General features: G+C 65.0%; 56 protein-coding genes (2 of these 56 cut by a window edge). 45 read left to right on the top strand and 11 right to left on the bottom strand.

The window, feature by feature from the left end:
* From flgI to I6F21_RS02185, 26 genes are all read left to right on the top strand, one after another.
* Positions 1 to 712, top strand: partial view of a flagellar basal body P-ring protein FlgI gene (gene flgI, locus I6F21_RS02310; RefSeq protein WP_036007006.1) — the 3' portion only. The gene continues 419 nt to the left of window position 1, outside the view; only the last 712 of its 1,131 coding nucleotides appear in the window; the start codon falls outside the window, past its left edge; its stop codon occupies positions 710 to 712.
* 67 nt (positions 713 to 779) lie between these two features.
* Positions 780 to 1,526, top strand: coding sequence for a MotE family protein (locus I6F21_RS02305; RefSeq protein ID WP_225182764.1), 747 nt, complete (start codon positions 780 to 782; stop codon positions 1,524 to 1,526).
* On the top strand, positions 1,527 to 2,234 hold the full coding sequence (gene flgH, locus I6F21_RS02300; RefSeq protein WP_057030122.1) for a flagellar basal body L-ring protein FlgH: 708 nt from the start codon (positions 1,527 to 1,529) through the stop codon (positions 2,232 to 2,234).
* 42 nt (positions 2,235 to 2,276) lie between these two features.
* Positions 2,277 to 2,720: a flagellar basal body-associated FliL family protein gene (locus I6F21_RS02295; RefSeq protein WP_057030123.1), complete on the top strand. Its 444-nt coding sequence runs from the start codon at positions 2,277 to 2,279 to the stop codon at positions 2,718 to 2,720.
* Positions 2,717 to 3,457, top strand: coding sequence for a flagellar type III secretion system pore protein FliP (gene fliP, locus I6F21_RS02290; protein ID WP_036007014.1), 741 nt, complete (start codon positions 2,717 to 2,719; stop codon positions 3,455 to 3,457). The genes I6F21_RS02295 and fliP overlap by 4 nt, the downstream gene beginning before the upstream one ends.
* Before the next feature lie 264 nt (positions 3,458 to 3,721).
* Positions 3,722 to 4,630, top strand: a complete 909-nt coding sequence (locus tag I6F21_RS02285) for a flagellin (RefSeq protein ID WP_225134442.1) — start codon at positions 3,722 to 3,724, stop codon at positions 4,628 to 4,630.
* A gap of 270 nt (positions 4,631 to 4,900) precedes the next feature.
* Positions 4,901 to 5,815: a flagellin gene (locus tag I6F21_RS02280; protein WP_057030126.1), complete on the top strand. Its 915-nt coding sequence runs from the start codon at positions 4,901 to 4,903 to the stop codon at positions 5,813 to 5,815.
* A 296-nt stretch (positions 5,816 to 6,111) separates the two neighbouring features.
* The gene (gene fliF / locus I6F21_RS02275; protein WP_225182763.1) at positions 6,112 to 7,737 is read left to right on the top strand and encodes a flagellar basal-body MS-ring/collar protein FliF; all 1,626 of its coding nucleotides are present in this window, start codon (positions 6,112 to 6,114) and stop codon (positions 7,735 to 7,737) included.
* Positions 7,734 to 8,429, top strand: a complete 696-nt coding sequence (locus I6F21_RS02270) for a hypothetical protein (RefSeq protein ID WP_036027422.1) — start codon at positions 7,734 to 7,736, stop codon at positions 8,427 to 8,429. The genes fliF and I6F21_RS02270 overlap by 4 nt, the downstream gene beginning before the upstream one ends.
* A gap of 6 nt (positions 8,430 to 8,435) precedes the next feature.
* Positions 8,436 to 9,749: a MotB family protein gene (locus I6F21_RS02265; RefSeq protein ID WP_225182762.1), complete on the top strand. Its 1,314-nt coding sequence runs from the start codon at positions 8,436 to 8,438 to the stop codon at positions 9,747 to 9,749.
* Positions 9,746 to 10,921, top strand: a complete 1,176-nt coding sequence (locus I6F21_RS02260) for a chemotaxis protein (RefSeq protein ID WP_036027420.1) — start codon at positions 9,746 to 9,748, stop codon at positions 10,919 to 10,921. The genes I6F21_RS02265 and I6F21_RS02260 overlap by 4 nt, the downstream gene beginning before the upstream one ends.
* Entirely contained in the window at positions 10,918 to 12,261 is a 1,344-nt protein-coding gene (locus I6F21_RS02255) for a flagellar hook-length control protein FliK (RefSeq protein ID WP_225182761.1), read from the top strand. Before I6F21_RS02260 ends, I6F21_RS02255 begins: the two co-directional genes overlap by 4 nt.
* Positions 12,212 to 12,793 (top strand): transglycosylase SLT domain-containing protein, encoded by a 582-nt coding sequence (locus I6F21_RS02250; RefSeq protein ID WP_036007033.1) that lies wholly within the window; start codon positions 12,212 to 12,214, stop codon positions 12,791 to 12,793. The genes I6F21_RS02255 and I6F21_RS02250 overlap by 50 nt, the downstream gene beginning before the upstream one ends.
* A gap of 106 nt (positions 12,794 to 12,899) precedes the next feature.
* Positions 12,900 to 14,132, top strand: a complete 1,233-nt coding sequence (locus I6F21_RS02245) for a flagellar hook protein FlgE (protein ID WP_109144812.1) — start codon at positions 12,900 to 12,902, stop codon at positions 14,130 to 14,132.
* A 34-nt stretch (positions 14,133 to 14,166) separates the two neighbouring features.
* Positions 14,167 to 15,642 carry a flagellar hook-associated protein FlgK gene (flgK, locus tag I6F21_RS02240; protein WP_057030131.1) on the top strand — a complete coding sequence of 492 codons (1,476 nt, stop codon included), beginning with the start codon at positions 14,167 to 14,169 and terminating at the stop codon, positions 15,640 to 15,642.
* 3 nt (positions 15,643 to 15,645) lie between these two features.
* Positions 15,646 to 16,692, top strand: coding sequence for a flagellar hook-associated family protein (locus I6F21_RS02235; RefSeq protein ID WP_057030132.1), 1,047 nt, complete (start codon positions 15,646 to 15,648; stop codon positions 16,690 to 16,692).
* Positions 16,693 to 16,760: 68 nt separating this feature from the next.
* A complete protein-coding gene (gene flaF / locus I6F21_RS02230; RefSeq protein ID WP_036007043.1) occupies positions 16,761 to 17,105 on the top strand; it encodes a flagellar biosynthesis regulator FlaF in 345 nt (114 codons plus the stop codon).
* On the top strand, positions 17,105 to 17,515 hold the full coding sequence (gene flbT, locus I6F21_RS02225; protein ID WP_225139194.1) for a flagellar biosynthesis repressor FlbT: 411 nt from the start codon (positions 17,105 to 17,107) through the stop codon (positions 17,513 to 17,515). The genes flaF and flbT overlap by 1 nt, the downstream gene beginning before the upstream one ends.
* Positions 17,516 to 17,530: 15 nt before the next feature.
* On the top strand, positions 17,531 to 17,950 hold the full coding sequence (flgD, locus tag I6F21_RS02220) for a flagellar hook assembly protein FlgD (protein ID WP_157281883.1): 420 nt from the start codon (positions 17,531 to 17,533) through the stop codon (positions 17,948 to 17,950).
* A complete protein-coding gene (gene fliQ, locus I6F21_RS02215) occupies positions 17,947 to 18,213 on the top strand; it encodes a flagellar biosynthesis protein FliQ (RefSeq protein WP_025034323.1) in 267 nt (88 codons plus the stop codon). Before flgD ends, fliQ begins: the two co-directional genes overlap by 4 nt.
* 75 nt (positions 18,214 to 18,288) lie before the next feature.
* Positions 18,289 to 20,370, top strand: coding sequence for a flagellar biosynthesis protein FlhA (gene flhA / locus I6F21_RS02210; RefSeq protein ID WP_036027411.1), 2,082 nt, complete (start codon positions 18,289 to 18,291; stop codon positions 20,368 to 20,370).
* The gene (gene fliR, locus I6F21_RS02205) at positions 20,367 to 21,119 is read left to right on the top strand and encodes a flagellar biosynthesis protein FliR (RefSeq protein WP_036007054.1); all 753 of its coding nucleotides are present in this window, start codon (positions 20,367 to 20,369) and stop codon (positions 21,117 to 21,119) included. The genes flhA and fliR overlap by 4 nt, the downstream gene beginning before the upstream one ends.
* 7 nt (positions 21,120 to 21,126) lie before the next feature.
* On the top strand, positions 21,127 to 21,546 hold the full coding sequence (locus I6F21_RS02200; RefSeq protein WP_036007058.1) for a hypothetical protein: 420 nt from the start codon (positions 21,127 to 21,129) through the stop codon (positions 21,544 to 21,546).
* The gene (locus I6F21_RS02195) at positions 21,543 to 22,025 is read left to right on the top strand and encodes a rod-binding protein (protein ID WP_225182760.1); all 483 of its coding nucleotides are present in this window, start codon (positions 21,543 to 21,545) and stop codon (positions 22,023 to 22,025) included. The genes I6F21_RS02200 and I6F21_RS02195 overlap by 4 nt, the downstream gene beginning before the upstream one ends.
* 39 nt (positions 22,026 to 22,064) lie before the next feature.
* Positions 22,065 to 22,577, top strand: a complete 513-nt coding sequence (locus I6F21_RS02190; RefSeq protein ID WP_225182759.1) for a flagellar biosynthesis protein FlgN — start codon at positions 22,065 to 22,067, stop codon at positions 22,575 to 22,577.
* Positions 22,574 to 23,032 (top strand): hypothetical protein, encoded by a 459-nt coding sequence (locus I6F21_RS02185; protein ID WP_036007081.1) that lies wholly within the window; start codon positions 22,574 to 22,576, stop codon positions 23,030 to 23,032. Before I6F21_RS02190 ends, I6F21_RS02185 begins: the two co-directional genes overlap by 4 nt.
* Before the next feature lie 233 nt (positions 23,033 to 23,265).
* Here the strand turns inward: I6F21_RS02185 and I6F21_RS02180 are convergent, their stop codons facing one another.
* Complete coding sequence (locus tag I6F21_RS02180) at positions 23,266 to 24,036, bottom strand: response regulator transcription factor (RefSeq protein ID WP_192893304.1); 771 nt, start codon at positions 24,034 to 24,036, stop codon at positions 23,266 to 23,268.
* 819 nt (positions 24,037 to 24,855) lie between these two features.
* Here I6F21_RS02180 and I6F21_RS02175 point away from each other — a divergent pair.
* Complete coding sequence (locus tag I6F21_RS02175) at positions 24,856 to 25,812, top strand: hypothetical protein (RefSeq protein ID WP_225182758.1); 957 nt, start codon at positions 24,856 to 24,858, stop codon at positions 25,810 to 25,812.
* Positions 25,813 to 25,824: 12 nt separating this feature from the next.
* Here the strand turns inward: I6F21_RS02175 and I6F21_RS02170 are convergent, their stop codons facing one another.
* Positions 25,825 to 26,403: a MarR family transcriptional regulator gene (locus I6F21_RS02170; protein WP_225134454.1), complete on the bottom strand. Its 579-nt coding sequence runs from the start codon at positions 26,401 to 26,403 to the stop codon at positions 25,825 to 25,827.
* A 616-nt stretch (positions 26,404 to 27,019) separates the two neighbouring features.
* Here I6F21_RS02170 and I6F21_RS02165 point away from each other — a divergent pair.
* Positions 27,020 to 27,907, top strand: coding sequence for a dienelactone hydrolase family protein (locus tag I6F21_RS02165; RefSeq protein ID WP_225182757.1), 888 nt, complete (start codon positions 27,020 to 27,022; stop codon positions 27,905 to 27,907).
* A gap of 55 nt (positions 27,908 to 27,962) precedes the next feature.
* On the opposite strand, the gene I6F21_RS02160 is transcribed toward I6F21_RS02165, so the two are convergent.
* Together I6F21_RS02160 and I6F21_RS02155 are read right to left on the bottom strand one after the other, a co-directional pair.
* Positions 27,963 to 29,231: a serine hydrolase domain-containing protein gene (locus I6F21_RS02160; protein ID WP_225182756.1), complete on the bottom strand. Its 1,269-nt coding sequence runs from the start codon at positions 29,229 to 29,231 to the stop codon at positions 27,963 to 27,965.
* A 118-nt stretch (positions 29,232 to 29,349) separates the two neighbouring features.
* Complete coding sequence (locus tag I6F21_RS02155; RefSeq protein ID WP_225182755.1) at positions 29,350 to 30,198, bottom strand: SDR family oxidoreductase; 849 nt, start codon at positions 30,196 to 30,198, stop codon at positions 29,350 to 29,352.
* 145 nt (positions 30,199 to 30,343) lie between these two features.
* Here I6F21_RS02155 and I6F21_RS02150 point away from each other — a divergent pair, with 145 nt between their 5' ends.
* Entirely contained in the window at positions 30,344 to 31,099 is a 756-nt protein-coding gene (locus tag I6F21_RS02150; protein ID WP_225182754.1) for an HAD family hydrolase, read from the top strand.
* A 24-nt stretch (positions 31,100 to 31,123) separates the two neighbouring features.
* On the opposite strand, the gene I6F21_RS02145 is transcribed toward I6F21_RS02150, so the two are convergent.
* Both I6F21_RS02145 and I6F21_RS02140 read right to left on the bottom strand, forming a co-directional pair.
* Positions 31,124 to 31,531, bottom strand: coding sequence for a nuclear transport factor 2 family protein (locus tag I6F21_RS02145; RefSeq protein ID WP_036007097.1), 408 nt, complete (start codon positions 31,529 to 31,531; stop codon positions 31,124 to 31,126).
* 95 nt (positions 31,532 to 31,626) lie between these two features.
* Positions 31,627 to 33,111: a mannitol dehydrogenase family protein gene (locus I6F21_RS02140; protein ID WP_225182753.1), complete on the bottom strand. Its 1,485-nt coding sequence runs from the start codon at positions 33,109 to 33,111 to the stop codon at positions 31,627 to 31,629.
* Positions 33,112 to 33,254: 143 nt separating this feature from the next.
* On the opposite strand from I6F21_RS02140, the gene I6F21_RS02135 reads away from it, so the two are divergent.
* From I6F21_RS02135 to uxuA, 6 genes are all read left to right on the top strand, one after another.
* On the top strand, positions 33,255 to 34,067 hold the full coding sequence (locus I6F21_RS02135; protein WP_225182752.1) for a FadR/GntR family transcriptional regulator: 813 nt from the start codon (positions 33,255 to 33,257) through the stop codon (positions 34,065 to 34,067).
* An 82-nt stretch (positions 34,068 to 34,149) separates the two neighbouring features.
* Positions 34,150 to 35,115 carry a sialic acid TRAP transporter substrate-binding protein SiaP gene (locus tag I6F21_RS02130; protein WP_225182801.1) on the top strand — a complete coding sequence of 322 codons (966 nt, stop codon included), beginning with the start codon at positions 34,150 to 34,152 and terminating at the stop codon, positions 35,113 to 35,115.
* A gap of 216 nt (positions 35,116 to 35,331) precedes the next feature.
* The gene (locus I6F21_RS02125) at positions 35,332 to 35,910 is read left to right on the top strand and encodes a TRAP transporter small permease (protein WP_036007120.1); all 579 of its coding nucleotides are present in this window, start codon (positions 35,332 to 35,334) and stop codon (positions 35,908 to 35,910) included.
* 4 nt (positions 35,911 to 35,914) lie between these two features.
* Complete coding sequence (locus I6F21_RS02120; RefSeq protein WP_225182751.1) at positions 35,915 to 37,321, top strand: TRAP transporter large permease; 1,407 nt, start codon at positions 35,915 to 35,917, stop codon at positions 37,319 to 37,321.
* Positions 37,318 to 38,367 carry an L-idonate 5-dehydrogenase gene (locus tag I6F21_RS02115; protein ID WP_225142140.1) on the top strand — a complete coding sequence of 350 codons (1,050 nt, stop codon included), beginning with the start codon at positions 37,318 to 37,320 and terminating at the stop codon, positions 38,365 to 38,367. The genes I6F21_RS02120 and I6F21_RS02115 overlap by 4 nt, the downstream gene beginning before the upstream one ends.
* Before the next feature lie 72 nt (positions 38,368 to 38,439).
* Positions 38,440 to 39,630 carry a mannonate dehydratase gene (gene uxuA / locus I6F21_RS02110; RefSeq protein WP_225182750.1) on the top strand — a complete coding sequence of 397 codons (1,191 nt, stop codon included), beginning with the start codon at positions 38,440 to 38,442 and terminating at the stop codon, positions 39,628 to 39,630.
* A gap of 247 nt (positions 39,631 to 39,877) precedes the next feature.
* Here the strand turns inward: uxuA and I6F21_RS02105 are convergent, their stop codons facing one another.
* The gene (locus I6F21_RS02105) at positions 39,878 to 40,816 is read right to left on the bottom strand and encodes a LysR family transcriptional regulator (protein ID WP_036027386.1); all 939 of its coding nucleotides are present in this window, start codon (positions 40,814 to 40,816) and stop codon (positions 39,878 to 39,880) included.
* 211 nt (positions 40,817 to 41,027) lie between these two features.
* Between I6F21_RS02105 and I6F21_RS02100 the strand changes: the two genes are divergently transcribed.
* The 6 genes from I6F21_RS02100 to I6F21_RS02075 all read left to right on the top strand — a co-directional run bounded on the left by I6F21_RS02100 (position 41,028) and on the right by I6F21_RS02075 (position 46,910).
* Entirely contained in the window at positions 41,028 to 42,107 is a 1,080-nt protein-coding gene (locus tag I6F21_RS02100) for an ABC transporter ATP-binding protein (RefSeq protein WP_225182749.1), read from the top strand.
* 33 nt (positions 42,108 to 42,140) lie between these two features.
* A complete protein-coding gene (locus I6F21_RS02095; protein WP_036007133.1) occupies positions 42,141 to 42,857 on the top strand; it encodes an HAD family hydrolase in 717 nt (238 codons plus the stop codon).
* A gap of 14 nt (positions 42,858 to 42,871) precedes the next feature.
* On the top strand, positions 42,872 to 44,179 hold the full coding sequence (locus I6F21_RS02090) for an FAD-binding oxidoreductase (protein WP_225182748.1): 1,308 nt from the start codon (positions 42,872 to 42,874) through the stop codon (positions 44,177 to 44,179).
* A 21-nt stretch (positions 44,180 to 44,200) separates the two neighbouring features.
* Positions 44,201 to 45,247 (top strand): ABC transporter substrate-binding protein, encoded by a 1,047-nt coding sequence (locus I6F21_RS02085; protein ID WP_192893301.1) that lies wholly within the window; start codon positions 44,201 to 44,203, stop codon positions 45,245 to 45,247.
* 68 nt (positions 45,248 to 45,315) lie between these two features.
* On the top strand, positions 45,316 to 46,128 hold the full coding sequence (locus I6F21_RS02080) for an ABC transporter permease (RefSeq protein WP_225182747.1): 813 nt from the start codon (positions 45,316 to 45,318) through the stop codon (positions 46,126 to 46,128).
* Positions 46,125 to 46,910 (top strand): ABC transporter permease, encoded by a 786-nt coding sequence (locus tag I6F21_RS02075; RefSeq protein ID WP_225182746.1) that lies wholly within the window; start codon positions 46,125 to 46,127, stop codon positions 46,908 to 46,910. Before I6F21_RS02080 ends, I6F21_RS02075 begins: the two co-directional genes overlap by 4 nt.
* A gap of 31 nt (positions 46,911 to 46,941) precedes the next feature.
* Here I6F21_RS02075 and I6F21_RS02070 read toward each other — a convergent pair whose 3' ends face one another.
* Entirely contained in the window at positions 46,942 to 47,631 is a 690-nt protein-coding gene (locus I6F21_RS02070; protein WP_036007184.1) for an aspartate/glutamate racemase family protein, read from the bottom strand.
* Between the two features lie 213 nt (positions 47,632 to 47,844).
* Here I6F21_RS02070 and I6F21_RS02065 point away from each other — a divergent pair, with 213 nt between their 5' ends.
* The 4 genes from I6F21_RS02065 (at position 47,845) to I6F21_RS02050 (ending at position 52,448) form a co-directional block, all read left to right on the top strand.
* Positions 47,845 to 49,506 carry a thiamine pyrophosphate-binding protein gene (locus I6F21_RS02065; protein ID WP_225182745.1) on the top strand — a complete coding sequence of 554 codons (1,662 nt, stop codon included), beginning with the start codon at positions 47,845 to 47,847 and terminating at the stop codon, positions 49,504 to 49,506.
* A gap of 4 nt (positions 49,507 to 49,510) precedes the next feature.
* Entirely contained in the window at positions 49,511 to 50,776 is a 1,266-nt protein-coding gene (locus I6F21_RS02060; protein ID WP_225182744.1) for an FAD-binding oxidoreductase, read from the top strand.
* A 9-nt stretch (positions 50,777 to 50,785) separates the two neighbouring features.
* A complete protein-coding gene (locus I6F21_RS02055; RefSeq protein WP_036007157.1) occupies positions 50,786 to 51,529 on the top strand; it encodes an aspartate/glutamate racemase family protein in 744 nt (247 codons plus the stop codon).
* Between the two features lie 139 nt (positions 51,530 to 51,668).
* Complete coding sequence (locus I6F21_RS02050) at positions 51,669 to 52,448, top strand: SDR family oxidoreductase (RefSeq protein ID WP_225182743.1); 780 nt, start codon at positions 51,669 to 51,671, stop codon at positions 52,446 to 52,448.
* A gap of 153 nt (positions 52,449 to 52,601) precedes the next feature.
* On the opposite strand, the gene I6F21_RS02045 is transcribed toward I6F21_RS02050, so the two are convergent.
* The 3 genes from I6F21_RS02045 to I6F21_RS02035 all read right to left on the bottom strand — a co-directional run.
* Positions 52,602 to 53,396, bottom strand: a complete 795-nt coding sequence (locus I6F21_RS02045; RefSeq protein WP_225182742.1) for an IclR family transcriptional regulator — start codon at positions 53,394 to 53,396, stop codon at positions 52,602 to 52,604.
* A 77-nt stretch (positions 53,397 to 53,473) separates the two neighbouring features.
* Positions 53,474 to 55,207 carry an FAD-dependent oxidoreductase gene (locus I6F21_RS02040; RefSeq protein WP_225182741.1) on the bottom strand — a complete coding sequence of 578 codons (1,734 nt, stop codon included), beginning with the start codon at positions 55,205 to 55,207 and terminating at the stop codon, positions 53,474 to 53,476.
* Between the two features lie 8 nt (positions 55,208 to 55,215).
* Positions 55,216 to 56,075 carry the 3' portion of an ABC transporter substrate-binding protein gene (locus tag I6F21_RS02035; protein WP_225182740.1) on the bottom strand. It continues 355 nt past the right edge of the window, so 860 of the gene's 1,215 nt are visible here — the last part of the coding sequence; the start codon falls outside the window, past its right edge; its stop codon occupies positions 55,216 to 55,218.

The following is a 56,075-nucleotide window of genomic DNA, read 5'->3' as shown; positions in this document are numbered from 1 at the left end:
GGACGGCGCCGTCTATGCGGTGGCACAGGGCGCGATCACGGTTGCCGGCTACAGCGTCGGAGGCCAGGCGCAGAACGTCAGCCAGGGCACGCCGACGGCCGGGCGCATCCCGAACGGTGCGCTGGTCGAACGCGAGGTGCAGGGAAGTCTCCACGAGATGGAGTTCCTGGTGCTACAGCTGAAGAACCCGGACTTCGTCACCGCAACGCGCATCCTGGACGCTGTCAACCGCTACGCCGGCGGTCGCTACCGCGCGCAGATCGCCTTCGAGCGCGACTACCGCACCATCGTGCTGTCGAAGCCGCGTCATGTCGGCCCTGTCCGCTTCCTCGCCGAGATCGGCGAATTGGTGGTCGAGCCGGATACGCCGGCGCGCGTCGTGATCAACGAGCGCACCGGCACGGTCGTGATCGGGCGCGACGTGCGGATATCCACCGTCGCCGTGACCCACGGCAATCTGACGGTTCGCGTCACGGAGATGCCGGTTGTGTCGCAGCCGGCGCCGTTCTCGCGGGGACAGACGGTGGTCGTCCCGCAGACCGTGGTCGAAGCCAACGAGGCCGGATCGCAGGTGGCGATCCTGAGCGGGGTCGATCTCCAGCGCCTGGTGCGCGGGCTGAACCAGATTGGCCTCAAGCCATCGGGGATCATCGCGATCCTGCAGGCGATCAAGACGGCAGGCGCGCTCCAGGCCGACGTCATCGTGCAATGATGCGCAAGCGTCGTGCAAGCTTGGTCGCTCAATGCTCAGGTCTGAAGCGAGAATCGCACGCGGCCCGATGCTGAAGCTGGATCACAAAGGCAAACTCCTCCTGCTGGCCGCGGCAGCAATGCTCGCGAGCGCCTCGCCCGCGCTCGCCTTGGACGAGGCCAAGCCGTCGAAACCGCTCAACCTGCTCTCCTTCGCCCGCGCCCGCGCTGGCGGACCGCAGAAGCCGCAGCCGTCGGCCACCGCGACACCTGTCGACAATGCGTCGGTCCGGGCCACGGCATGGGCGGCCGAAGATTCGGGCCCCGCGGTCACCGGTGCGGTGCCGGAGACACTGGCGCCTGCCCGTCCGGCCAAGCCTGGCAGCGTCACGGCGCCGCCGAAGCCTGCACCGCCGCAGGCTGCGCCGCCCCCGGACAACGAAATCGCGCTGTTCTGCAGCAACGTCGCCGATCCCGCCGTCGATGCCAGGCTGGCCTGGCAGCTCAAGGAGCTCGAGAAGGCCGAGAGCCTGCTGCGCGAGCGCATCGCCGAGGTCGAGGCCAAGCGCGCCGAATACGAGAAGTGGATGGCGCTGCGCGACGACTTCCTGAAGAAGGCCGAAGCGAGCGTCGTCGAGATCTATTCGCGCATGAAGCCCGAAGCTGCGGCGACGCAGATCGCCGGCATGGCCGACGAGACCGCTGCCGCCGTGCTCGCCAAGCTCAGCCCGCGCAGTTCGAGCGCGATCTTCAACGAGATGGACACGGCACGCGCGGCGCACCTCGCAGACCTGCTCGGCGGCATGCGTCGCGTGGACGACGGAAAGAGCAAATAGATGACCAAGCCGATCCTCATCCTCTCGCTGCTCGCGGCGTCCGTACTTCTGGCCGGTTGCTTCCATGATCCGGCCGAAGTCCTGACCGGTCCGCAGATGTCGCCCGTCGGCAGCGGCCTGCGGATGCAGGCCGATCCGATCCCGGTGACGCCGCGCATGCGCACGCCCGTCAGCTACCGCTCGACCTGGGACGACGGCACCGATCTCTACCGCGATCCGCGCGCCCGCCGCACCGGCGACGTCGTGACGGTGATCATCTCGATGCAGGACAAGGCCAAGCTCGACAACAAGACCGGCCGTTCGCGCGATTCGCAGGTCAAGTTCGGGCTCGACTGGCTGATGGACATCGCCGGATGGAACGACACGGGTTCGGCCAACGCCAATCTCAGCACTAATACCCAGATCAAGGGCAACGGCCAGATCGACCGCACCGAGGACATCAGGCTCTCGATCGCGGCCGTCGTCACCGACGTGCTGCCGAACGGCAATATGATGATCAGCGGCTCGCAGGAATTTCGCGTCAACACGGAGATGCGCGTGCTCAAGGTCGGCGGCATCGTGCGTCCGCGCGATATCTCGCGAGCCAACACCATCTCCTACGACAAGATCGCCGAGGCGCGCGTGTCCTACGGCGGGCGCGGAAATCTGTCGGACGTGCAGCAGCCTGGATGGGGACACCGGATCTATGACGCCGTGGCACCATTCTGAGGCCCGAGCCGGCCGGATAGCGCCGCGATGGCAGGAGACGCCATGCGCCTGATCGCTGCCATCGTCGTGCTGACCCTGATCGCGATCGGCGCGGGCGCGATTGCCGGTCTGCATCTGATCGCGACCGCCGAACGCGTTGCCGACGCCAAGAAGAACGCCACATCGCCGCCGATCGCGTCGAGCTACGCCGGCAGCGCGCGGCTCAGGAAATTGTCTCCGATCGTGACCAATCTCGCGGCGCCAGCCAACAATTGGGCGCGCATAGAAGCCTCGATGGTGACCGACAGCATGAGCGACGAGGATGCCGGCATTCTGGCCGCCCATATCAGCGAGGACATCGTGACCTATCTGCGGTCGGCTACGGTGGCGCAGTTCGAGGGATCGCGCGGGCTCCAGCATCTGCGCGACGACCTGACCGAGCGCGCCAGTATCCGCTCGTCAGGCAAGGTCCGCGAATTGATCATCGAAACGCTGGTGATCCAGTGAGGGTGAAAGTCTTGCTGCTCGCGCTGGTTCTGGTCGTGCTGCCCGAAGCGGCGCTGGCCCAAATTCCGGACCTGAATTCCCTGCTGCCGCCCGGAAACGGCTCGACCAGCGGCCGGATCATCCAACTGATGGCGCTGATCACGGTGCTGTCGGTGGCGCCGGGGCTGCTGATCATGGTGACGAGCTTCACGCGATTTGCGGTGGCGTTGTCGTTCCTGCGCGCCGGTCTCGGCCTCCAGACCACGCCCGCCAACCTGGTGCTGATCAGCCTCGCGCTGTTCATGACCTTCTATGTCATGGCGCCGACCTTCGACCGGGCCTGGGAGAGCGGCGTCCAGCCGCTGATGAAGAACGAGATATCGGAAGAGGAAGCCTATCTGAAGATCACCGATCCGTTCCGCGAGTTCATGCTGGCCCATGTCCGCGACAAGGATCTCCAGACCTTCGAAGCGCTCGCCGCCGAAAGCTTCCGCAGGAAGTTCGACGACAAGCGGGTCGATCTGCGCGTCATCATTCCGGCCTTCATGATCTCCGAGCTCAGGCGCTCGTTCGAGATCGGATTCCTCATCATCCTGCCGTTCCTGGTGATTGACATGATCGTGGCGACGCTGACCATGTCGATGGGCATGATGATGATGCCGCCGACGATCCTCGCGCTGCCGTTCAAGATGCTGTTCTTCGTGCTGATCGACGGCTGGAATCTGCTGGCCTCCGGGCTGGTCCGCTCGTTCTCGTGAGCGCCGCGAGCGCCCGCCGGCCGATTATGGTTAAACGAAACGCGCTGGATATGGTTAGCGGCGCGTAATTTTAACCATATGATTTTGCTGCGGAATTCAAGCTCGTCTTAATGCGGAAGCAAGATTCGGCGTGCTAGCAACACGGTACGGCGGGTTGGACCCACACAGATCGGTCCAAAGGCATGATGCCGCCCTTCCGTACCGGTGAAAGCCCGGTATGTCCCCTCGTGAAAATGTAAACGCGTACATAAAGGGACATTCGCAATGTCAAGCCTGCTTACGAACTCGACTGCCATGACCGCACTCCAGACCCTGCGGTCTGTGGGTTCGCAACTCTCCACCACGCAGAACCGGATCTCGACCGGCCAGCGCGTGTCCACCGCGTCGGACAACGCCGCCTATTGGTCGATCGCAACGTCGATGCGCTCCGACAACGCTGCGCTCTCGGCGGTGTCCGACTCGCTCGGCCTGTCGGCCGCGACCGTCGACACCGAATATACCGCTCTGACCTCGGTGATCGGCGACAAGGACTCGGGTCTGACCAAGCTCCAGGCGCTGCTGGTCCAGTCCAAGACCGCAGGTATCGATCGCACCAAGATCCAGGCGGACATCACCCAGATCCAGCAGGACATGAAGCTGAAGGCCAACTCGGCGACCTTCAACGGCATCAACTGGCTGAGCACCACGACGGGTACCACCCCGACGAGCTTCAGCCTCGTGTCATCCTACTCGCGCGTCGGCGGCACGCCCACCATCGGCTCGATCACGGTGACGACGGCCAACTACACGCTCTACTCGACCACGCAGACCGGCATTCTGGATACCGTGGCCGGCAGTGCGTCGGTCGACACGATCAACATCGCCGCGCTGACCGACTCGGCGGCCGACCAGACCACGCTCGATGGCTACATCGCGCAGGTCACGACTGCGATCAACTCGGTGGCCTCGGCCGCCGCCAATCTCGGTGCCGTCAAGAACCGTATCTCGACCAACACGAACTTCGTGAAGTCGCTGATGGACTCGGTTGACCGCGGTGTCGGTCAGCTCGTCGACGCCGACATGAACGCGGAATCCACCCGCCTGGCCGCCCTTCAGGTCCAGCAGCAGCTCGGCGTGCAGGCGCTCTCGATCGCCAACAACAGCAGCCAGAGCATCCTGTCGCTGTTCCGCTAAGGCGGAAGTCATCGGAGGAGGGCCGCGCTTCTCGCGAAGCGCGGCCCTTTCGCTTGGGCATGGCCACGCGCGCCCAAGTCCGGCCGACTGTTGCGGCCGGAACACAGGGCCACAAGCCCCGCACAAGCTTCGCTCGCTAACCTCGCCGCTACGACAGATTGGGCCTTGAACCCGCGTTTGCGGCACGCCCAAAGGCATGACGCCGCCCTGTCGTACCGGTGCAAGCCCGGTATGTCCCCAACTCAAGTCAATCTTCAAAGGGACATCAAAATGGGTTCTAGTCTTCTCACCAACTCCTCCGCCATGACCGCGTTGCAGACCCTGCGGTCTGTCAGCACGCAACTCGCCACCACGCAGAACCGGATTTCCACCGGTCAGCGCGTGTCCACCGCCTCGGACAACGCCGCCTATTGGTCGATTGCGACCTCGATGCGCTCCGACAACGCCGCGCTGTCCGCTGTCTCCGACTCGCTCGGCCTGTCGGCTGCCACCGTGGACACCGAATATACCGCTCTGACCTCGGTGATCGGCGACAAGGAATCCGGTCTGACCAAGCTCCAGGCGCTGCTGGTCGAAGCCAAGACCGCGGGTATCGACCGCACCAAGATCCAGGCGGACATCACCCAGATCCAGCAGGACATGAAGCTGAAGGCCAATTCGGCGACCTTCAACGGCATCAACTGGCTGAGCACGACGACGGGTACCACCCCGACGAGCTTCAACCTCGTGTCGTCCTACTCCCGCGTCGGCGGTACGCCCACCATCGGCTCGATCACCGTGACGACCGCCAACTACACGCTGTACTCCACGACGCAGACCGGCATTCTGGATACCGTGGCCGGCAGCGCTTCGGTCGACACGATCAACATCTCCGCGCTGACTGACTCGGCGGCCGACCAGACCACGCTCGATGCCTACATCGCGCAGGTCACCGCCGCCATCAACTCGGTGGCCTCGGCCGCTGCCGATCTCGGCGCGGTCAAGAACCGCATCTCGACCAACACGGAATTCGTCAAGACCCTGATGGACTCCGTGGATCGCGGCGTCGGCCAGCTCGTCGACGCCGACATGAACGCGGAATCGACCCGCCTTCAGGCCCTGCAGACGCAGCAGCAGCTCGGCGTTCAGGCGCTGTCAATCGCCAACCAGAACAGCCAGAGCATCCTGTCGCTGTTCCGCGGCTAAGCGGCGCTCTCGAAAACGACCGTGCTCCCTCAGGGAGCACGGTCCCCGCCATGATGGTGGGCGCCGACACGCGATATGCCGGCAATCTAACCTTCGTCATACGTCTTGCGACATGCCGCGGCCGGTCGGGCTGCCGTGCGCCCGAGCGCTCGCTCGCGCCTGCCAAACCGATTGCGTCGCCTCGTCTTGCAAAATTGCAACGCCTCGCCAGCGAACCCACACATTCGCGCCTCGCGCAACCTTCAGACAAGGTTGGCAGCTGAGTGTCGTCACCATTCGCATTGGTACGAGGTCATATGCTCAGTCGTGCGCAGGTACAGCAACTGCTCAACAATCTGCTGGAGCTTGGGCCGCGACGCCTGATGGCCTTGGGACTGATCGGTTTTGCGGTTCTCGTCACCGTCGTCGGCGGCGCCTACTATCTCAGCCGCCCCGAGTTCGAAACGCTCTACACCGGCCTCACCCGCGAAGACGTGACGCGCATCGGCGCGGCACTGCGCGAGCAGAACATCACCTTCGACGTCAATTCCGCCGGCGATGCGGTCTCGGTGCGTCCAAGCCAGACCATGCAGGCGCGGATGCTGCTCGCCGAGAAGGGGCTGCCGACCAGCGCCAATTCCGGTTACGAGCTGTTCGACAAGATCGGCTCGCTCGGGCTGACCTCGTTCATGCAGGAGGTCACCAAGCTGCGCGCGCTCGAAGGCGAGATCGCCCGCACCGTCCAGCTGATGAAGGGCGTAAAGGCGGCGCGCGTGCATATCGTGCTGCCGGTGCGCGGCTCGTTCCGCGCCACGCAGCAGCCGCCTTCGGCATCGGTCGTGCTGCGCACCGACGGCGCGATCGAGGCGCGCACGGCACAGTCGATCCGGCATCTCGTCGCCGCCGCCATTCCCGGCATGAGCCGCGACAAGGTGACGGTGCTCGATGCCGACGGCTCGATGCTGCTCGCCGAAGAGGACGAGGCCAGCGCCGCGCCAACCAAGATGGCGAGCCTGCAGAAGACGGTCAGCGGCATGGTGCAGGAGAGCATCCGCAAGGCGCTGACGCCGTATCTGGGCCTCGACAATTTCGAGGTGAGCGTCGCTCCGCAGCTGTCCACCGACAAGCGGCAGATCAACGAGACGGTCTACGATCCCGAGAACCGCGCCGAGCGCTCGGTGCGGGCCGTACGCGAGAAGGAATCCTCGCAGAACGCCGACCGCTCGTCGCCGACCACGGTGCAGCAGAATCTCCCCGACCAGCAGGTGAATGCGGGCGGCGGCAAGAACTCCAGCGAGGACAAGACCCGCCGCGAGGACGTCACCAATTTCGAGGTCTCCTCCAAGACCACGACCACGGTCAGCGACGGCTATTCGGTCAAGAAGCTGTTCATCGCCGTCCTGGTGAATCGCGCTCGGCTGGTCGCCGATCTCGGCGACAAGAGCAACCAGGCCATCATCGACAGCAAGCTCGCCGAGATCAGCCAGCTCGCGGCGACCGCGGGCGGATTGGACAAGGCGCGCGGCGATCAGATCCAGGTGACGGCCGTCGATTTCATCGAGGGCTCGCGTGAGCTGGCGCCGGTGCCGCCGATCAGCTTCGTCGAGATGATCAACAAGCAGCTCGGCAGCGTCATCAACGCGATCACGATCCTGGCCGTGGCTTCGATGCTGGTCTGGTTCGGGCTGCGGCCGGCGGTCAACGGCATCCTGACCCATCGCGCGCAGCAGGAGCAGGCCGAGGCGGCCGAGGCCGCCCAGCTCGAGGCCTCGGCGGCCCTTGCGCTGCCCGACGGCGAGGAGGCCGAGCTCAACCTCGTCGAAGACCTCGAAGGCAAGATGCAGCGAACGCCGCAGAAGCGGCTCGAGCAGATCGTCCGGCTCGATCAGATGCAGGCGGCGGCGATCCTTAAAGACTGGATGCGACGCGAGGAGGCGGCATGAACGCGGCAATCGGAAAACTCCTGACGCAGTTCGATGCGAACGGCCGGGTCAAGTCGTCGCCGCCGCCCCCGCCACCGAAAATCCAGGACGTGCTGACCAGGCCAAAGGAGGCGAGGCGCGATCCGCAGCCTCAATCGCAGCCGCAGGCCCACACGCAGCTTCAGGCTCAGTCCCCGGCGCCCGCGACGGAAGCGCCGCCGGTCAATCTCCTGGACGATGCCTATCGGCGCGGCCATGCCGCGGGCGTCGCGGAAGGCGACGCCAAATTGGCCGAGGAGCGCGTCCGCAGCGCGATCCGGCTCGGCGAAGAGCGGGCCAAATGGTCCGACCAGCAGGCGGTCGCGATCGTCAGCGGCTTCGAGGCGGCCTGCCGCGAGATCGAGACCAATATCGCAAGCTCCGTGGCGCGGATCCTGCTGCCGTTCCTCGCCGATGCGGTGCGCGACAAGGCGATCGGATCGCTGGTCGAGCAGATCGCGGCGCTGACCGGCAGCTCGTCGGCGCCCGCCTTCAAGGTCACCGGCCCGAGCGAGCTGCTGGACCTCGTGAAGACGCAGCTCGAGGCGTCCAGGCGAACGGGCATCGCATACGTGGCCGCCGAGACGCTCGAGGTGCGCGTCGTGGCCGACCAGACCGTGATCGAGACGCAGATCTCCGCCTGGAGTGAACGCCTCAAGGAAGCGCGCCGGTAGTCCGCCATGGAGGAGGTCAAGCATGAGATCGTGATCGTCCGCCGCCGCAGCGCCTTCGCCGAGGAGGCGCATCACGGCGGCGTCTGGAAGATCGCCTATGCGGACTTCATGACCGCGATGATGGCGTTCTTCCTGGTCATGTGGCTGCTCAACGCGCTCAACCAGGACCAGAAGCAGGTCGTCGCGAGCTATTTCAATCCGATCAAGCTCGCTGAGAACTCACCTGCCCCAAAGGGCCTCAAGGATCTCTCCAACAAGGAGCCGTCGTCGTTCGAAGGCCAGGACGGCAAGCGTCAGCCGGCCGGTACGAACGAGGAAAGGCGCGGCGATTCTCCGACGGCTGAGAAGCCGGCCTCTTTCGAGGAGAAGGTCCTGTTCCGTGACCCCTATGCGACGCTCGCCGAGATCGCCAACAGCGCGAACCAGTCGACGGGCCAGCGGCGCGCCGGCGCTCTGACCTCCGCTGAAGAGGACGGCCTGAAGGGGGGCGATGCCTATCGCGATCCATTCGATCCCGGCTATTGGAAGCTGGCGCCACAGGCGTCCAAGGACGCCGATCGCTTCATCGAGAGCGAGCCGAAGCCGAATGCCTCCGCGCGAGACGGCGCAGCCGGAGCAAATCCGGGCGAGGTGCAGGCGCGCCGGAGCAGGACGGATGATGCCGGCGGCAACGTGGCTCCGGGCCCGGAGAGCTCGTCCTCAAGTCTGTCGCCGCTGGTGCCGCCGGGCGCCGCACCGACGCAGTCGCCGCGCGAGGGCAGCGCCCAAGCTGGCGTTCAGGTGAGCACCGCCCCGCAGGCTCGTCTCAACGATACGGCCAAGGAAACCGAAGCGCGCGACGCGGCGCAAACGCAGCAGCCCACCCTCAAGCAGCTTCAGTCCGCGGTCGCGGAGGCGCTGTCGGACATCAAAGCAGGGGCGGGGCCGGCGGCCGAGGTGCGTCAGGTCGAGGAAGGGCTCCTGGTCAGCCTCACCGACGATGCGAGCTTCGGCATGTTCGCGGTCGGCTCGGCGGAGCCGCGGCCCGAGCTGATCCGCGTGATCGACAAGATCGGGCCGCTGCTGATGAAGCGCCAGGGCATGATCATCGTCCGCGGGCATACCGACAATCGGCCGTATCGATCGGAAACCTACGACAATTGGAGGCTGTCGACCGCGCGTGCGCAGATGGCCTATTACATGTTGGTCCGTTCCGGCGTCGATGCGCGGCGGATCGAGCATATCGAAGGTTACGCCGATCGGCGGCCGAAGCTCCCGAACGATCCGGCGGCCGCCCAGAACCGCCGGATCGAAATCCTGATCCGGGAGAAGCGACCTTGATCAGGCTGCTGCGCCGCGCCGTCTTGCTGCTGCCGTTCATCGCGGCAAATGCGCTTGCCCAGCCTGCACCCCAGGGAAGCGAACCCTATGAGCTCGTCCGCGCGCTGCAAGCGGTGCAGGACGGCATCGCCAATGGCGACACCGCCGCACATGGCAGTCATATCGCGCTGATCCGGCAAATCGGCGAGAAGTTTCTCGCGGCCGATCCCGCGGTGTGGAGCAATCCGCGGAACGGCCAGGCGGTCGTTATCTACCTGCTCAGCGGCGGTGCGCCGCAAATCGTCCGCAAACTACCGCGCGACAAGTTGAACGTCGACGAGCGGCTGTTCAACGGTGCGCTCGCCTATGTCGAGGGTCGCCAAGAGGAAGCACGGGAGCTGCTCAAGGAGATCAAGCCGCGGACGATTCCTTCGGGACTGGGCGGACAGGTCGCGCTGGTTCAGGGCGCGCTGTTCGCGCGCGCCGAGGCCTCGCTCGCGATCGAGCGCCTGGACGATGCGCGCCTGCTGTTGCCCGGCACGCTGGTCGAGGAGGCGGCCCTGCGGCGCGAGATCCTGCTGGTGGGGCAGGCGGAGGATTTCGAGAAGTTCGAGTTCCTGACGCTGGCCTATATCCGCCATTACCGCAACTCGATCTATGCGGGCGATTTCTGGCAGCGCTTCTCCGCGGGGCTGACGCAATCGAGCCTGGCACTCGACGAGCGCCGCTTTGCGCGGATCTCAGCCTTGCTCGAGCAGATCGATCGCGCCAGCCGCCTCAAGCTCTATCTCATGATGGCGCGCGCCGCGATGGTGCGCGGACGGCTGACCGTGACCCGACTTGCGGGCGAGCGGGCATTGACCCTGAGCGCGGATGCATCGGCGGAACGCGAGCGCGCCCATTTCCTCCGCGGCGCCTCGCGCGTGCTCACCGACGAATATGACGGCGGTCTCGCCGAACTGAAGGCGCTCGACCGGTCGAAGCTGCCCGAACGCGACGTCCCCCTTCTCAATGCCACGGTGCAGCTCGCGCTCGACGTTCGCAAGCCGTTCGCGGGCGGATCCGCCGCGGCAGCGGACAAGCCTCCGGCAACGCCGGCGCGACTCGATTTGGCGTCATCGACCGCGACGCTCGCACGCGCGCAGAAGCAGCTCGGGGAGCTCGAACTCCTGACCAAGGATCGCCGGCCATGACCAAGCTCAGTGGAATCTCCGGACAGCTCTTCAACGGTCTCGCCGAGAGTCTCAACATGCGCGGGTCGCGCGCGGCAAAGGGTGCCGCGACCAAACCACAGGCGAACTCGTCCTTCAATGATCTGCTCCACACCGTCTCGAATCTCGCCAAGCAGGCGCTGAGCGAAGACGGCAGCGAGGCGGCCGCGAAGACCGGAACGCTGCGCACGCGTTCGATCCATCCGGCCGAGCAGGAGCAGCCGAAGGAGGCGGCGCTGCGCGAACGCGTCGCGACCATTGCTGATCCAAAGTCCATGGACGAGACCTCCGACACCAAGTCCGACAAGCTGGCGGAGCAACCACGTCCGGTCGATCATCTCACCGGGACAGATCGCCAGGATCAATCCGGCATCGCTGTGATGGTCGGGCAGGAGATCGCTGCTGTGTCTGCCGTGAAACCGCAGATGCAAGTGCCCTCCGCAGACAAGGACGCGCCCGCGCGTGACGAGCGGTCGCCCTCGGCGAAGCACGAGGCACCGGGCGCGGTGAAGGCGGCGACCGGCGATGCCGGTCCATCCAGTCCTGCCCCGGCCGGCGCGCGCTCGCAGGCGGCGGCTTCGCAAGCGATGGCGGCGTCGCAATCTGCGCTGACGCAAGGTGCGGAAGCCTCGAGCGCAAGGCCGGCATCACCCGGCTTCGAGGCGGTTACGGCCGATGTCGAGCGCGCTGCCAAGGCTTCGGCGCGCGCCGCGCTACCCGAGACAACCAAGGTCACCGTGGTCCAGCAGGAAACCCATCTGCCACCGGCGCAGTTCAACGCCCCGCAGCAGGTTGCCAATGCAGTCGTCGCCGAGCTGAAGGAGTCCTTGGCACCGGCTGCGTCCGCGGCACCCGATCTCGCCGCATCCCAGACCAACGCACCGGATCAGCCGCTCAGGATCCTGACGGTCAATCTCGAACCGCCCGCCCTCGGCAACGTCACGGTGCGCCTGCGTCTCGTCGGCACCGAAGTGTCCGTCCAGCTCGCGGCCGAGCGCAAGGACACGAGCCAGATGCTCGACCAGCAGCGCGACCAGATCCGCGAGCTCATGCAGTCGGCCGGCTACGTCGCCGACGTCGCGCCGGTCCAGCACGGCTCGCTGGACGGATTCCAGAGCGGCTCCGGCCAGTCCCAGCCCCAGCTCTCGGGCCAGCAACAATCCTCGCCGCAGTCGCAAGGCGCGTTCGGCGGTGCCGGCACGTCGTCGGGGCAATCCGACGGCGGCGCGAAACAGGCTCGCCAGGAGCGCCAGTTCAACCAGGAGACGCGTCATGAGCAGGACGTGGCGCCGCATCACCGTCGCGGCCCTGTTTATCTGTAACGCGAGCGCTTCGGAAGCCGCCGCCGAGACTGCGCGCCCCTGCGAGCGCGAGATGGCGCGCGCGGCCCGGCAGCATGGGATTCCGCTCGGCATTCTCTATGCAGTCGGCCTCACCGAGACCGGCCGGCGCGGCGCGCTCCATCCTTACGCGCTCGGGGCCGACGGCCAGACCGTGTTCGCGAAGGACATCAACGATGCAATCGCGAATTTCGAGGCCATGCGCAGCAAAGGCATCAAGCTGATCGATCTCGGCTGCATGCAGATCAACCATTATTATCACGCCGAAAAGTTCGCTTCGGTCCGGGCGATGTTCGATCCCGCGGGGAACGTCGAGTACGCCGCGCGCTTCCTCAAGGAGTTGAAGCAGCGCGAAGGCAGCTGGACCATGGCGGTCGCGCGCTACAACGCGGGCCCCAACAATCAGCCGGCGCAGAAGCGCTATGTCTGTCACATTGTTGCGCATCTCGTCTCGAGCGGTTTCGGCGCGTGGACGGACAAGGCGCGCTCGTTCTGCCAGCCCAAGACGAGCTGAAGCAGAGCTGACCGGACCACGACAAGTTGTGCATCGCGCCCAATCATCAGCCCCGCGCAAGCAAGAACCCCCATTGTAGCTGCAACCTACCAAAGGAGCCCAATTCATGAGCCTGTATGGTGTTATGCGCACCGGCGTTTCCGGGATGAACGCGCAGTCCAACAAGCTGTCGACGGTCTCGGACAACATCGCCAACGTCAACACGACGGGCTACAAGCGGGCTTCCACGGAATTCTCCTCGCTGATCCTGAAGAGCGGCTCCGGCAATTACGATTCCGGCGCGGTCGAAACCAAGGTCCGCTATGCCATCAGCGACGGCGGCAATACGCAGTATACCACGTCGACCACGGACCTCCGCGTCCAGGGCAATGGCTTCTTCGTGGTGTCGAACGCCAACAACACGCAGCAATATCTGACGCGGGCCGGCTCGTTCGTGCCCGACAGCCAGGGCAATCTGGTCAACGCGGCCGGCTTCTATCTTCTCGGCCAGCCGGGCAACGTGAGCAATTTCTCGCAGAACAGCCTGTCCGGCATGCAGATCGTCAACATCGCCCAGGTCTCGCAGGTGCCGGTGCCGTCAACGGCGGGAACGCTCACGACCGGCAATTTGGATCCGAAAGCGGCTGTCATTGCTGGTCCGCCCGGCCCGGCGTCATATTCATCGAAGAGCTCGATCGTGGCCTACAACAATATCGGCCAGGCCGTTACGCTCGACGTCTATATGTCCCACACGGCGACGGCTGCCGGCTCGGATACCTGGCAGATCGGGGTCTACGACTCCGCGACGGGCACCTCGCTCGGCGCCGCCACCACTTTCACCTTCGACACCACGGCGGCCGGCAGGGGCGCGCTCGCCGCGGCGAGCCCGACCGGTCTCGCCTTCACCGTTCCCGGAGGTGCGGCGATGACCTTTGACCTGTCGAACTTGACCCAGGTCGGCACCGACTTCAGCTTCAAGGCCACTGTCAATGGCAGCGTTCCCTCGGCGATCGACAAGGTCGATATCGACGATGCCGGCCATGTGACGGCGATCCTCAAGAACGGGCAGCAGCTGACGCTCTACACCATCATGCTCGCCGACGTCGCGAGCCCCGACAATCTGACGCCCGAGCCCGGCAACGTCTATTCGACCAACATGAATTCCGGCAACGCGCAGGTCGGAAATGCCGGCACGGGTGGGCTCGGCACGATCCAGTCCAGTGCCCTGGAGGACTCCAACGTCGACCTTGCGGACGAACTCACCGGCATGATCGAGGCCCAGCGCGGCTTCACGGCGAACTCGAAATCGTTCCAGACCGGCTCGGATCTGCTGGATGTCGTCGTCAACTTGAAGCGCTGAATTCCTCGGCGCTCGTTTCGGGCAAGAGCACGCCATGTCGCTTACCGCCGCTCTCAACTCGGCTCGCTCCTCGCTCATGGCGTCGAGCGTTCAGTCGTCGGTCATCTCGCGCAACATCGCCGGTGCCAGCGCCACCGGCTATTCGCGCAAGCTCACCGTGCTGGACAATCTGCCCGGCGCCGGCGTCTATGTCGCGGCGATCCAGCGCGCCGCCAGCTCGGGCCTCTACAACAACGTCCTGATCGCGACCTCGTCGTCCGCCAAGCAGACCGCGATCTATGACGGCCTGCAGAAGATCGCCACCGCGACGGTGGACGATCCGGAGCTCGACCAGTCGCCGACGGCGCAGCTCAACGCGCTGAAGCAGGCGTTGCAGAAATATGCCAACGCCCCTGACAACGCCACCCTGGCGCAGGCGGCCGTCGCGTCCGCCAAGGACATGGCGACCGCGCTCAACCAGGCGACCCGGACCGTGCAGTCGGTCCGCGAAAGCGCCGATGCCGACATGAAGACGTCGGTTCAGAACATCAACCAGTTGCTGTCCCGGTTCGAGACCGTGAACACCGCGATCGTGAAAGGCACGATCTCCGGCGACGACATCACCGACTATCTCGATCAGCGCGACAGCATCGTCTCGCAACTGTCGCAGGAGGTCGGCGTCAACATGTCGATCCGCCCCAACGGCGACGCGGCGCTCTACGCCGACAGCGGCGTGGTGCTGTTCGACAAGACGGCGCGGACGGTGAGCTTTGCGCCGACGAATGCCTACACCGCCGGCACCACGGGCAACGCCGTCTACATCGACGGGGTCCCGGTGACCGGCGCCAATTCGGTGATGCCGCTGAAGTCGGGCAAGCTCGCAGGCCTCGCCCAGCTGCGCGACCAGGACACCGTCACCTATCAGGGCCAGCTCGACGAAATCGCGCGCGGCCTGATCAATACGTTCAGGGAAAGCGATCAGACCGCCGCGGCGCTGCCCGACGTTCCCGGTCTCTTCACCTATCCGGGCGCGCCGGCGATGCCGGCGAGCGCGACCGTCTCGGTGGGCCTCGCCGGCACGATCTCGGTCGCGGCCTCGGTCGATCCGAGCCTGGGCGGCAACCCGAATTTGCTACGCGACGGCGCGATCAGCGGCAACCCCGCCTACCAATACAACACCGCCGGCAACGGCGGCTATTCGGCCCGACTGCAGCAGCTCATCGGCGGCATGGATGCCGCGCAGCCGTTCGATGCAACGACGCAAGGCAAGCCGAGCGGCAGCCTGATCGACTTCGCATCATCATCGGCGAGCTGGATCGAAAACCAGCGCAAGACCGCCGACGCCAATTCCGAGTACCAGAGCACATTGCTCAACCGCAGCATCACGGCGTTGTCAAACGTCAACGGCGTCAACATGGACGACGAAATGGCCTTGATGCTCCAGGTCGAGCGAACCTATTCGGCCTCGTCGAAGATCATTTCGACCGTCGATGAAATGCTGCAGAGCCTGCTGGCCGCCGTGGGGAACTGAGCCATGATGAGCGCGAATTACGTTTCCACCCTGATGCTGTCCTCGTCGTTGAGGTATTCGATCACGAACAACCAGGCGGCGCTGAGCAAGGCCTCGACCGAAGCGACCACCGGCCGCTTCTACGACGTTGGTCTGGAACTCGGTGCGACGACGGGAAGCGACCTCACGCTGCGGGCGGACTGGAGCTTTGCCGACCAGCTCGTCGACACCAACGGTCTCGTCTCGGGACGCCTGGACGTGACGCAGAACAGGATCACCCAGCTCAACAAGACCGCGACCGACTTCCTCAAGGATCTGATCGCGGCCCGCAGCACCGACGGCGGCGGGCGGGTCATCCTGCCGCCTGCATCCTCCAATCTCCAGGACCTGATCGGCGCGTTGAATGTCTCCTATAACGGCTCGTCGCTGTTCTCGGGCATCAACACGCAGAACGCGCCCATCACGCCGTACGCCGCGGGCTCGGCCAGCAAGAACCAGGTCGATGCCGATTTTCTCGCGGCCTTCGGCTTCCCGCAATCCTCGCCCGCCGTGGCCACCATTACGCCGGCCCAGATGCAGACCTTCCTGGACACCACCTTCGATGCCGGGTTCGCGAGCCCGGCCTGGAACACCAACTGGTCCTCGGCGACGGACCAGACCATGCAAAGCCGAATCTCCACCACCGAGATCGCGGACACGTCAGTGAGCGCCAACGAGATCGGCTTCCGCAGGCTCGCCGAGGCCTACACCATGATGGCCGATCTCGGGAACGTGAAGCTGAGCCAGGAGACGTTCCAGGTCGTCGTGGACAAGGCCATCGGGCTGGTCGGCAACGCCATCAACGATCTCGCTGCGCTCGGCGGCAGCGTCGGCACGGTTCAGCAACGGGTCACCACCGCAACCGCCAAGCTCAAGACGCAGCAGGACATTCTGAACAATCAGATCGTCGGAATGGAAGCGGTCGACCCGACCGAAGCCTCGGTCCGCGTCAATACGCTGCAGACACAGATCCAGACCGCGCTGGCGCTCACCTCGCAGCTCCAGAAGATCAGCCTCATCAATTATCTCTGAGCCAAGGCTGCGCTGTCAGGCTCGTAACCTTTGTCCAGTTGTTCGGTTTTCTGCGAAGAGTGGTCCTGATGACGTTTGAAGCCTATGAAGCGGTCGTTGACGACAGTGGCTATGAGGCGCGCAGCCGTGAGCGGCAGGCACTCAGCCTTGGCATCGACCGGCTCGAGCGGATCCAGAAGGGACGTTTCAGCCCCGAGGATCAGGTCGAGAGCCTGCTCTATGTGCGGCGGCTGTGGACGATCTTCATCGAAGATCTCGCGCACCCGGACAACGGCCTGCCGGACAAGCTGCGTGCCGACATCATCTCGATCGGCCTGTGGGTGGTCAAGGAAGCCGATCGTCTCCGCGAGCAGCGGTCCAGCGACGTGGTGCAGCTCATCGAAATCAACCGCCTGATCCGAGACGCGCTTTAATGAAGATCTCCTTGCGCGCGGGCGAACGGATCTACATCAACGGCGCGGTGCTCCGCGTCGACCGCAAGGTCTCCGTCGAGCTCGTCAACGACGTGATGTTCCTGCTCGAAGGGCAGGTCATGCAGGCGTCCGACGCCACCACGGCCCTGCGGCAGCTCTATTTCATCGTCCAGCTCATGCTGATGAACCCGACCGACGTTCGCGACGCTGCGGCGCTCTACGCCCAGCATCACGCGGCCCTGTGTGCCGTTTGCGAGAACCGCGAGATGCTCGATGGGCTCGGCGCGATCCACGAACTGGTCGGGGCGACCCGCTATTTCGAGGCGCTCAAGCGGATTCGCGCCTTGTTTCCGGTGGAGCAGGCCATCCTGGCCGGCGCCGCCGCCGTTTCCCCAGTCGAAGCTGCCTGACAGCGGAGAGACAAGATGAACGTCAACAGCGCGACCGACAGCACCAGCAGATCCAGTTCGACCGACACCAACTCGACGACGTCGAGCAACAGCGTGGACTACAACACGTTTCTCCAGCTCCTCATCGCCCAGATGAAGAACCAGGATCCGACCAATCCCATGGACACCGCGCAGTATATGAGCCAGTTCGCCCAGCTCTCGACGGTCGAGCAGGCGATGCAGACGAATGCGAAGCTGGACGCGCTGCTGTCCTCGCAGTCCTTGTCGCAGGCCAACGGGCTGATCGGGAAGACGGTCAGCTTCACCGACTCGACCGGCGCGACCTTCAGCGGCAAGGTCGTCTCGGTCTCTATCAACAGCGACGGCTCCATCGCGACGCTTCAGGACGGCACCAAGGTCGCGGTCGGACCGGGCCTCACGATCAGCCAGTCATGAACGAGCGGGACGCCCTCGATATCGTCCAGGCGGCGATCTGGACCATCATCGTCGCCTCCGGGCCTGCGGTCGGCGCAGCCATGCTGGTCGGCACCGTCATCGCGCTGATCCAGGCGCTGACCCAGATCCAGGAGGTGACGCTGACCTTTGTTCCGAAGATCATCGTCATTCTCCTGGTCGTTGCCGTCTCCGGCTCCTTCATCGGCGCGCATCTGTCGACCTTCACTGAGATGGTCTATTCCAGGATCGAGCGCGGCTTCTGATCCGGACGGCCCGGCACCATCCCCGCGTAAGCTTTGCGCGGCAGATTGCGGGCGGACCCCTCTGCCGGTGACCCCATGGCCGATACGTTAGCTGCTAGCCCGCCCAATCAGCGCCGCCTCGGAACGGATGCCTTTTTCGCCGCCGGCATCGTGACCATGCTCACGATCCTGTTCCTGCCGATTCCTCCGATCCTGATCGACCTCGGCCTCGCGTTCTCGATCGCGCTTTCGGCCCTGATCCTGATGGTGGCGCTGTGGATTCAGCGCCCCCTCGACTTCTCTGCTTTCCCGACCGTTCTGCTGATCGCGACGATCCTGCGCCTGGCGCTGAACATCGCGACGACGCGCCTGATCCTGTCACGGGGCGGGGAGGGTGAACATGCGGCGGGCCATGTCGTTGCAGGCTTCTCGAAGTTCGTCATGGGCGGCGACTTCGTGATCGGTCTCATCATCTTCGCGATCCTGGTGACGGTGAATTTCGTCGTGATCACCAAGGGCGCGACGCGTATCGCCGAAGTCGGCGCCCGTTTCACCCTGGACGCCATCCCGGGCAAGCAGATGGCGATCGATGCGGACCTGTCCGCCGGCTTGATCGACGACAAGGAAGCGCAGCGACGGCGCCGCGAGCTCGAGGAGGAGAGCGCGTTCTTCGGCGCCATGGACGGCGCCTCGAAATTCGTCCGTGGCGACGCCATTGCCGGTCTCATCATCACCGCGATCAACATCTTCGGCGGCATCGTCATCGGCGTCACCCATCACGGATTGACTCTGTCCCGCGCGGCCGACGTCTACACCAAGCTCTCCGTCGGCGATGGTCTGGTGTCGCAGATGCCGGCGCTGATCGTGTCGCTGTCGGCGGGCCTCCTGGTCTCCAAGGGCGGCACCACGGGCTCGGCGGAGCAGGCGGTGCTGCGGCAGCTCGGCGGCTATCCGCGCGCGGTGTCGGCCGCCGCGCTGATGATGTTCGTGCTCGCTTTGATGCCGGGACTGCCGATGGCGCCGTTTGTGCTGCTTGGGGGTGTCATGGCCTTCGTCGGCTATTCGTTGCCGAAGCGGCAGGCTGCGCTGAAGCAGAAGGAGGAGGCCCGCAAGGCCGACGAGCGCGCGCAGGCTGAGGCCAAGGAGTCCGTCAAGGAGCAGCTCAAGACCGCCGAGATCGAGCTGGCGCTCGGCGGCCACCTTTCAATCCATCTGTTGGGCTCGCGCACCGAGCTTGCCCACCGCGTGGCCAAGATCCGCAAGAAATTCGCCAAGCAGTACGGCTTCGTCATTCCCGAGATCAAGCTCACGGACAATCTGTCGATCGATCCTAAGAGCTACCAGATAAGGATTCACGACACGCGCGTTGCCCATGGCGAGCTCAGGCTCGGCGAGGTGCTGGTGCTGGTCGACAAGGACGGCAAGCCCGACGTGCCGGGCGACGAGGTGATCGAGCCGGCGTTCGGCATGAAGGCGCTGTGGGTGACGGAAGCCTTCACCGACGAAGTCAAGCGGCAGGGCTGCAAGCCGGTCGACAATCTGTCGGTGCTGCTCACGCATTTGAGCGAAGTCATCAGGGCGAACCTTGCCCAGCTGCTGTCCTACAAGGACATGCGCGCCCTGCTCGACCGGCTCGATCCCGAATACAAGCGCCTGGTCGAGGATCTCTGCCCGTCGCAGATCTCCTATTCGGGCCTGCTGGCGATCCTGAAGATCCTGCTTGCCGAACGCGTCTCCATTCGCAATCTTCACCTGATCCTCGAGGCGATCGCCGAGATCGCGCCCCATGTGCGGCGCTCCGAGCAGGTGGCGGAGCACGTTCGGACCCGGCTCGCCCAGCAGATCTGCGGCGATCTCTCCGACAATGGCGTGCTCAACGTGGTTCGTCTCGGTAACCGCTGGGACCTCGCTTTCCACCAGAGCCTGAAGCGCGATGCCAAGGGGGACGTCGTCGAGTTCGACGCAGACCCGCGCCTGATCGAGCAGTTCGCGACCGAAGCCAGCGCCGCGATCCGGAAATTCACCGAGAGCGGCACCAGCGTGGTGCTGGCAGTGACGCCGGAAGCGCGCCCCTATGTCCGGATGATCCTGGAGCGGGTGTTCCCGACTTTGCCGATCCTGTCGCATGTCGAAGTCGCGCGCAGCGCCGAGATCAGGGCGCTCGGAGCCATATCGTGATCTCAGGGCTCGCCGACAGCGTGCTGGTGACGTTCATCGTGTTTTGCCGCATCGGCGCCTGCCTGATGCTGGTGCCCGGCTATTCCAGCGTCAACGTTCCGCCCCAGGTGCGCCTGTTCGTCGCACTGGTCACGACGTTTGCACTGACGCCGATCCTGATTGCCGTCCTGAAGCCGCTCACGGACAACGCGGCTCCCCTGACGCTCGCGCTCCTGATCTGCTCCGAGCTCGTGGTCGGCAGCGTCATCGGACTCGGCGGGCGCGTGTTCTTCCTCGCCCTCCAGACCATGGCGACCATGATGGCGAGCGCGATCGGGCTGAGCAACATCCCGGGCACACCGATCGCCGACACCGATCCGGCGCCGGCCCTGGTGCCGCTGATCATGGCGGCCGTCACCACGCTGTTCTTCATGACCGACCAGCACTGGCAGGTGCTGCGGGGGCTGATGAACTCCTACGACGTCTGGAAGCCCGGCAGCAGGCTGGGCGGCAGCGTCGCGCTCGAGCTGCTCGTCGGCCGCCTTTCGGAAGCGTTCGTGCTGACGCTGCGGATCTCGAGCCCTTTCATCGTCTATTCGGTCATCGTCAACCTGGCGGTCGGCCTGATCAACAAGCTGACGCCGGCCATTCCGGTCTATTTCATCTCGGTGCCCTTCGTGCTGTTCGGCGGCTTCCTGCTGCTCTACCTCACCAGCGACGAGCTGCTGACGCAGTTCATGCTGGGCGTGTCGTCGTGGCTGGCGGAGTGACCGGGTCATGACATCGCGCGCGGACAAGCTCGGCCGGATGGTCTCGCTGGTGAAGCTGCAGCTCCGGCTCTCCGAATGGCAGCTCGCGCAATTGCGGCAGCAGGAGCGCAGCCTGCAGGACGAGCAGGAATGGCTGGTCGGAGCCTTGAACGATGGAAAGCCGCCGGCGGGATCGTCGAACGAATCGATCGCGCGACGTCTCAACAGGGCGAGCGTCGGCGCCCGTGCGGTGCAGGCGCAGGCCGCGCAGCAGCTCGACCAGGTTCGCCGGGAGACCCGCCGCGTGAAACAGCTGGAGGAGGTCGCCAAGGCCGCACTCGCAGACAAGCTCCGCGATGCCGAGAAGCGCTCGCTCGAGGACATGACGGGAACGAGCCTTACCGTGCACGCCTGGACGCCACAGCCAGCCAACCGGAACAAGACATGATCGTGACAGCGACGCCCGACCTCGTCCTCGACGTCCTCGAAGCCGCGGACCCCGCGACGCAGCGCGCCGCGACCGCGAAGCTCGACGCGCTGAAATCGTCGGACGCCGATTTCGCCGCCACGATGGAGGCGGAAGTCGGCAAGGCCAAAGCGGCGACCGCCGATCAAGCCGCGGCGAAAGTCGCGGAAGCGCAGTCGGGTGCCGTGAATGGCGCGCCGGTGCAGGTGATCAAGGCGCCGGCATCCGGCGAGGTTTACCGGAAGTTCGAAGCCTTCATCCTCCAGACCTTCGTCGAGACGATGTTGCCGAAGGAGTCGGAGGAGGTCTTCGGCAAGGGCACGGCTGGCAGCGTCTGGAAGTCGATGCTCGCAGAGCAGCTCGGCAGCCAGCTGGCAAAGGGCAACGGTGTCGGCATCGCCCGGCAGCTCGCCGCCGCTCATCCGGCCGGACGGGATGCTGCAGCGAAGGCCGGATCATGATCCGCGAACGGGTGACAGAAGTTGAGAGGTGAATTTCCAATGCAGGCACAAGAAGGCGCGGCGGCCGTGGCGATGGACCATGCGGTCGCGGACACCGAGGCGATGACGACGGAAGCCGCAGCCAGCGATGCGCTGCTGCCCATGCTGCTGCCGATCGGGGGTGGCGAGACGAGGGCCGACGCCGCGGACGCGGCGAGATCGGACGAGATGCAGGGCCTGTTGGCCGCAATCCGCCGGCTCGCGACGATCGTCGAGGAGGAGACGACGGCACTCGCGACCGGCCAGAAGATCGATTTCGACGACTTCAGCGCGCGGAAGAGCCGGAGCATGCTCGAGTTCGTCCGCCTGATGCGGGCGCGGATGCACCTCGGCGGCGAGGTCGAGATCACCGAGGAGATTCAGCGGCTGCGCGAGAAGCTCGAGCGGAATCGCTCCATTCTGGAAATGCACTACGACGCGGTCCGCGAAGTCGCGGGCATCATCGTCAAGGCGGTCAAGGACGCCGAGTCCGACGGCACCTATACCGGTCGCACGGCGCAGGACGGAAAATGATCAGGCTGGTGCTGGCCGGGCTTTGGGTATGCATCCTCACGGCAGGCACGAGCTATGCCGTTGCCTATTGGAAGGAGAAGGGCAGCCTGCTGCCGGCGAAGGACGAATATCTCGAAGGGCTGCAATATCACAAGACGCGGGCGCTGAGCGTGCCGATGGTCGAGAACGGCAATGTCCAGGGCTACATCGTCGCGCGCTTCGTCTACACCATGGAGGCGCGGACCATGCACCAGCTGAACGTCCCGCCGGAGCCGTTCGTCGTCGACGAGGCCTTCCGCAGGATCTATGCCGACGATCGTCTCGACTTCAGGAAGCTCGCCCGTTACGACCTCGCCATCCTGACGACGGCCATCAAGCAGCGCGTCAACGAACGGATGCAGGGTGACATCGTCCAGGACGTCCTGGTCGAGGACTTCAACTACGTCTCCAAGGAAGAATTTCAGCAGAAGCCGTAGCTCTTTTCTGCGGCCATCCTTCGAGAGGCCGCTACGCGGCTCCTCAGGATGAGGACGGAATGCGCGGCGCCAGTCTCAGCGCGCACCGCGGCCGATTAGCCTCATCCTGAGGAGGCGCGTCAGCGCCGTCTCGAAGGACGAGGCGTGCGCTCAGCTCGCCGCCAAAAGTGTAACGGCCTCCGCGAAGCTGCTTCGCAGAGGCCGTTGCCGGTTTGTGGCGCTGTCCTGCCGTGTCAGTTTCCGGCCGGGTATGCCGCGGGGGCGGCCTGCGCCCGGTTCAAGAGGATGCCGACGTCCTCGAGCTCCTGCACCGGCTCGTCGAGAGTTTCGCCCGCCGGGATGTTGAGGCGGTAGCCGACGTAACGCCTTGCCACGATCGCGTCGAAGCCGAGGCGGTCGCGGAGCTTCTTGCGCAGCTTGCTGACGTGGCTCTCGATCACGCTCTCGTCGAAGGTGGACTCGAAGATGCCGTAGACCGCATTGAAGATCTGCGTCTTGGTGATCCACTTGCCGTGGTTGGCCACCATATATTCGAGAATGCGCAGTTCGCGGCGGGGCAGGGTGAGGGCGTGGCCCGCGATTTCGGGATCACGGCCGTTGAAGAAGACCTGGATCCTACTCTCGCAGGGCCTCGGCAGCTCGCCCACCCGGCGGCGCGCGATCGCGGCCGTTCGTGCCAGGATCTCGCGCAGGTGGATCGGCACGTGTACGACGTCGTCCACGCCCGATTCGAACAGCTCCAGCGTGTTCTTGAGCATCTTCTGGCCGCTCATGGCGATGATGGGAGCCGAGGAGCGCTTGCGCATCGCACGCGGCAGGCTTCCGCGGGCATCGCAATCCCCGAGGAGAAAGGCGTCCACCGCCGCCAGATCGGATTCGCTCGCAGATTGCAGCCAGTCCCAGAATTCTCCGGAGGAGAACCCGATCGACGATACGCCTTCGCGAACGAGCCCTCCGACATAGCTGTTCGCGACGCTCTCACGATCATCAACGATAATATACATCAGTCTTTCGCCCCTGTTTCGCACTTGTTGCGGCCGGTTGGTTGTTGTGATGCGCCGGCTCGGCAACGATGCTGTTTGACGACATTCCATCCCGCGAACCGTTGTTGTGGTTTCGATATTCGCGGGCAGCCCTACGCGTTCAGTGCCTGCGTCTCGCAGGCCTGTTACTTCAACTCGATACTGAAACGCTTACTGCGTGAGGCTCGGCGGGTGTCTTACTGATCACCTCGCGGAGCAGATTGAGAAACGACCTAGAACAGTTGCGCCAAGTTGCTCATCGCGTCCGAACACTGCTGAACCATGTCGATCTCCTCGCCAACTGGCGAGAATCACTTGAGTAGAACCGTAGCGATTGCCGATTCCCGATCAAGCGTGCGAAAGAAAGCGATTGCTACACGCACTTGATGCTGTTGATTTGTTTCTGGTTGTTTCTTGATGCATCCAAACGTATCAGTTGATTTTGATACTGAACTAGTTTTGCATTGTGATGGTTGTATAGTTCCGCATCCCCGTACAATTACAGCTATTTCGGGTGGTGCTCCGAGGCACGCACATTGATGGGTTTTCAACCCCGGATTGACTCTGGAACTCGCTTTTCCGCATGCGGAGGTTCGACTCACGTCTGCGCCGCGCCTCCAGCTTGATGAAATCTTGGCGAGTGTGTGTCTTTCGAGTCGCACTATCGCCACGTGTATGGCGCAATCGACTCATGCGACGTCGCATCACGCGCGATGAACGGCTTTCGACCCGCACGTTTCAGGCAAGCTTCGACAGATAACGTCGTCGCTCGACAGACCGAACCGAACGGAGCATTTTCATATGTTGTCCGATGGACAAGCTCGTCCCAACGCGACCGCGGACGCTTCCGCGGCGGCGAAGCCAGCGCCAGAGGCGAGCGATTCAATGGACAACGCGGCGCGGACGACCAAGCCTGCCGCGAGTGCAAAGCGCGTATCGGCGACGGCGAGCGACGAGGCTCTCGCAAAGGAGGCACTCGACGGCTTGAAGCGGATTCGTGCCAAGGCCCGCCTCGACAAGATGGCGATCCCGAAGCCGGCGCCGGTCGTGATCAAGCCGGCCGTGATCGTGGCGAAGCCGCCGCCACCCCGTCCGACCTGGGTCGCGCCGCTCGCAACTCTGGCGGTCGCTGCCATGCTGGTGGTCTGCGCCTGCACCGGCGTGATCGCCTATCTCACCACCCAGCCCGCGCCAAACAACGTTGCGGCCAATGCAGAGATCAGGATTCTGCGCGAGACCGTCGCGCAACTGCGCAAGCAAGTGTCGGGCGTGTCTGAAAACCTCGATGGCTTGCGGACCGCGGTCGATCAATCCAGCAAGGTCACGAACGATCGCTTCGGCCGGTTTGCCGAGAATCTCGACCGGATCGAGCGGGTGAGCTCGTCCTCTACGGTGAAGCTCGACAAGCTCGCTCAGGTGCAAGCCCAAGCCCAAGCTCCCGCGCCGGCGACGGTGCAGACGCAGCCGGTGTCAGCGCAAGGGCCGATGATGGCCGCGGTCGCCGCGCCCGAATTCACGGGATCGGTGCCTGCACCCGAGCGTGCATTGGCGCCGCGCAAGGCGATCAAGGGCTGGTCGGTCCGCCAGGCCTATGAGGGAATTGCGATCCTGCAGGGCCCGAACGGTGTCATCGAAGCCGTGCTGGGACAACGGGTGCCCGGTCTTGGCCGCATCGAAGAGATCAGGAACGAGAACGGGCGCCTGGTGGTGGAATCAAGCGGCGGCGTCATCTATTCGTCGCGCAAGGCAATGCCCTGAACGAGCCGCCTTTTATTGGCGGTGATGCTCGAAGCTGGTGCACAGCAGATCGACCTCCGCTTCGGCGATCGGTGCGCGAAACAGGCGGCAGCTGAACTCGGCCGTCGTCTTGCTGTCGGTATTGGCGCGATCCTCCCGCAGGAAGATGCACCGCTTGCAGACGTCGGTGTGGTGCCGCTGCTCGGCGGCATCGGAGTGGTCCAGCACGTGCCGGAACGTGTCGCGGAAGCGGATCTTGACCTCGTCGTCCAGAACGCCAATCGCTTCGATGAGGACGTTGACGGGATCGCGCACCAGGAACTTCTTGCCCTGCTGGGTCACGCTCAACGTCACCGAACGCTTGTCCGTGGCCGAGCGCTTCCGCTCGAGATAGCCGTGCCGCTCGAGCTCGCCGATGATGAACGAGGCGGTGCCGCGCGTGGTGCCGACGTAGCTCGCCAGCGCCGAGGGGGTTCGGGAAAATCGGTTGGCGCGGGAGAGGAAGCGCAGCGCCATCCATTCGCGGTCGCGCAAACCGTGCTTGGTGCCTTCGAACCACAGGATGCGTGCGGCCTGCTCCAACAGTTCAATCGATTCACGAGCCAAATTCATTTCAGTTCCAGGTCGCATAAACGTTTATTCAATTGGGCCTCGGGTAGCGCAATCGGGGCGGACGAGAATGAGACCCGCTCGCGCTGCTTCGTCCGTTGCGGGCGAGCATCGCGCGTCGCGGGAAGAAGCCTCTGCGTTTCCGAAGATGGAACTTCCGGCCGTGGAACTAGGGTGTCACAAAGAAAGACCGGGTAAATCGCGCGGCCAAGATCCTTCGAAAATTTCAATCAAATGACGGCGGTTCGCACGTGATTTGGTGATGATGAGCGATGCGTAAGCAACATGATGTGTCACCATCGTCGCTGCGATTGCTATTTGTTGCGGCAGAGCCTGTCGGGTGTGCGCTCAGGCGCATTCTGCGCAGCGCCAAGCGGCCCGGCCGGCAGGCAAAGAACCATTCCTTTCGGTTAATGGATGTTGCGGTGCAGTGCAGCCAGGCGGTTAAGTCCGGCACACGGCCCACGCTCCGGCGGGCAGCGGACACCGGCGCTCGCTAACGAAGGGATGAAGTGGTGAGCCGCGTGCTCGCAGGCTGGTGACTTGCGTTTATCTGGCAATTACTGGCGAATGCGGCGCCCGAGGGGCATCAGCATGGGAATCAGGAATGGGAAGATCGATGAGCTTTGAAACCACCATGACATCCGACGTCGTTGGACTGACGAAAGTCGCCCCGCTCTCGCGCCGCGGATTCATGAGCGCGACCGCGGCCGTCGCCGCTGGCTACACGCTCGCGGCCGGTCCGGTCCGGGCCGACATCATCACGACGGATACCAGTGGCCTCCAGGCCGGCGATGCCAAGATCAAGGTCGGCTCTGAGGAAATGCCCGCCTATTTCGCCCGCCCGGCCGGCAACGCCAAGGCGCCGGTGGTCATCGTGGCGATGGAAATCTTTGGCCTGCACGAATACATCCGGGACGTGACGCGCCGCCTCGCCAAGCTCGGCGCGTTCGCGGTGGCGCCCGACTATTATTTCCGCAAGGGCATCGACCTGACCAAGGTGACGGATATCAAGGAGCTGCTGCCGGTGGTGAATGCGAAGCCGGACGCGGAGCTGTTGTCGGATCTGGACGCGACGGTCGCCTGGGCAGGATCGAAAGGCGGCGACACGACGAAGCTCGGCATCATCGGCTTCTGCCGGGGTGGCCGCACGGTCTGGGAATATGCCGCCCACAGCGGTGCGCTCAAGGCGGGCGTTGCCTTCTACGGGACCTTGGTCGATCCAGCCAACCCGTTGTGGCCGAAGAGCCCGCTGCAGCTCGCGCCCGAGATGAAGGCGCCGGTGCTCGGCCTCTATGGTGGCGCCGATACCGGCATTCCCGTCGCGCAGGTCGAGCAGATGAAGGCCGCGCTCGAGCAGAGCAAGAAGACGGCCGACTTCAAGATCTACCCCGAAGCGCCGCACGGCTTCCATGCCGACTATCGCGGCAGCTACCGCAAGGACGCCGCGGAAGATGCCTGGAAGCAGGCAGAGGCCTGGTTCAAGAAACACGGCGTGTTGAGCTGACGGTCAATCAAGAGGGCGGCCCAAGTGGCCGCCCTTTCTCTTTCATGTGACGGTCTCACTTCGTCATCGCGCCGTAGACGATGTCCTGGACCTGCTCGCGATAATACTTCCTGAGCTCACCCGGTGCCGCCGTTCCCACCACGACGACGAGACGCTCCTTGGGATCGCAGAAGAACTGCGTCCCGTAGGCTCCGTTCCAGGTGAACTCGCCCGGATTGCCGGGGACCGACGACAATCCTTCGCTGGTCCGGACCGCCACCGAAAGGCCGAAGCCGAAGCCGCCGCGATGCGGCTCGACATTGGCGACGTTGTTCTTGATCTCGGGGCCGAGATGGTTCGCCGTCATGTGACGGACGGTCTTCGGACCGAGGATGCGCTGGCCGTCGAGCTCGCCGCCGTTGAGCAGCATCTGTCCGAAGCGGATGTAGTCGCCGACCGTCGCGAACGAGCAGGCGCCGCCGCAATCGAACTTGGTTGTGGTGTCCAGGAGCTTGATGGCCTGCGGCTTGCCCGTCAGCGGATCGTTCGGGAAGGGGCGGGCGAGGCGCGGGCGCTGCGCCTCGGTCGGATGGAAAGTCGCATCCTTCATGCCGAGCGGCTGCCAGACATTGGCAGCGAGATAGTCGCCAAGCTTCTGCTCGCTCACCTTCTCGACGACAGCGCCGAGCACATCGATCGAAAAGCCGTATTCGAACGCGGTCGAGGGCTGCTGCGCCAGCGGCAGCTTGGTGATGCGATCGATGAAAGCCTGGGTGTCGCCTTCGATCGCCGGCGCAATGCCATCGGGATATTGCCGCGCCACCGGGCTCGATGAGTCGGGGCGGCCGCCATATATCAGCCCCGACGTATGCCGGTAGAGATCGTGGATGAAGATCGGCGAGGCCTGCGGTTCGAGCTTGAGTGATCCATCCGCCTGAGGCACGCCGACCTTCATGTCGGCGAAGCCCGGGTAGTATTCGGACAGCTTGGCCTGGAGCGGCAGCCGTCCCTGCTCCATCAGCGTCAGGCCGGCGACCGCTGCCATCGGCTTGGTCATCGAGGCCAGCGCGAAGATCGCATCGAGCGGCATCGGCGTGCCCTTGGCCGGATCGAGCAGGCCATAGGCCTTGTAGTGGACGAGCTTGCCGTCGCGCGCGATGGCGACCACTGCGCCGGGAACGCGCTTGGCCGCGATCTCGCGCGCGAAGAAATTATCGAGGCGTGCAAGGCCTTGCTTCGAAAATCCGACATCGTCGGGATTGGCTTCGGGCAGCGGCGCAGCGCGCGCGGCGCCGAGCGTGACGACAGCAATCGTTGCCGCGATCATGGCGATCGTCTTGTTCATTGCATTCTCCCAAGACGCGAATTCGTTGTGCGGTGGCTCGCTCGATGCCTAGATCATGACCGCACAGGGACGAAGTCAAGCGCGGGGGCGGCATGTCTGGGACGCATCGGCAGGAACCCTAACGTCCTTCGCCTGCGCGCCAGAGAGCGTCGAGGCCGTGCCGATAGGTGGGGCAGGCCAGCGTGACGCCGAGCTCGCGCTTCAGTTTCTCGTTGGAGACGCGGGCGCTGCTGGCATAGAAGCTGCGCGCCATCGCCGACATTTCGGCGGTGGCGAACGCTTCTTCCGGCGGCGGCGCCACGCCCATCAGCTGCGCGGCATAGCCGATCACGTCCTGCGGCGGCGCCGGCTCGTCGTCGCAGACGTTCCAAACGCCGCCGCCCTGGTGATGAATAGCGGCGATGATCGCGCTCGCGATGTCATCGACGTGGATGCGGTTGAACACCTGTCCCGGCTTGATGATGCGCCTCGCCGTTCCCGCGCGCAGTGTCGCCAGCGCGTTGCGGCCGGGACCGTAGATGCCCGCAAGCCGCAGGATCGCGGCATCGCCGCCCGCCGCATCCGTCCAGGCCTGCTCCGCCGCGATCCGCATCCGCGTGCGGTCGAGGATGGCCTGCGGCGGCGTGCTCTCGTCGACCCAGCTGCCTGCGTGATCGCCGTACACCCCGATGGTGCAGAGATAGATGGCCTTGCGTTTCCGCCCTGTCAGCACGTCCGCGAAGGCTGCGAGCGCGGGATCGCCGCCGCTGCCGGGCGGAATCGACACCAGGAGGACGTCGGCGTCGCGAACCCGTTCAACCGTCTCGGGCGACGGAAGGCTGCCGGAAAACGGATGCACCTCGATCCCGGCGAGGTCATTCCGCTGCGCGGGATCGCGCACGGTGCCGGCGACATGCGAGAAGCTGCGGCCGTGCTTGCGGACGAAATGCCGGGCGCTGTAGCCGAGGCCGAGGATGAAGAGCCGCATGCGTCTCCCGTGCAGGTCGAAAGTTCCCGTTCGCGCCGTCGCGCACCGTTCGCTCATAAGAGATTTTTGGGTCCGGCAAAAGATATTGCGATTTTACTCGTCTGTCGCTTCGGGCGATGTTCGCTTGGGACAGGAGGCATCGATCATGCAGGCCGAAGCGTTGGTTCAGGCGCCAGCAGACGCCGCCGAACTGATCCGGCGCGCGGCCGCGCTGATCTTCGACGTCGACGGCACCCTGGCCGAAACCGAGGAGCTGCATCGGCAGGCCTTCAATCTCGCCTTCGCCCGCCTCGGTCTCGACTGGCAGTGGGACCGCGCCGTCTACAAGGACCTGTTGCGGGTGACGGGCGGCAAGGAGCGCATGCGCGCCTACCACGAGAGGCTAGTGACCGCTCCGCCCTTGTCGGACGGGGACATCGCAGAACTTCACCGCATCAAGACCGCGCATTATGCCGAATTGGTCGAGGCCGGCCGCTGTCCCTTGCGGCCAGGCGTGACGGATTTGCTCAGGGCCGCGAAGGCGCGCGGCCAGCGGCTTGCGATTGCGACCACCACATCGCACGGCAATATCGATGCGCTGCTGTCGCAGGTGCTGGGCAAACGCTGGGCCGCGGATTTCGATGCGATCGTCGCCGGCGACGACGTCAGGCACAAGAAGCCGGCGCCCGACGTCTATCTCGAGATTCTGGCGCGGCTGAAGCTCGAGGCGTCCGATTGCGTTGCGATTGAGGATTCCGCCAACGGTCTGATCGCGGCCTCGCGCACCGGCGTCCCGGTTCTGATCACCCGCAGCACGTTCTTCGGGGACGACGACTTCACCGGCGCGCATGTCGTGCTCGACGATCTGTCGGAACTTTCGGCCCGCCAAACAAAAGCTGAAAAACAACCCCATGCACAGTAGATCACGGCGCCGTGATCGCCGTGCTCAGTGGACGCGGTGACTTGCTCTATCGTCCTCGGCCTGCTCGACAATCTGTGCGATCGGACTGGACTGATGATGCACCAGGCGCCAGTCGTCGCCGACGCGGCGAAAATGGTTCGCCGCAGCCAGCGCGGTGCCGTCGACGATCTCGATGCAGAGCACGCGGGCGCTGTCGCCGTCGACGATGGCCTGCGGCTCGGCGCAGACGATCTGCGGCCGCTGCGGGTTTTGCAGGATGTCGCGCCAGCTTCCGATCACGGTGGCGCGGCCGATGATGGCCGGCCAGCCGGGATGGATGCAGGAGATGCCGTCGTCATCCGCCCACATCCGTTCCATGCCGGCGAAGTCGCCGGTCGAGAATGCCGCGTAAAAGGCCGCGTTGGCGGCGATGACCTTGGTGTCGTTTCCCATCGCTCTCGGGTGGGGCAAGGACAGGCAAAAATCAAGCGCGACTTTCCGTCGACTTTGGCCGCAGTGCAGCATTCAGGATGCTGCCCGCGTCGTGGTCACGCTGAAACGTGCGTTGCCACGGCCCGCCGCGCGCCGTCGGCATAGAGGCGGCCGAGCGCCGCGGTGACAGCCTCGCGCAGGCGCGGCTCGGCGCCGAGCGGCCCGAACACCTTCGCCACCCCGAGCAGTGCCGGCGCGAGGCGCTCGGCAACGGGTCCTGCCTCGCGCGCCAGCGCGGCGAACTCGGCGGCGAATGGATCGCGCACGTCGATCGGCCGTCCCTGCTCGTCGACGCCGCTGACGTAGCGGATCCAGCCGGCCACCGCCAGCGCATGCGTTGCGATGGGCAGGCCTCTGGCAAGGCGATCCTGCATCGCGCCGAGCAGCCGCTGCGGCAGCTTTTGCGAGCCGTCCATGGCAATCTGCCAAGTGCGATGGTGCAGCGCCGGATTGGCGAAGCGCTTGAGCAGCGAGGCGCGATAGGCGGCGAGATCCGTGCCTGATGGCATGGTCAGCGTCACCGCGGCCTCTTCCATCACCTGCGCGGCGAGGCGCGCAAAATGCGGATCCTGCATCGTGTCGGCGATGGTCTCGTAGCCGGAGAGATAGCCGAGATAGGCCAGCGCGGAATGGCTGGCGTTGAGCAGCCGCAGCTTCATCAGCTCGAACGGCTTGACGTCGCCGACGAGCTCGACACCCGCTGCGGCAAGGTCCGGCCGGCCCGCGGTGAAGCGGTCCTCGACCACCCATTGCGTGAACGGCTCGGTCATGACAGGCCAGGCGTCGCGCATGCCCAGCGCGGATGCGACCGCATCGCGGTCGGCATCCGTCGTCTCCGGCACGATGCGGTCGACCATGGTCGAGGGGAAAGCGACCGTATCGGCGATCCACTTGCCGAGTTCCCTGGAGCGCAGCGCTGCGAACTGCGTCACGATCCGCTGCACGGTGTGGCCGTTGGCGGCAAGGTTGTCGCAGCACAGCACGGTGAAGGGCGAAAGACCCTGCGCCCGCCGCCGCGCCAACGCGGCGACGATGAAACCCGGCGCCGAGCGCGGCGCGTCGAAATTATTGAGGTCGTGCACGACATCAGGATGCCGCTCGTCGAGATCGCCGGTCTGCGGCGTGTGGCAATAGCCCTTCTCGGTCACCGTGAGCGAGACGATGCGGATGGCGGGATCGGCCATCCGCTCGACCAGGGTTGCCGGCTTCTCGCGCGCGACGACGCTGTCGAGCAGGGCGCCGATCACGCGGTGCTCGGTACCTTCGGCGGCGCGGACAGCGACGGTGTAGAGATGGTCCTGCGGGGCGAGGGCGTCGCGCGTATCCGGGCTGCGCAGGCTCGCGCCGATGATGCCCCAGGACATGCCGCCCCTAGCAAGGCAATCGTCGATGACGACGGCCTGATGGGCACGATGAAACGCCCCGAGCCCGAGATGCACGATGCCGGGCGTGACGCGCGATCGGTCATAGGCCGGCCGCCGGATGGCAGGTGCCAGGCGGTCGAGATTGGCGCGACCAAGGCGCATCGAGCTCTGGCGCATGGACGTCTCCCCTTGCTTTGCCGCTGCTTGACATGGCGTCCGTATCAGGTCAATGCTCCGGTCAATTGGTAAGACCAATTTTCCAAAATTGGCGGGTCGCGGGCGCCGGAGGCGCCGCGCGAGACCTTTTCGGGAGGACCAGCGTGCCGCTGGAAGCTGTGGAGGCGAGACGGCTTTATCGCCAGGTCGCCGATCAATTGCGAAGCCTGATCGACAGCGGCGAGTACGCGGTCGGCAGCCGCTTGCCGACCGAGCGCGAACTCGCCGAGCAGCTCAAAGTGTCGAGGCCGACGGTGCGCGAAGCCTTGATCGCGCTCGAGGTCGAGGGGCGCCTGCGCATCCGCGTCGGATCCGGCATCTATGTGATCGAGCCCGCGGCGATCGCCGCGCCGGCACCATCAGCGATCATAGAAGGCCCGTTCGAGCTGCTGCGTGCCCGCGAATTCCTCGAAAGCGCCATCGCAGAGCAAGCCGCGCGCGTGGCGACGAAAGATGACATCGAGCGCATCGATGCCGCGCTCGTCGCGATGGAGAATGTCGAGCATCCTGGTGAAGCCTCGATGGTTCATGACCGCGCCTTCCATATCGCCATCGCGGGATGCCTCGGCAACGCCGTGCTGGTGCGGGTTGTCGGCGAGCTATTCGACCAGCGCCTTAATCCCTATTTCACGCAGCTTGCGCATTATTTCGAGAACCCCACCACGTGGCGAACCGCGCTCGACGAGCACCGGGCCGTGCGCGACGCCATCGCTGCGCGCCGGCCGCTGACGGCCCATGACGCCATGCGCGATCACCTCGCGCATTCGCAGGAGCGCTTTGCACAGAATTTTGGGGCCGAGACATCATCAGGGGCACCGGCTGCACAGAAGCGGGTGGCGCCATCAGGGGTTCAGCCGGCGAAATCAAAACGATCGTCGAAGAAACAGGCCAAGAGCGGTGGCGCGCGGAGGCCATGAAATTGGGCGGTCCGTCCCGGTCCGGGGCGGGCAAACAAGAACCAGAGTTTAATCAGTGGAGGATAAATCAGTGTTGAAGAAGATGACGACAGTGCTCGCGGTCTCGGCCGCGGCGATGCTTGCCACGACCCAGGCCAGCATGGCGCAGACCAAGCTCAAATGGGCCCACGTCTACGAGACCTCGGAGCCGTTCCACACGGCGTCGGTCTGGGCCGCGCAGGAGATCGGCAAGCGCACCAACGGGCGCTATCAGATCGAGGTCTATCCGGCCTCCCAGCTCGGCAAGGAAGCCGACATCAACCAGGGTCTCTCGCTCGGCTCGGTCGACATCATCATCTCCGGCTCGAGCTTCGCCGCCAAGAGTTTTGCGCCAATCGGGGTGACCTATTATCCCTACACCTTCCGCGATGCCGATCATCTGCTCGCCTACACCAAGAGCGACATCTTCAAGGAGCTCGCCAAGGGCTATGAGGACAAGAGCGGCCACCACATCGCCGCGGTGACCTATTACGGCGTGCGCCAGACCTCGTCGAACAAGCCGATCAAGACCTGCGCCGACATGAAGGGCTTGAAGATCCGCGTGCCCGACGTTCCGGCCTACCTCGCGATGCCGCGCGCCTGCGGCGCCAACACCGCGCCGATCGCGTTCGCCGAGGTCTATCTCGCGCTCCAGAACGGCACCGTCGAGGCGCAGGAAAATCCGCTGACCACGATCGAGGCCAAGAAGTTCTACGAGGTGCAGAAGCACATCGTGCTGACCGGCCACATCGTCGATCACCTCAACACCGTGATCGCCGGCGCGCTGTGGAAGAAGCTCAGCGACGAGGACAAGAAGATATTTACCGACGTGGCGCAGGAGGCGGCCGCCAAGGCCACCGGTGAGATCAAGCAGAACGAGGCCAAGCTGGTCGCCTTCTTCAAGGAGAAGGGGCTGACGGTGACCGAGGTCGACAAGAACGAGTTCCGCGACACCGTGCTGAAGAACGTCGCATTCGAGACGTTCGGCTACCGCAAGGCGGATTGGGAGAAGATCCAGGCGGTGAAGTGACCGCCGCTTGCCCCGCCATAAGACCCTCATGGTGAGGAGCGCGAAGCGCATCTCGAACCATGAGGGCCCCGGTGTGCCCCGGGGGCATCCTTCGAGACGCTTGCTTCGCAAGCTCCTCAGGATGAGGAGCGGAGCAAGCGTGAGACAGTAGAACAAAGACGTCATTCCGGGTTCTCGCTTCGCGAGCCCCGGAACGACGATTTGGAGAGAGGTAACATGTCCACCGCCGAAATCCACCGGCAGATCACCGCCGACGAGATCGCGCACACCTTCGAGGAGGAGGCGACGCCGAAGGTCGATCTCGGCGTCTACGCCTTCGAGGACTGGGTGGCGCTGGCGATTTTCTGGGTGATGGCGCTCGCCGTCTTCCTGCAGTTCTTCACCCGTTACGTGCTCAACGACAGCTACGCCTGGACCGAAGAGATCGCGACCTATTGCCTGATCGGGGTGGTCTTCATCGGCTCGTCGATGTGCGTACGGCTGTCGCGGCATATCCAGGTCGACCTCGTCTATCGCTACCTGCCGCATGCCGTAGGGCGCGTGCTGTCGACCGCGATCGACCTGATCCGGATCGCCTTCTTCGGCTACGCCATCAAGCTGGTCTGGGTCTACATCAGGATCATCGGCGACGAGCAGATGACCACCATCAATCTTCCCAAGGACTATGTCTATTACGCCGTGCTGCTCGGGTTCGTGCTGATGTTCGCACGCTCCGTGCAGGTGGCAATCCAGAACTGGCGGCAGGGTTACTCGGTCCTCGAACGTCCCGGTGCCTACGACGGATCGGAAGGATAAAACCATGCTGCTGTTGCTCGGAGGCTTTCTCGTTCTCATGCTGCTCGGCGTTCCCGTGGCGATCGCCATGGCGGTGTCGTCGCTGCTCTACATTCTGGTCAGCGGCGTGACGCCCGACGTTACGCTGGCGCAGCGCATGATCGCCGGCGTCGAGAGCTTCCCGCTGCTCGCCGTGCCCTTCTTCATCCTGGCCGGCAATCTCATGAACATCGCCGGCGTCACCGGGCGCATTTACAAATTCGCCGTCGCGCTGGTGGGGTGGATGCGCGGCGGCCTCGGCCACGTCAACATCATCGGCTCGGTGATCTTCTCCGGCATGTCGGGCACCGCGATTGCGGATGCCGCCGGCCTCGGCACCATCGAGATCAAGGCGATGAAGGACCACGGTTACTCCACCGAGTTCTCGGTCGGCGTCACCGCGGCCTCCGCAACGCTCGGACCGATCATTCCGCCGTCGCTGCCGTTCGTGATCTACGGCATGATGGCGAACGTCTCGATCGGCGCGCTGTTCCTGGGCGGCGTCATTCCCGGCGTCGTGCTGACGCTGTTCATGATGGTGACCGTCACCTATTTCGCGCACAAGAACAAATGGGGCAGCGACACGCCGTTCTCCTGGCCGCAGCTCGGCTCGGCCGGCCTCGAGATCCTGATCGTGCTGTCGTTCCCGATGGCGATCTGGCTGATGGTGCTGGCCGGCCTTTCGGTCAACACGGCCGTCGTCATCGGCCTCGGCACGCTGCTCCTGATCGACTGGTATTTCGACTTCTCGGCGGTGATGGCGCTGATGGCCCCGGTGATCCTGATCGGCGGCATGACGCTGGGCTGGTTCACGCCGACGGAAGCCGCCGTCGCCGCGGTGATCTGGTCGCTGTTCCTCGGCCTCGTCCGCTACCGCACCATGACGTTCCAGACCGTCGCCAAGGCGACCTTCGACACCATCGAGACCACGGCCTCGGTGCTGTTCATCGTCACGGCGGCGTCGATCTTCGCCTGGCTGCTGACGGTGTCGCAGGCGGCGCAGATGCTCTCGGACTGGATGCTCAGCATCACCCAGAACAAATGGGTGTTCCTGGCGCTCGCCAACGTGCTGATCCTGTTTGTCGGCTGCTTCATCGACACCACGGCGGCAATCACCATTTTGGTGCCGATCCTGCTCCCGATCGTGCTCAAGCTCGGCATCGACCCCATTCATTTCGGCCTGATCATGACGCTGAACCTGATGATCGGCCTGTTGCATCCGCCGCTCGGCATGGTGCTGTTCGTGCTCGCCCGCGTGGCAAAGCTCTCCGTCGAGCGAACGACGGTGGCGATCCTGCCCTGGCTGGTTCCGCTGCTGCTGGCGCTGATCGCGATCACCTTCATTCCCGAACTGACCCTCTGGCTGCCAAAATACATGGGACTCTCCAAATGACCTCGACCGCTCTCGCCGCGACCCTGTTCGGCCCCGAAGACCTGCGCATGATCGAGCATCCGCTCGACAGGCTCGCTGACGGCATGGTGCGCATCCGCTTCGGCGCCGGCGGCATCTGCGGCTCGGACATGCACTATTTTCGTCATGCCCGCACCGGAGACTTCGTGGTGAAGTCGCCGCTGGTGCTGGGACACGAGATCTCGGGCGAGGTCGTGGAGATCTCCGGTGCCGCTGCGAACCTGAAGGTCGGCGACCGCGTCGCCGTCAACCCGTCGCGCTGGTGCGGCCATTGCGTCGCCTGCCGCGAGGGCCGGCCGAACCTGTGCGAGAACATCTATTTCATGGGCTCGGCTTCGAAGACGCCGCACATGCAGGGCGGCTTCGCCAACTACTTCGATGCGATCCCTGCGCAGTGCGTGAAGATTCCCGATCACGTGTCCTACCAGGCGGCCGCGCTGGCCGAACCGCTCGCGGTGTGCCTGCATGCGGTGGCGCGCGCCGGCAAGATCGAGGGCAAGCGCGGCATCATCTTCGGTGCCGGCCCGATCGGGCTTCTGACCATGCTCGCGGCGCACCGCGCCGGCATGGCTGACATCACCGTCGCCGACATCGCGCCGGCGCCGCTGGCCTTTGCGACCAAGCTCGGCGCCTCCCACGTCGAGAACGTCTCTGCCGGCGAGGAAGGGTTGAAGGCGCAGGCTGCGTCGCGCCCCTATGACGTCGCGTTCGAGGTCTCGGGCACGGCCGCGGGCCTTGCCAGCGCGATCGGCATCGTCAGGCGCGGCGGCGTCGTGGTGCAGATCGGCAACCTGCCGGGCGGCCAGATCCCGACGCCGTCGAATGCGGTGATGGCCAAGGAGATCGACCTGCGCGGCTCGTTCCGCTTCGGCTTCGAGTTCATGAATGCGGTGGAACTGATCGGCAACGGCAGCGTCGATGTGCTGTCGCTGGTCACCGCCGAGCGGCCGCTCTCGACCGCGCCCGACGCGCTGCGGCTGGCGCTCGACCGTTCGCAGAGCGTCAAGGTCGTGCTGACCGCGAACTGACTTTTGTTTTGACGCGTTTTCTTCACGCGAACCGGTACCCACTTCGCTCGAAAACGCTTTGGGAGGCAGCACATGATGCTGGAGGGATGGCGCTGGTACGGACCGGATGATCCGGTCTCGCTCGATGATGTCAGGCAGGCCGGGGCGAGCCAGATCGTCTCGGCGCTGCATCAGGTGCCGATCGGAGAGGCCTGGACGCGCAAGGCGGTCGAGGAGCGCAAGAACTTCATCGAGAACGGCCAGCCCGGCCGCTCGCAGCTGACCTGGTCGGTGGTGGAATCGATTCCGATCCCTGACGACGTCAAGCGCCTCGGCGGAAAAGCGACCAAGTCGATCGAGGCGTGGATCGCGAGCCTGGAGGCGGTCGCCGCGTCCGGCATCAAGATCATCTGCTATAACTTCATGCCCGTGGTGGACTGGTGCCGCACCGATCTGGAATGGGAGCTGCCAAACGGCGCCCGTGCCATGCGCTTCGACCAGGACCGCTTTGCGGCATTCGAGCTGCACATCCTGAAGCGCCCGGCGGCTGCTCAAGAGTATACCCCCGAGCAGCAGGCGCGCGCTAAAATGCTGTTCGAGCAGATGAGCCAGGCGGATATCGACTATCTCGTCATGGTCATTGCCAGCGCGCTGCCGGGCTCGACCACCGAGCCGATGACGATCCCGCAATTCCGCGATCGGCTGGACACCTATCGCGACATCACGCCAAAGATATTGCGGCAGCATCTCGCGGAATTCCTCGCGCGCGTAACGCCGGTGGCCGAGCAGCTCGATGTCTCCTTGACGCTGCATCCGGACGATCCGCCGCGGCCGCTGTTCGGCCTGCCGCGCATTGCTTCCAGCGCCGACGATTATCAGGCGCTGTTCGATGCCGTGCCGTCCAAGGCCAACGGCATCTGCTTCTGCACCGGCTCGCTCGGCGTGCGCGCGGAGAACAATCTCCCTGATATGGCCGAGTGCTTCGGCCCGCGCATCGCGTTCGCCCATCTGCGCGCGACCAAGCGCGAGGCGGACGTCCTGTCGTTCTACGAGTCCGACCATCTCGACGGTGACGTCGACATGATCGCGGTGCTCAAGGCGCTGTTGAAGGAGAACGCGCGGCGCGCACCGGACAAGAGAATCGTGTTCCGTCCCGATCACGGCCACCGCATGCTCGACGATCTCGCCGCCACCAAGCGCACCAATCCCGGCTACACCGCCATCGGCCGCCTGCGCGGCCTCGCAGAGTTGCGCGGTGCGATCAGGGCGATCGAGCATCGGTAGCGGGCAAACCTCTCTCCACACTGTCATTGCGAGGAGCTCTTGCGACGAAGCAATCCAGAATCCCTCCGCGGAAAGACTCTGGATTGCTTCGCTGCGCTCGCAATGACGTGGAGGGAGGGGGACGACGCCTCCACAGCGTCATGGCCGGGCTTGTCCCGGCCATCCACGCCTTACCACGTGGCACGGCGAACGTGGATGCCCGGGACAAGCCCGGGCATGACGGCTTCTTGTGAAGCTCGCTCCAGGCTCAATAGCACGCCGCCATGGCGCCGAGCTTCGGATAGAGCCGGTCGATCGCGGCGATCTCGCTTTTCATCTGCGCGATGATCCAGTCGCGGATCTCGGCGGCGATCGGGCGCATCGGGCGGTTGCGCGGCGGCAGGAATTCGCAGATGCGGCGCGTGGTGGTGAGCCGGTCGGAGGCGGGCACCAGCGCGCCGGTGAGCAGCCAGTGCGAGGCGACCGTCAGCCAGCCGAGCGCAATGCCCTGGCCGAGCAGCGCGGCCTGCACCACGACGGCATAGTCGGTGAAGCTCAGCGCCTTGGCCGCGCCGCGGCGGCCGGTGAGGAGCGAAGCGTAATCCGCGGCCCAGTCGCCCGGCGTCTCGGCGAGGCGAATGATGGTGTTGCCCTCGGTGGGATCGGTCTCGCCGAGATAGGTGGGGCTGCACATCGGCAGCATTACTTCCTTCATCACCAGGGTGCCGCCGGAGGGCGGCTCGTCGCGATCGCGGAAGCGCATGCCGAGGTCGACATTCTCCACCGGCCCGCGCAGCGCGCCGGAAATCAACTGGAAGCGCAGATCGACTTGCGGAAACTGCTTCTGCAGCTTGTCGATGCGCGGCATCAGCCAGTGCGTGGTGAAGGCGGAGGAGACCGACAGCGTCACCGTCTCGGTGCCCTTGCGCCGCCGCTCGATCTCGACGAGCCCGCTCTCGATGCTGCGAAAGCCTTCGAGCACGCGGCGATAGAGCAGCTCGCCTTCTTCGGTGAGCACCGCGCGGCCCGCCTTGCGATCGAACAGGCGAACGCCGAGATGCTCCTCGAACTGGCCGAGCATCCGGCTCACCGCCGGCTGCGTGACGTTCAGCTCGGCGGCCGCAGCCGTGAAGCTGCCATTGCGCGCCGCTGCGTCAAAGACGAACAGGGCGTTGCTGGACGGCAGCATGCGGCGGAGCTCGGGCATAACGTCATGTTATGAGCGCGGTGAGAATTTGGCAATTGCCGGATTTTGCCAAGTCTGGTGTCATCAGCATGACAGCCTAAAGACAGGCCCTTCGAGAGAGGATTTGGTGCAGCGCACGCTTCGGCGGTGAGTGCTCCAAACCCCTGTCTATAAAGCAGGCTTATGGCGCGCAGTGAGGCACGCCAGCGCAGGGACATCGCGAGGTCGATCGTTGGACAAGCGCGCGGAGAGCGTCGAGATCAGGTCCGCCAGCAAGGCCTATGGCGCCGTTCGCGCCCTCGACGACGTTTCGCTCAATGTCGGCGCCGGTGAATTCGTCTCACTGCTTGGTCCCTCCGGCTCCGGCAAGACCACGCTGCTCGGCATTTTGGGCGGCTTCATCCTGCCGACCTCAGGCACGATTCTGTTCGGCGGCCGTGACGTCACCTACATGCCGCCGCACAAGCGCGACATCGGCGTGGTGTTCCAGAACTACGCGCTGTTTCCGCATATGAGCGTCGGGGAGAACGTCGCCTTTCCCTTGCGCGCGCGACGCCTGCCGAAATCCTTCTGGCCGGACAAGGTGCGCGCGGCGCTCAGCATGGTCGGGCTTGCCGGCTATGAAGAGCGCGGCATCGCGCAGCTCTCCGGCGGCCAGCGCCAGCGCGTGGCGCTGGCGCGCGCCATGATCTTCGAGCCGCGCCTGATCCTGATGGACGAGCCGCTTTCCGCGCTCGACAAGCAGCTGCGCGAATCCATGCAGATCGAGCTGCGCGCGTTGCACAAGCGGATCGGCGCGACCATCATCTACGTCACCCATGACCAGCGCGAGGCGCTGACCATGAGCGACCGCGTCGCCGTCATGAAGGACGGCCGGCTGGTCCAGATCGACGAGCCGGCGCGGCTGCATGACCATCCCGTCGATTCCTTCGTTGCCAGCTTCATCGGCGAAGCCACGATGCTGCCGGTCCGCCGCGTCGATGCTTCCAGCGTTGCGCTCGGCAATGCCTTGCTGCGCAGCGCACGCGCCATTCCCGATGGCGATGCCCTGATGCTGGCCGTGCACAGCGAGAAGCTGCTGATTGATGACGGCGCGCAGGATGCCGCCTGTAACCGGCTGACCGGGACCGTCACCGACATCGTCTATCAGGGCGAGAGCCTGCGCATTTTCCTCGCGCTCGCCGATGGCATCGCGCTCAGCCTGCGCCAGCCGAGCTATCACCAGGCCTATCACCGCATTCCGCCGCTCGGCGGCAGCCTCACCGTCACCCTCCATCCCGAGGACACCATTGTCGTGCCCAGGGTGGACTGAATCCAGCCTTGTTCAACCGAGAGAAGAAGCGATATGTCGACCCAAGCCTCGTTCAGCAATTTCAAGGTTCTCACCTTCGACGTCGTCGGCACCCTGATCGATTTCGAGACCGGCGTACTTGAAGCGGTGCGCAAGATCGGAGGCAAGAAGGCGGCCGAGCTCAGCGACGAGCAGATCTTCGAATCCTACAAGCGCGGGCGCGACAAGCATTATGAGCGCTCCAGCGAGGTGATGTTCTACGTCTACCGCTATCTCGCCAAGGAGCTCGGGCTGCCGGCGGACGATGCCTCCTGTGACGTCTTCCAGCTTGCCGTGCTGCGCTGGGGGCCGTTCTCGGACTCGGTCGAGGCGCTGAAGCGCCTGCGCACAAAATTCCGCCTGGTCGCGATGACCAATGCCGACCGCGTGGCACTCTCATGCTACGCGCATGCGCTCGGTAATCCCTTCGATGACACCGTCTGCGCCGACGACACCGGCGTTGCAAAACCGAACCCGGAATTCTTCGCCTACAACAAGGGCCGCCAGTCCGCCTTCGGGTACAAGCAGTCCGACATTCTGCACGTCGCGCAGAGCCAATATCACGACATCGGGATCGCGCGGAAGCTCGGCTACAAGGTGTGCTGGATCGAGCGCCGCCAGGGCATCGCCGGATTCGGCGGCACGCCGGCGGTGGAGACGCTGACCAAGCCGGACTTCCATTATCCGACGTTGAAGGCGCTTGCCGACGCGGCCATCGGGCCGGCGACGTAACGGAGAGCTGTGGCATGACACGGGACTGGCGCGCGCTGCCTTCCGTCAATTCGCTGTGGGAAGCCACGGCGGAGCCGGCGCGCGCGTTTCCCGTGCTGTCGGGCGAGCAACAGGCGGATGTGGTGATCATCGGCGCAGGCTACACTGGCCTCTCCGCCGCGCACCACATTGCCAGGAGCGGGCTCAGCCCCGTCGTGCTCGAGGCCAACCGTCCCGGCTGGGGCGCGAGCGGGCGCAATGGCGGCGTGATCACCGCAAAATTCCGCCTCTCGTTCCGTGAGATCGATGCCGCACACGGCCGCGCCATGGCGCGGCGCATGTACGAGATCGCGCATGAATCGACCGACATGGTCGAGGAGCTCGTCTCCGAATTCGGCATCACCAGCGCGAACCTTGTGCGCACCGGCCAGGTCAAGGCCGCGCACAATGAGACGACGCTCAAGGCCGCGATCGACGAAGCCAACTGGATGACGCGCGAGATGGGCTCCGCCGCGGTCCGCATTCTCGACAAGGGACAGGTGCGTGAGGAGACCGGCTCCGAGATCTTTGTCGGCGGTGTGCTCAATCCCGGCTCGGGCGGGATCCATCCGCTGAACTATCTGCGCGGCCTCGCAAATGGCGTTGCAAGCCGCGGCGTTCCGATTTTCCAGGAGTCGCCGGTCGTCAAGCTCCGGCGCGAGAAGGACGGCATCGTTGCCGAGACACCGCAAGGCGCGGTGCGCGCCAGGCAGGCGATCATTACCACCAACAGCTATTCGGATCTGACCGGTGCCACCGCGCATCTGCAGCGCACGCTGATCCCGTTCCGCAGCGCCATGGTCGCAACCGAGCGGCTTCCCGGCAATCTCGCGGGAAAACTGATGCCGACGGGGCGCACCTACACCGAGACCAAGCGTATGATGCGCTGGTTCCGCATGGTCGACAACCGCGTCATCTTCGGCGGCCGCGGCGCCTTCGGCAAGCAGGATTCGCAGGCCGCATTCGATGCCTTGCGCAAGGCGATGGTCGGCATCTTCCCCGATCTCGCCGATGTCCCGCTCGCATACAAATGGTCGGGCCTGGTCGCGATGACGCTGGACTCGGTCCCGCATATCGGCCGGCTCGATGACCGCACGCTCTTCTCGGTCGGCTACAACGGCGCAGGCGTTGCGATGTCGAGCCTGATGGGCCGCTATCTCGCTGCCTTCGTGCGCGGCGAGACGCCCGACGTCGGCCTGCTCGACGCCCGGCGCATGAAGGCGATTCCGTTCTATCCGCTGCGGGAGCCCGCCGTGCGCATGGTCGCCGGCTGGTACCAGTTTCTCGATGCGATCGGTCGGTGAGATCATTTGGAGGAGGTGAGGATGACGATGAAGCAGAAATTTGGATTGAGCTGCGCGCTGCTGGGCGCAATCGGACTGACCAGCGCGGCTGATGCCGCCGAGCAGATCACCTTCGTCTCGCAGGGCGGCGCCTATCAGCAGGCGCAGACGGTGGCGATCCTCGATCCCTCCGCCAAGAAGCTCGGCATCACCATCAACCAGGACTCCATTCCCGATGCCTGGCCCGCGATCAAGACGCAGGTCGGCAGCGGCAAGCCGATCTGGGACGTCGTCGACACCCCGACCGGTAACTGCCTGCGCGGCGGCGAACAGGGGCTGATGGAGAAGCTCGACTTCTCGAAGATTCCAAACGGCGCGGCGATGCCGGAGGCCTATCGCAGCCCCTATTCAGTGTCCTACGAGTTCTATTCGAGCGTACTTGCCTACAGCCAGAAGAAATTCCCGAAGGACGCGCCGAACAGCTGGGCCGATTTCTGGGACGTGAAGAAATTCCCCGGCCGCCGCGCGCTGCGCAACCATCCGTTTGCAACGTTAGAGGCGGCGCTGATGGCCGACGGCGTCGCACCGGACAAGCTTTATCCGCTCGACGTCGACCGCGCCTTCAAGAAGCTGGAGGAGATCAAGCCGCACATCACGGTGTGGTGGACCTCGGGCGCACAGTCGGCGCAGTTGCTCAATGACGGCGAGGTCGACATGGAGATGGCCTGGAATGGCCGCGTCAGTGCCGTCGCCAAGGAAGGCGCGAAGGTCGCCTTTACCTACAACCAGGGCATCCTGCAGAGTACCTCGCTCTGCATCCTCAAGGGCGCGCCGAATCTCGCCACCGCGATAAAATTCCTCAACGAGGCCGTTGATCCCGTGCACCAGGCCAATCTGCCACTGCACATCGACTATGGTCCGGGCAACCCGAAGGCGTTCGAGACCAGCGTGATCAAGCCCGAGCGCGCCGCGCAATTGCCGAGCGAGCCGGCCAATGCGGCCAAGCAGGCGCTGATGTCCTACGCCTGGTGGTCCTCGCCGGCGGGCGAAGCCGCCGAGAAGCGCTGGGCGTCCTTCATGCAGAAGTGAGCGAGGCAGCGTTGACGACTTCAGTGCCAGATCCCTCCCAAAAACATCAGCGCCGTGAGCACGGCCTGATGCTGGCACTGGTGTCGCCGGCGCTGCTGGTGATCCTGGCTCTGATCCTGCTGCCGGTGGGCTGGCTGGCCTGGCAGTCGATCTACCACGACGGCTTCACGCTGGAGAATTATCGCCGCGTCTTCACCGAAGACGTCTACTGGCGCAGCTTTGCGCTGACCTTCGAGATCAGCCTCGCGGTCACGGCCATCGCGCTGCTGCTCGGCTATCCCGTGGCCTACCTTGCCAATTCGGTGCCGAAAGGGTGGAGCATCGTCATCCTCTCGCTGGTCGTGCTGCCGTTCTGGACCAGCGTGCTGGTCCGCGCCTATGCCTGGCTGGCGCTGCTGCAGCGCACCGGCGTGATCAACCAGCTCCTGCGCTACCTCGATGTCATCTCCGAGCCGCTCGCGCTGGTCCACAACACCTTTGGCACGGTGGTTGCGACCGTGCACATCCTGCTGCCCTTCATGGTGTTGCCGCTCTACGCCACCATGCAGAAGATTCCGAACGATCTCATGCAGGCCGGCGCCAGCCTGGGCGCGAGCCCGTCGCTCACCTTCATGCGCGTGTTCCTGCCGCTGTCGCTGCCGGGTGTGCTCGCCGGCTGCACCATGGTGTTCGTGCTCTGCCTCGGCTTCTACATCACGCCGGAGCTGCTCGGCGGCGGCCGCACCGTGATGGTGTCGATGCTGGTGAGCCGCAATGTCGAGCTCTACAACCAGTTCGGCGCGGCCAGCGCGGTCGCCGTCGTGCTGCTCATCAGTGTGCTCGTGATCTTCTTCATTGTAAGCCGCTTCATCTCGCTCGATCGCGTGTTGGGGCAGAAATGATGCGCGCCTCGCCCGCACGGATCGCCCTCTACGTGGTCAGCGCACTGGTGCTGGTCTATCTGATCCTCCCCGTTCTGATTATCGCGCCGATCTCGTTCTCCAGCGCGCGCTTTCTCACCTTTCCGCCGCCCTCCTTTTCGCTGCGCTGGTACCAGCAATATTTCTCAAATCCGGCCTGGATGCAGGCGACGCAGGTGACGCTGACGGTCGCCCTCCTTACCGTCGTGATCGCGACCCCGTTCGGGGTGGCCGCTGCCTATGCCATCAGCCAGTCGAAGCTACGCATCATGAGGCTGATCCACTTGGCGCTGCTGTTGCCGCTGGTGGTGCCGATCATCATCACCGCCGTCGGCATCTTCTTCGTCTATGCCAAAGTCGGTCTGGTCGCGACCATGCCCGGCCTCGTGCTGGCGAACGTGATGCTGGGCCTGCCCTATGTCGTCATCTCGGTGCTCGCGGGCCTGCAGAGTTTCGATCCCGCGCAGGAGATGGTGGCGCGCAGCCTCGGCATGAACCGCCTGCGCAGCTTCTTCGCGGTGACGCTGCCGCAGATCAAGTCCAGCGTGGTTGCGGGCGGAATCTTCGCCTTCATCTCGGCGATGGACGAGACCATCGTCGCGCTGTTCATTTCCGGCGGCCAGTATCAGCCGTTGACCAAGCGCATGTTCACCGCGCTGCGCGACGAGATCGATCCGACCATCGCCGCGATTTCGACCTTGATGACGGCGGCCTCATTCATGCTGGTGCTGCTGGCGAGCGCGCGACAGAAGCGGAGCGGGTGAGTATAGCGGGGCTGAAATTGACGAGATCAATTCACCCGATCGCGAAATCGGCGGCCGTCTCGGCGTGAATGGCCGTGGTGTCGAATGTCTCGACCGACGTGTCATTAGGGCCGACCAGCATGGTGATCTCGGTGCAGCCGAGGATGATGCACTCGGCGCCGCCGGCGACGAGCGCCGCCATCACCTCCTGGTAGCGGCGGCGCGAGGGCGCGGCGACGTTGCCGAGGCACAGCTCGTCGTAGATGATGCGGTTCACCTCGGCGCGCTCGTCCGCGGGAGGGACCATGACGTCGAGGTCGTGCGCGCGCAATCGGTCGATGTAGAAGTCTTCCTCCATCGTGAACTTGGTGCCGAGCAACCCGACCCGCCGATATCCCTTGCCCCGAATCCGCTCGGCCGTCGCATCGCCGATGTGGATGAACGGAACGCTCACGCTGGATATGATCTCGGGCGCCAGTTTGTGCATCGTGTTCGTGCACAGCACGATCGCCCGCGCGCCGGCACTTTCGAGCAGCCGCGCGACCTCCGCCAGGCTCGCCGCCGCCTCCTGCCAGCGGCCGGCATATTGCATCTGCTTGATCTCCTCGAAATCGTAGGAATACATCAGAAGCGGGGCCGAATGCAGCTTGCCAATGCGGTCGCGGACCCGCTCGTTGATGAGCTTGTAGTAAAGCGCGGTGCTCTCCCAGCTCATGCCGCCGATCAGGCCAATGGTTTGCATTCCGGTGCTCCCGAACAGTGATTCAGAGGGATCGTAAACGAAGATGCCGAACCTCGCCATCATGGCCGCGGCAGGGCCTGTAGTGCAAACGGCAGGGACGGGCATGACGCCTGCGCAGGCTGCGAGAAGCCTTTCGACCTTGCACACGCTCTCGGCCTGTCTTAGGCCAGTTCCCGAACACGTGCGTATCGCCGAAGTCTTGAGGGAGCCGACATGACCATTCGCAACACCCGCACCGGGGGCCAGATCCTGATTGATCAGCTCGTCGCCCAGGGCGTCGAGCGCGTCACCTGCGTGCCGGGCGAGAGCTATCTGGCGGCGCTCGATGCGTTGCATGACAGCCCGATCGACGTCGTGATCTGCCGCGCCGAAGGCGGTGCGGCGATGATGGCGGAGGCCTATGGCAAGCTCACGGGGCGGCCGGGCGTCTGCTTCGTCACCCGCGGCCCCGGTGCCACCAATGCCAGCCACGGCGTCCACATCGCGATGCAGGATTCGACCCCGATGATCCTGTTCGTCGGCCAGGTCGACACCGGCATGCGCGAGCGCGAGGCGTTCCAGGAGCTCGACTACAAGGCGGTGTTCGGCTCGATGGCGAAATGGGCGGTCGAGATCGATCGCCCCGACCGCATTCCGGAGCTGGTCGCGCGCGCCTTCCGCATCGCCATGCAGGGCCGCCCCGGTCCCGTGGTGATCGCGCTGCCGGAGAACATGCTGACCGAGACGGCGGCGGTAGCGGACGCCATGCGCATCGAGCCCGCCGTGAGCTGGCCGGCGCCGGCCGATATCGAAAAGCTCGGCGCCATGCTGGCCGGCGCCAGGGCGCCACTCGTCATTCTCGGCGGCTCGCGCTGGACCGACGAGGCGACCAAGAGCATCGCGCGGTTCGCCGAGCGGTTCGACCTGCCGGTCGCGACCTCGTTCCGCCGGGCTTCGCTGATCGACGCCGACCATTCGCATTATGCCGGCGACCTCGGCATCGGGCCGAGCCCTGGCCTGAAGGCGCGCATCGACAATGCCGACGTCCTCCTGCTCATCGGCGGCCGCATGTCGGAGATGCCGTCATCGTCCTATACGCTGCTCGACATTCCCAATCCGAAGCAGAAGCTGATCCATGTGCATCCGGGCTCCGAAGAGCTCGGCCGCATCTATCAGCCTGAACTGGCGATCCAGGCGACGCCGTCCGCCTTCGCCGCCGCGGTCGAGACGCTGAAGCCGTCAGTTGCGGTGGCGTGGAAGGGCGAGGCCGCCAAGGCGCATGCGGATTATCTGGCCTGGACCGGGAAGGCGCGCGAGCTGCCGGGCAGGTTCCAGTACGGCGAGGTGATGACCTGGCTGCGCGACCGCCTGCCGAACGACGCGATCGTCTGCAACGGCGCCGGCAATTACGCCGGCTGGATCCATCGCCATCACCGCTTCCACAGCTTCGCCGCCCAGCTCGCGCCGACCTCGGGCTCGATGGGCTATGGCGTGCCGGCGGGCGTGCTGGCCAAGCGGCAATACCCGGATCGCGTCGTGGTCGCGTTTGCGGGCGACGGCTGCTTCCTGATGAACGGCCAGGAGTTCGCCACCGCCGTGCAGTACGACGCGCCCCTGGTCGTCATCATCATCGACAATGCGCAATACGGCACCATCCGCATGCACCAGGAGCGCGACTATCCCGGCCGCGTCGTCGGCACCCAGCTCAAGAACCCAGATTTCGCGATGTATGCGAAGGCGTTCGGCGGCCATGGCGAGCGTGTCGAGCGCACCGAGGAGTTCGCACCGGCGTTCGAGCGCGCGCTCGCCTCGGGCAAGCCGTCGATCCTCCACTGCATCATCGATCCCAGGGCGATCTCGGTCGGCAAGGATTTTGTCCCGGCGGTGAAGGCCTAGAGCGATGCCGGACGGCCGCCACGTCGCCATCATCGGAGCCGGCGCGGTCGGCGTGATCAGCGCGATCGAGGCGCTGCGCGAGGGCCACTGCGTCACGCTGATCGATCCCGGCGAGCCCGGCGGCGAACAGGCGGCGAGCTACGGCAATGCCGGCTGGCTGTCATCGCATTCGGTGATCCCGCCGGCAGAGCCGGGCGTCTGGAAGAAGGTGCCGGGCTATTTGATGGACCCGCTCGGCCCGCTCGCGATCCGCTGGTCTTACTTGCCGAAGGCGCTGCCCTGGCTGATCAAGTATCTGCTCTCCGGCTGGACCGCGGCGCGGGTCGAGACGACGGCGTTCGCGCTGCGCGATTTGTTGAAGGACGCGCCGCTGCTGCACAAGAAGCTCGCGGAAGAAGCCGGCGTCCCCGAGCTGATCGAGCGCAACGGCGTGATGCACGTATTCACCTCGCGCGGCAATTTCGACGATGATCTCGGCTGGCGCCTGCGCAGGAAGGTCGGCGTCGAATGGATGGAGCTCAATGCCGACGAGATGCGCCAGCGTGAGCCGGATCTGGATCCGCGCTACACCTTTGGCGTCGTGGTGGAGGAAGCCGGGCGCTGCCGCGATCCCGGCGCTTATGTTGCAGCCCTTGCCGATCATGCGATCGCGAGCGGCGCGAAGCACGTACGCGCCAAGGCGACCGGGCTGAAGCTTAAGGGCGGCAAGCTCGTCGCTGTCGTCACCGAGACCGGCGAGATCGCCTGTGATGCCGCGGTGGTCGCGGCCGGTGCCCGCTCGAAGCAGCTCACGGCGTCGGTCGGCGATCCCCTCCCGCTCGAGACCGAGCGCGGCTATCATGTCGTGATCGAGAATCCGGAAGTCGGCCCGCGCAGCTCGATCATGGCCTCCGACGCCAAGCTGGTGGTGAACTGGACCAACAAGGGCCTGCGCGCCGCCGGCACGGTCGAGATCGCCGGCCTCGAGGCCGCGCCGAACTGGAAGCGCGCCGAGATCCTGCGCAACCACCTCGTCAGCATGTTCCCGAAACTGCCGAAGGACATTCCGGCCTCGCGCGTCAAGACCTGGTTCGGCCATCGGCCGAGCATGCCGGACGGACGTCCCTGCATCGGCTATGCGCGCGCCTCGCGCGACATCGTCTATGCTTTCGGCCACGGCCATGTCGGCCTGGTCGGCTCGGCCCGCACCGGCCGTCTGGTCGCCCAGCTCGTGAGCGGCAAGGCGCCGGAGATTCCACTCGCGCCGTTCGCGCCCGATCGTTTCCTCTGAGAGCGCACCATGACCACCTCAGCCAGCTCGTCCTCCCGCATCGCCCGTGGCGGCAAGGCCATCTACGGCGCGCCGCTCGGCATCCTGATGCTGGAGGCGCGCTTTCCCCGCATTCCCGGCGACATGGGCAACGGCACGACCTGGCCATTCCCGGTGCTCTATCGCGTGGTGAGCGGCGCCTCGCCGGAAAAGGTGGTGCTGAAGGGCGCGGCCGGCCTGTTGCCCGACTTCATCGATGCGGCCAAGGATCTGGTGCGGCTAGGGGCGGAGGCCATCACCACCAATTGCGGCTTCCTCTCGCTGTTCCAGAAGGAGATCGCGGCGGCCGTCGGCGTTCCCGTCGCGACCTCCTCGCTGATGCAGGTGCCGTGGGTGCAGGCGACCTTGCCGCCGGGCAAGCGCGTCGGCCTGGTCACGGTGTCGGGCTCGACCTTGACGCCGGCCCATCTCGAGGGTGCCGGCGTTCCGCTCGACACGCCGCTGGTCGGGACCGAGAATGGCAAGGAGTTCTTCCGTGTCCTGATCAAGGCCGAGAAGGACGACATGGACATCGCACAAGCCGAGCGCGACGTGGTCGAGGCCGGCAAGGAGCTCGTTGCCAAGCATCCGGATGTCGGCGCCATCGTCCTCGAATGCACCAACATGCCGCCTTATGCCGCCGCGCTTCAGGCTGAGGTCGGATTGCCCGTCTACGACATCTATTCCATGATCACCTGGTTTCATGCCGGGCTGCGCCCGCGCGTCTTTGCGTGAATGCGTCCGTGAGATCGTCACTAAGCATGATCCGGAAAAGTGCGCAGCGGTTTTCCGATAAGATCATGCTCAAACAATAACCCAAAGCGCGATGACGATTCGTCCTCATCTCATCGCGCTTTAGTCCAGGAGTGAACCCATGAAACTATCCGGCAAGGTCGCGGCCATCACCGGCGCGGCGCGCGGCATCGGCAAGGCCTGCGCAAAGAGGTTTTTGGACGACGGCGTCAAGGTCGTCATCTCCGACGTCGATGCCGAGGGCTTGGCGGCCACGGCCGCCGAGCTCGGGCGGCCGGATTCCCTGCGCACTGCCGTCGGCAATGTCGCCAAGCGCGCGGACGTGGATCAACTGGTCGCGACCGCGGTGAAGGAGTTCGGCCGGCTCGACATCATGGTCAACAATGCCGGCGTCGCCCGCAATCGCGACATTCTCGACATCACCGAGGAGGAGTTCGACGAGATCCTCGGCATCAATCTGAAAGGCGCGTTCTTCGGCGTGCAGGCGGCGGCGAAGCAGATGATCGCGCAAGGCGGCGGCGGGGTCGTCATCAACATGTCTTCGGTGAACGCGCTGCTGGCGATCCCTTCGCTTGCGACCTACGCGATGTCGAAGGGCGGCATGAAGCAGCTGACCTCGGTTGCCGCCGTCGCGCTCGCTCCGCACAACATCCGCGTCGTCGCGGTCGGACCCGGCACGATCCTGACCGACATGGTGGCCTCCGCGATCTACACGTCCGAGGACGCGCGCAAGACCGTGCTGTCGCGCACGCCCGCTGGCCGTGGCGGCGAGCCGAGCGAGGTGGCCTCCGTCGTAGCCTTCCTTGCCAGCGACGATGCGTCCTATATCACGGGGCAGACAATCTATCCCGACGGCGGCCGGCTGGTCCTGAACTACACGGTGCCGGTGAAGGAGAAGTAGGGGCGTTGTCGCCCCACTCTCGCTGTCATCGCCCGGCTTGACCGGGCGATCCAGTACTCCGAGGCAGCAGTGATTGAATCGATGGGCCGCGGCGTACTGGATTCCCCGCTTTCGCGGGGAATGACAGTCGTCGTGAGGCAGGCAGTCTGCCTCTTACTCCGCCGCGACCGTCAACCCGTAACCCAGCCGCTTCGAGATGCCCCCGGCGCAGTCGCGCAGCGCATGCGCGATCGGGCTGTCCCAGCGGGCGTCAAAAGTGCCTTCCGGGCCCATCGCGGTGATGACCAGCGCGACGTGTCCGAAATGATCGAACACCGGCGCGGAGAACGCGTTGACGCCGGGCAGGGGATCGCCGAGCGCACGGGCGAGGCCGTGCTTGCGCACCTCGGTCAGCATGTCGGCGAACTTCGCCCCCTTCACGGCGCGCTTCGGGTTGTAGCCGACGCCATAACGGTCGAGGCCGCTGTCGAGCGCGGCGCTGATCGTCTTCTCCGGCAGGAACGCCGCAAACGCGCGGCCCGTGGCGGTCTCCAGCAGCGCCATCACCGAGCCGACGCGCATCACGATATGCACCGGCTGGGCCGGCTCTTCGAGCTGCACCACGGTCGGGCCGTGCGTGCCCCAGACCGCGAGCGAGACGGCGTGGCCGATCTGGCTCGCGAGGCCCGCGATCTTGGGACGCGCGATGCGCACGCCGGAGAGGCGGCGCAGGCTGATCAGGCCGAGCTCCAGCGCCAGCGCGCCGATCTCGTAACGGCCGGTGCTCTCGTCCTGCTCGATCAGGCCGATGCGGGAGAAGCTGGCGAGATAGGGATGCGCCTTGGCCGGTGTCATGCCGGCCTCGCGGGCGAGATCGCGCAGCATCATCGGCTCGCCGCTGCGGGCGAGCGCGCGGAGCAATTCGCCGCCGACCTCGATCGACTGGATGCCGCGGCTCTCTCTCTTCATGCGCCTCCGATGCGCTTGGGTCGTTGTTTGAGCATGATCTCTTCGGAAAACCGCTGCACACTTTTCCGGATCATGCTCTACGCCGCGTCGCGCTTGGCGGCGCTGTCGGCAAGATGTCTGCCGGCAATGTAGCCGAAGGTCAGCGCCGGCCCAAGCGTGATGCCGGCGCCCGGATAATTGCCGCCCATGATGCTCGCCATGTCGTTGCCGGCGGCATAGAGGCCGGGGATCACGCGGCCCTCGGCATCGAGCGCCCGTGCGTTCGCGTCGGTGACGATGCCGGCATAGGTGCCGAGATCGCCGATCACCATCTTGATGGCGTAGAACGGGCCGTTCTCGATCGGTGCGACGCAGGGGTTGGGGCCGTGCAACGCATCGCCCTGGTAGCGGTTATAGGCCTTTGAGCCCTTGCCGAAAGCGGCGTCGCGTCCCAGCGGCGCCGTCTCATTGAACTGCCTGACCGTCTCGGCGAACGCCTTGGAATCGATCCCGGCTTTCGCCGCCAGCGCTTCCAACGTGTCGCCGCGCATGAGATAGCCGGTCTTCAAATGATGACCCAGCGGCATCGGAAACGGCGGCACGCAGCCGAGGCCGTATTTCCGCAGCGTCTTGTGATCGCAGACGAGAAATGCGGCGATCTCCTCGCCGGGCTTGGCGGCCTTGATCATGGCCTGGACGAAGTCGTGATAGGAATTGCCCTCATTGGCGAAACGCCTGCCGTCGCGCATCACCGCGATCACGCCGGGCTTGGCGCGATCGATGAAGTGCGGCATCACTCCCTTGGAGCCGTCCTTGCGCGTGGTCAGCGATACCGGCACCCAGGCCGCCGCGTTCGGCAGGCGGTCCTCGATGCGGCCGCCGGCGCCTTCTGCAAGGCGCAAGCCGTCGCCGGTATTGCCCGTAGGCCCGGGCGAATAATGCTCAACGCCGGTCGGCGCATGCGGGAACATCTTCCTGCGCCGCCCGACGTCATGCGGAAAGCCGCCGCAGGCGAGCACAACGCCCTGTCGTGCACGAACGCGCACCTCGCGTCCCTCGCGCGAGACGATGGCGCCGGTCACGGCGCCGTTCTCGACCGTCAGCTCGCGCACCGGCGAGGACAGCCACATCGGAATCTTCAGGTCGAGCGCTGACTTTGCGAGGCGGCCTGCGAGCGCATTGCCGTTGGTGAGCGTCATGCCGCGGCCATAGCGCAGCACGTCCATGAAATGCCGCGTCAGGCGCTTCGCGACATAGACCGCCGAGGTCAGCGACTTCGTCACCCGCATGAAGTGGATGATCTCCTTGCCGCTTCCCAACATCATGCCGAACACGGTGAGCTCGGGCAGCGGCATGCCGAGCGATTTGATGAGAATGCCGAGCTCGCGGCCGTCGAACGGGCGCGTCACCATGGAGCGGCCGCCCTGGGCACCGCCGGGCGCTTCCGCGTGATAATCGGGAAACACCAGCGGCATGTCGAAGCGCAGCGCCGTCTTGGTGGTGAAGAAATCGACCGCCTCGGGGCCGGCGCTCAGAAAGGCATCGACGCGTGCTGCGTCGTAATTGTTGCCCGCCTCATGCCGCAAATACGTGCGGGCCTGCTCCGGCGTCTCCTCGATGCCATATGCCTTTGCCAGCGACGTGCCGGGAATCCACAGCCAGCCGCCGGAGCGGGCGGTGGTGCCGCCGAAGCGCTGCTCCTTCTCGACGATCAGCACGTCGAGCCCGCGATAACGCGCGGTGATCGCGGCCGACATGCCGGAGCAACCCGATCCGGCCACGAGCACGTCGCACTCGTACGTCTCCATGGTGCCATGCTCGTTGCCAGCCATATCGGGCCTCACTTCTTCAGGAGCGGACATTTGGACTCGGAGACCGGACGGAAGGCGTCATCGCCCTTCACGGTCTTGACGATGTCCAGATAATCCCACGGCTCCTTGGACTGCGCTGGGGTCTTCACCTTGGCGAGATACATGTCGCGGATGACGCGGCCGTCCTCGCGCAACTTGCCGCCATGGACGAAGATATCCTCGATCGGCAGCTCGCGCATCTTGGCCATCACCTTGGCAGACTCGTCGGTGCCGGCCGCCTTGATCGCCTTGAGATAGTGCAGCACCGAGCCGTAGACGCCGGTCTGGATCATAGTCGGCATCACCTTGGTGCGCTCGTAGAACTTTTTCGACCAGGCGCGGGTGGCCTCGTCCATGGCCCAGTAGGACGCGGTGGTCATATAGGTGCCCTGCGCGGCCTTCAGGCCGATGGCGTGCACGTCGGTGTCGAACATCAAGAGGCCGACCAGCTTCTGACCGCCCTGGACCAGGCCGAACTCGCCGGACTGCTTGATGGCGTTATCGGTGTCCTGGCCGGCATTGGCGAAGGCGACCACATCGGATTTCGAGCTCTGCGCCTGCAGCGCGAAGGAGGAGAAGTCGGCGGTGTTGGTCGGATGCTTGACGCCGCCGAGCACCTTGCCGCCCATCTCGTTGATGAAGCGCGTGGCGTCCTTCTCGAGTTGATGGCCGAAGGCATAATCCGCGGTGATGAAGTACCAGGATTTGCCGCCTTCCCGGATCACGGCGGAGGCCGTCACCTTCGACAGCGCGTAGGTGTCGTAGGTGAAGTGCACGGTGTTCGGGCTGCACAGCTCGTCGGTCAGCGAGCTCGCGCCGGGGCCGGAGAGCAGGGCGACCTTGCCGCGCT

The organism is Bradyrhizobium sp. NBAIM03 (genome assembly GCF_020194055.1).
Taxonomy (GTDB): Bacteria; Pseudomonadota; Alphaproteobacteria; order Rhizobiales; family Xanthobacteraceae; genus Bradyrhizobium; species Bradyrhizobium yuanmingense.
Note: the sequence above shows the minus strand (reverse complement) of the source record. Positions and strands in the feature narration are given on the sequence as shown.

Bases quoted from the DNA above. Each gene is read 5' to 3' on its own strand.
- I6F21_RS02305 (WP_225182764.1), top strand. From the start codon at position 780: ATGCTGAAGCTGGATCACAAAGGCAAACTCCTCCTGCTGGCCGCGGCA.
- flgH (WP_057030122.1), top strand. From the start codon at position 1,527: ATGACCAAGCCGATCCTCATCCTCTCGCTGCTCGCGGCGTCCGTACTT.
- I6F21_RS02295 (WP_057030123.1), top strand. From the start codon at position 2,277: ATGCGCCTGATCGCTGCCATCGTCGTGCTGACCCTGATCGCGATCGGC.
- I6F21_RS02285 (WP_225134442.1), top strand. From the start codon at position 3,722: ATGTCAAGCCTGCTTACGAACTCGACTGCCATGACCGCACTCCAGACC.
- I6F21_RS02280 (WP_057030126.1), top strand. From the start codon at position 4,901: ATGGGTTCTAGTCTTCTCACCAACTCCTCCGCCATGACCGCGTTGCAG.
- fliF (WP_225182763.1), top strand. From the start codon at position 6,112: ATGCTCAGTCGTGCGCAGGTACAGCAACTGCTCAACAATCTGCTGGAG.
- I6F21_RS02270 (WP_036027422.1), top strand. From the start codon at position 7,734: ATGAACGCGGCAATCGGAAAACTCCTGACGCAGTTCGATGCGAACGGC.
- I6F21_RS02265 (WP_225182762.1), top strand. From the start codon at position 8,436: ATGGAGGAGGTCAAGCATGAGATCGTGATCGTCCGCCGCCGCAGCGCC.
- I6F21_RS02255 (WP_225182761.1), top strand. From the start codon at position 10,918: ATGACCAAGCTCAGTGGAATCTCCGGACAGCTCTTCAACGGTCTCGCC.
- I6F21_RS02250 (WP_036007033.1), top strand. From the start codon at position 12,212: ATGAGCAGGACGTGGCGCCGCATCACCGTCGCGGCCCTGTTTATCTGT.
- I6F21_RS02245 (WP_109144812.1), top strand. From the start codon at position 12,900: ATGAGCCTGTATGGTGTTATGCGCACCGGCGTTTCCGGGATGAACGCG.
- flgK (WP_057030131.1), top strand. From the start codon at position 14,167: ATGTCGCTTACCGCCGCTCTCAACTCGGCTCGCTCCTCGCTCATGGCG.
- I6F21_RS02235 (WP_057030132.1), top strand. From the start codon at position 15,646: ATGATGAGCGCGAATTACGTTTCCACCCTGATGCTGTCCTCGTCGTTG.
- flaF (WP_036007043.1), top strand. From the start codon at position 16,761: ATGACGTTTGAAGCCTATGAAGCGGTCGTTGACGACAGTGGCTATGAG.
- flbT (WP_225139194.1), top strand. From the start codon at position 17,105: ATGAAGATCTCCTTGCGCGCGGGCGAACGGATCTACATCAACGGCGCG.
- flgD (WP_157281883.1), top strand. From the start codon at position 17,531: ATGAACGTCAACAGCGCGACCGACAGCACCAGCAGATCCAGTTCGACC.
- fliQ (WP_025034323.1), top strand. From the start codon at position 17,947: ATGAACGAGCGGGACGCCCTCGATATCGTCCAGGCGGCGATCTGGACC.
- flhA (WP_036027411.1), top strand. From the start codon at position 18,289: ATGGCCGATACGTTAGCTGCTAGCCCGCCCAATCAGCGCCGCCTCGGA.
- I6F21_RS02200 (WP_036007058.1), top strand. From the start codon at position 21,127: ATGACATCGCGCGCGGACAAGCTCGGCCGGATGGTCTCGCTGGTGAAG.
- I6F21_RS02195 (WP_225182760.1), top strand. From the start codon at position 21,543: ATGATCGTGACAGCGACGCCCGACCTCGTCCTCGACGTCCTCGAAGCC.
- I6F21_RS02190 (WP_225182759.1), top strand. From the start codon at position 22,065: ATGCAGGCACAAGAAGGCGCGGCGGCCGTGGCGATGGACCATGCGGTC.
- I6F21_RS02185 (WP_036007081.1), top strand. From the start codon at position 22,574: ATGATCAGGCTGGTGCTGGCCGGGCTTTGGGTATGCATCCTCACGGCA.
- I6F21_RS02180 (WP_192893304.1), bottom strand. From the start codon at position 24,036: ATGTATATTATCGTTGATGATCGTGAGAGCGTCGCGAACAGCTATGTC.
- I6F21_RS02175 (WP_225182758.1), top strand. From the start codon at position 24,856: ATGTTGTCCGATGGACAAGCTCGTCCCAACGCGACCGCGGACGCTTCC.
- I6F21_RS02170 (WP_225134454.1), bottom strand. From the start codon at position 26,403: ATGAATTTGGCTCGTGAATCGATTGAACTGTTGGAGCAGGCCGCACGC.
- I6F21_RS02165 (WP_225182757.1), top strand. From the start codon at position 27,020: ATGAGCTTTGAAACCACCATGACATCCGACGTCGTTGGACTGACGAAA.
- I6F21_RS02160 (WP_225182756.1), bottom strand. From the start codon at position 29,231: ATGAACAAGACGATCGCCATGATCGCGGCAACGATTGCTGTCGTCACG.
- I6F21_RS02155 (WP_225182755.1), bottom strand. From the start codon at position 30,198: ATGCGGCTCTTCATCCTCGGCCTCGGCTACAGCGCCCGGCATTTCGTC.
- I6F21_RS02150 (WP_225182754.1), top strand. From the start codon at position 30,344: ATGCAGGCCGAAGCGTTGGTTCAGGCGCCAGCAGACGCCGCCGAACTG.
- I6F21_RS02145 (WP_036007097.1), bottom strand. From the start codon at position 31,531: ATGGGAAACGACACCAAGGTCATCGCCGCCAACGCGGCCTTTTACGCG.
- I6F21_RS02140 (WP_225182753.1), bottom strand. From the start codon at position 33,111: ATGCGCCAGAGCTCGATGCGCCTTGGTCGCGCCAATCTCGACCGCCTG.
- I6F21_RS02130 (WP_225182801.1), top strand. From the start codon at position 34,150: ATGACGACAGTGCTCGCGGTCTCGGCCGCGGCGATGCTTGCCACGACC.
- I6F21_RS02125 (WP_036007120.1), top strand. From the start codon at position 35,332: ATGTCCACCGCCGAAATCCACCGGCAGATCACCGCCGACGAGATCGCG.
- I6F21_RS02120 (WP_225182751.1), top strand. From the start codon at position 35,915: ATGCTGCTGTTGCTCGGAGGCTTTCTCGTTCTCATGCTGCTCGGCGTT.
- I6F21_RS02115 (WP_225142140.1), top strand. From the start codon at position 37,318: ATGACCTCGACCGCTCTCGCCGCGACCCTGTTCGGCCCCGAAGACCTG.
- uxuA (WP_225182750.1), top strand. From the start codon at position 38,440: ATGATGCTGGAGGGATGGCGCTGGTACGGACCGGATGATCCGGTCTCG.
- I6F21_RS02105 (WP_036027386.1), bottom strand. From the start codon at position 40,816: ATGCCCGAGCTCCGCCGCATGCTGCCGTCCAGCAACGCCCTGTTCGTC.
- I6F21_RS02095 (WP_036007133.1), top strand. From the start codon at position 42,141: ATGTCGACCCAAGCCTCGTTCAGCAATTTCAAGGTTCTCACCTTCGAC.
- I6F21_RS02090 (WP_225182748.1), top strand. From the start codon at position 42,872: ATGACACGGGACTGGCGCGCGCTGCCTTCCGTCAATTCGCTGTGGGAA.
- I6F21_RS02085 (WP_192893301.1), top strand. From the start codon at position 44,201: ATGACGATGAAGCAGAAATTTGGATTGAGCTGCGCGCTGCTGGGCGCA.
- I6F21_RS02080 (WP_225182747.1), top strand. From the start codon at position 45,316: ATGCTGGCACTGGTGTCGCCGGCGCTGCTGGTGATCCTGGCTCTGATC.
- I6F21_RS02075 (WP_225182746.1), top strand. From the start codon at position 46,125: ATGATGCGCGCCTCGCCCGCACGGATCGCCCTCTACGTGGTCAGCGCA.
- I6F21_RS02070 (WP_036007184.1), bottom strand. From the start codon at position 47,631: ATGCAAACCATTGGCCTGATCGGCGGCATGAGCTGGGAGAGCACCGCG.
- I6F21_RS02065 (WP_225182745.1), top strand. From the start codon at position 47,845: ATGACCATTCGCAACACCCGCACCGGGGGCCAGATCCTGATTGATCAG.
- I6F21_RS02060 (WP_225182744.1), top strand. From the start codon at position 49,511: ATGCCGGACGGCCGCCACGTCGCCATCATCGGAGCCGGCGCGGTCGGC.
- I6F21_RS02055 (WP_036007157.1), top strand. From the start codon at position 50,786: ATGACCACCTCAGCCAGCTCGTCCTCCCGCATCGCCCGTGGCGGCAAG.
- I6F21_RS02050 (WP_225182743.1), top strand. From the start codon at position 51,669: ATGAAACTATCCGGCAAGGTCGCGGCCATCACCGGCGCGGCGCGCGGC.
- I6F21_RS02045 (WP_225182742.1), bottom strand. From the start codon at position 53,396: ATGAAGAGAGAGAGCCGCGGCATCCAGTCGATCGAGGTCGGCGGCGAA.
- I6F21_RS02040 (WP_225182741.1), bottom strand. From the start codon at position 55,207: ATGGCTGGCAACGAGCATGGCACCATGGAGACGTACGAGTGCGACGTG.